Origin of the sequence: Paenibacillus illinoisensis NBRC 15959 (assembly GCF_004000925.1) — a bacterium.
In the GTDB taxonomy this organism is placed as follows: domain Bacteria; phylum Bacillota; class Bacilli; order Paenibacillales; family Paenibacillaceae; genus Paenibacillus; species Paenibacillus illinoisensis.
The window spans coordinates 1-49201 of sequence record NZ_BIME01000021.1; the positions used below are offsets into that span (position 1 = coordinate 1).

A 49201-nucleotide genomic window follows, 5' to 3' on the forward strand; every position below is an offset into this window, starting at 1 on the left:
ATTCATTCGTTGTCGTCACTATTTTCTCTCAGCGGCGACTTTTATAATATACCATACTTCGTTTGTTTTCGTCAAGCACTTTTTTGAAGTTTATTTTCAAAGCTCTTAGTGACCTTTGTTTTATTTTCAAATTTTCTCGACCAAGCAAGCAAAGCAACGAGATATAATGTACCATAATTCTCTGCACTGAGTCAACTACCCAAACAAAGTAATTTTCAACCCCAGCAAAAGCCCCACTCCTGGCAGGCCCAAAATACTTACTGTACCGATTGTAGCAGGATTCAGAGGTATGTAGGCACCCGTAATCCAACCGGAATAATTGACAACATAGATCCCGATCGCAGCCAAAGCCAGATGTATCCCAAATGATGTTACCCACGACAATCCGATTCGCTTTCTGAACAATATGATCACAAGCGCCAGTAATGAAGCCACAAGCACGCTTCCTAGAATCACACTTTTCATATTAAGCACCTCCCTGTCTTATTCTTTCATCACACACTCATGCCCCGATCCATTACAGCCGACTTCTTCATCCCTGCCCGTTTCGCCCGCTTCAGATGAATCTGGTACTTACGCTCTGCTGCTTCCAGAACATATATAGCATAATCAATTTCATCTTCCCCCTGCGCTTCTTCAAACTGCCTTACCGCACGCTCCCACTCCGCTTTTGCCTTTTCAATCTCCAAGTAGATCTGTTCTTCTTCCTGCTCCTTCTGCATTTGGGTGCGTTTCTCCACTGCCCGTCCTGCATTTTTCCAGAAAAACATAAGCTCTCCCCCTTTGATTAAGCACAGCATATTCTCATACTTATCAAGGGAAGGACAAACTTAGAACTATGAGCCACAAATTTCCCGTGGCACTTCGTTCTCGCCAACAAAAAAAGAGAGCCTCTCGGCTCTCTGGATGAATCCATTCAATTCTTCAACTATTTCACTCTATACCAAGCCATGTTCCTCTTAATCGCACTTACACGCTTATCGGATCTCTCTGCGGCCTTCCAGCGCCTTCGATAGTGTCACTTCATCTGCATACTCCAAGTCCCCACCTACAGGCAGTCCATGGGCTATCCGGGTCACTGTAATCTCGAACGGACGAACCAAACGGGAAATATACATCGCCGTCGCCTCACCCTCAATATTCGGATTTGTTGCCAGAATCAATTCTTGCACACGTTCATCACTCAGCCGGGTCAACAGCTCTTTCAGCCGAATATCATCAGGGCCGATTCCCTCCATTGGAGAGATCGCACCTTGCAGCACATGATAGTATCCATCAAATTCTTTGGTACGTTCCATCGCAACAAGGTCCTTGGAATCTTGAACCACACAAATGACAGAACCATCCCGGGACTTATCCTGACAAATGCGGCATGGATCGGTATCTGTGATATTACAGCATACCGAGCAATAATGAAGGTTACGCTTCACACTAACAAGCGCCTTGGCAAAATCAATAACATCATCTTCCTTCATGTTAAGCACATGAAAAGCTAATCTCGCAGCTGTCTTGGGGCCAATACCCGGCAAACGGGTAAAAGCATCAATAAGTTTCGCTATCGGTTCGGGATAATACAATCGATTGTGTCTCCTTTGACAGGATCAATTTTAATTAAAACAATCCCGGAATTTTCATGCCGCCTGTGAATTTGCCCATATCCTGGTTAGCAATTTCATCAGCTTTGCTCATCGCATCATTTACAGCAGTCATAACGAGATCCTGCAGCATTTCTACATCTTCCGGATCTACCGCTTCTGGTTTAATGGTAATGGACAGCAATTTTTTGTGTCCGTTAACCTCAGCTGTAACTACACCGCCACCCGAAGTACCTTGAACCGTTTTGTCTGCCAGTTCCTCTTGTGCCTTCAGCATTTGCTCCTGCATTTTCTTCACTTGCTTCATCATTTGGTTCATGTTGTTCATGATTGTTCATCTCCTTTGTTATAGTTAATGATGCGCGCTTGCGCTAGGTACATCTATTCCTTGATCACTACAAGATCTTCACCGAAGAGCTGGATGGCTTCATCAATCCAAGGTTGCTTGCTGCCTGACCCGCCGTCTTCATGCTCAGGTTCAAGCTTAAAGTCCTCCTTTGGCGCTTCAGCAGCTCCTTCCATGGCTCCCGTCCAGTCCTTAAGCATCATCGTCACCAGACGAGCTGAACGCCCAAGCTGTTCAGATAGCACGCGCTCAATCACTTCACGATTAGCCTGCTTCTCTGTCGTTTCACGGTGAATGTTGTTTTTGAAAGCAACCAATACATTGTCTTCCAGCATAGATACAGGCTCACCATCCATAAACCAGGCATGGACCGTAACCTTCTCTTCTTTAACACGCTGCAGGATTTGACTCCACTTTCTGCTGATCTCCACGAATTCTGGAGATCCCTTGCGCGCCACGTATTGATCCAGCTGTGCAGGTAGCTTCGCCGGAGCATTCCCCCTGGATACGGGAGCACGAGTTGCCGGTCGCGAAGGACTGCTTGGTGCAGCCTCTCCACCAGAGAGGCCACTTTTCAGCGCACGATCCAGCTTCTTCTCCAGCTCGGCAAGCTGTTGTTTCAAGCGGTTAATTTCGCCGCTGTCAGCTTGTGAGGACGCCGTCGCTCCTGCTGATACAGCAGCTTGATTCGGTACCTCTCCCTGCGCAGGTATACTGCACAGCTTGAGCAGAGCCACTTCAAATAACGTTTGCGGCTGTACTGCATATTTCATCTCACTCTGGTATCGGTTAAGTGTATCAATCATCTGGAACAGCTGTTCCTTCGTGAAGGATTCTGCCATATCACGGAATGACTCAGGGTTAAGCACCCGGTCTGTCAGTTTATCAGCATCCGGTACCATCTTGATCATAAGTAAATCACGGAAGTAATACAGCAAGTTTTCCATACATTTATCTGCACTCTTGCCTTCATGCATAAATCCTTCGATCATCTGCAAAATATGTCCGACATCACCTTTAAGCAGTGAAGCGGCAAGCTTGGCAAATTGCTCTGAAGGAATTCCTCCGGTCATATCCATAACCTGCTGATATGTTACTCTTCCATCGGTGAAAGAAGAGATCTGATCCAGAACACTGAGCGCATCCCGCATTCCCCCGTCCGACAGACGAGCGATGTATTGGAGCGCATCCTGATCAGCCTCCATACCCTCCTGTTCGCAGATCAGCGTAAGTCTTGCCGTCTGCTCCTCTAGGGAAACCCGGCGGAAATCGAATCGCTGACACCTGGAGATAATTGTGGCCGGAAGGCGGTGTGGTTCGGTTGTTGCCAAAATAAACATGACATGCGGAGGAGGCTCCTCCAATGTTTTGAGCAAAGCGTTAAACGCCTCTGTCGTTAACATGTGCACTTCATCAATAATATAGACTTTCTGCCGGACTTCCGTCGGGGCATATTTAACCTTTTCACGAAGATCGCGGATCTCCTCAACACCCCGGTTGGATGCAGCATCAATCTCCTGCACATCCATTACCGAACCGGCCGTGATCCTGCGGCAAGCTTCACATTCGTTACAAGGCTCAGGCGCAGGTCCGCGCTCGCAGTTTACAGCTTTGGCCAAAATCTTGGCGGCACTGGTCTTCCCCGTTCCTCTGGGCCCGTTAAACAAGTAGGCATGGGAAGTCCGCTGTTCACGAATCGCGTTCTGCAAGGTCTGAATAATATGCTGTTGTCCCACCATATCTTGAAACGACTGGGGACGCCAAGCCCGGTATAACGCGATATGCTCCATGTTGCGTTACCTTCCTTCCACTTCGCATTCGAGTCCTTTGTCGTTCCCCCATTATACTATATTCCAGGGTGATTCCAAACTTTATCTGACCCATGATGCGTAGTTTTTTTGTACATATCAAAAAGACCTCTGCATACATACAACTGCAAAGGTCTCTACAATTTCAAATGGTAAGCCGTGCACCTGCTATCGATAATTGCGATCCAAGTGGCACCCCTGAACAACAGCTCAGGCTAGGCAACCCTCCGGCACAAGAGTGATCTCACTTATGGCTGCTTCCTTCCGGACCTGACCAGGTTCATGAGTACTCATTGCGGAGGACCCAACCGTCAACACCACGTTCAGGGACCAAACCTCACATCGACAAAACCTCTAGCAGGAATTCAACCTCGCTATAGCGGATTGCGAGTTACAGGGCACCGCTACCTCCCCATCTAGCACGGTAAGAAATAGTATAACGTAAGCTTATCCAAATTGCAACCAGGCGTGAACTGGAACCTTTATCCCTATATAAAAACCCCTGCCAATAGGCAGGGGTGGCTTGGATGCAATTAGCAGACAATTCACAGGGAATTGCTGAATTAGATTCCGTATTTTTTCTTGAAACGATCGACACGGCCGCCAGCATCGATAAACTTCTGTTTACCGGTGAAGAACGGGTGGCAAGCGGAGCAAATCTCTACACGAAGTCCTTCTTTAACTGAACCAGTCTCAAAAGTGTTACCGCAAGCGCAGGTTACTTGACCGATCGTGTATTTAGGATGAATTGCTTCTTTCATTACCTTTCACCTCTTTCCGCCCTGAGCCTCAAGCGGACCCAGAGTAAATGGCACAACTTCAGAGATTATAACACGGCCTCATGCGTGTTGCAATCGAATATTATCAAGAGGTGATGAGTCGTTTCGGACGCGCCATCCCGGCTGGAGGAACATGTGTATACGAGCCAATAACGACATCAGGCAGCTCTTCTTCGAAGATCTCAATCATTTGCTTCATTCCGAGAATATCACCTTGAGCTGGAGGGATAAGTTCCAGATAACTCTCCGGGTCGATGTTCAGATTCCGCATTTGAATTAAGCGCAGGTCTGTTCTCCGAGCAAACTCAATCATGGCTTCAATCTCCTCTTCCCGATCCGTGACACCTGGGAAGATCAAATAGTTAATCGATGTGTACACACCTTGTTGAGCCGCATACTTCATTGACTTCTCCACGTTAGCAAGTGTATAACCCCGTGGTTTGTAGTACGCATTATAGTGGTCATCCAGTGCACTAATCGTACTCACACGCATCAAATCCAGCCCTGCATCCACGATGCCCCGAATATGATCATTCAAACCAGCGTTGGTGTTAATGTTGATATATCCCATATCCGTAATGGAACGCACCTCACGAATGGCCTCAATAATCAACTTAGCCTGAGTTGACGGTTCACCTTCACATCCCTGCCCAAAGCTGATAATGGACTCTGGTGTTTTCAGATGTTCCAGCATAACCTCAACAATTTCGTCCACACGAGGCCGGAAATTCATTCGGGTCTGTGGCGAAACAAAGCCACTGTCATCTGGTTGTTCCGAAATACACCCGAAGCAGCCTGCGTTACAGGAGTACGATACCGGAACTCCACCTTCCCAACGATTCAGGAACGTATTTGACGATGTCAGACATTCATATCCAAGTGCACAGTTAGACAAATGGGTATACAGACGATTCTCAGGATACTTTTCAGTCATCCGCGTAACTCCAGCACGTACATCATCACGGTCACAGTTCAGCGGATTCCACTGATCCGGATGATCGGACATCCGGGCTGTAACGTAGAATGCATCATCTTTCCATACCACTGCGGAGTACCCGAACAAAGGAAGCTTATACTCTTTATCCGTTTTCACATAACCCGGCAAACACAGCCGAGTAAACCCTTGCGGGAGCAAAGCCCCGACCGCCTGTGTATCACTCGGAAGAGGCATCATCTCGCCAGTGTCTGGATCCATCCCAATGGGACGAGTGCTTGGTAATCCAACCAGAGTTGCACCCTCTGGTAGAGGAATGAGTTCATCCTCCATAATTTCAACGATCATATCTCCACTACGGGCAAGCCCATACAGGGATGGGTGATCAAATACATTTCCTTTTTCATCTGCGTATACTAAATACATGATGTTCTCCTCACATCTAATGGGTTAAACCGAACGACGAGTTTATGGTAAATCCAGCAGCAGAACTGCCAAATTCGAATGCGTAAAAGTACTTTTTAAGTTGTTGTTGCCGAGGTAGCCGTCTGTCTCGGCGAACGCCGAGTCGTTGTGGTCCCCGAATTGCTTGTATTGTTGCCCGCTGCATCAAACGCAGCCAAAAATTCTGCATTCGTTTTGCTGTTGCGCAGTTTTTTCAGGAAGCTTTCCACAAAATCATGGGAGTCATTCATATTTTTACGAATGGTCCAGATGGTATCAAGCTCTTCCTTGCTTAGCAGCACTTCTTCTCGGCGTGTACCCGAACGGCGAATATCGATGGCTGGGAAGATACGGCGTTCTGCCAGTTTGCGGTCCAGATGAAGCTCCATATTGCCCGTACCTTTAAATTCTTCATAGATAATGTCATCCATACGAGATCCCGTATCGATTAACGCTGTTGCCAGAATAGTCAGGCTTCCACCCTCTTCCACATTCCGCGCTGATCCAAAGAAACGTTTTGGGCGATGGAATGCTGCAGGGTCAATACCCCCACTAAGCGTCCGTCCGGATGGTGGGATAACCAGGTTATATGCACGAGCAAGACGCGTAATGCTGTCCAGCAAAATAACTACATCTTTTTTCGCCTCAACCAGACGCAGAGCACGTTCCAGCACCAGTTCCGCAACCTTGATATGATTCTCAGGCAGCTCATCGAACGTAGAAGCCACAACTTCCCCTTTTACCGAACGAGACATATCCGTTACTTCCTCCGGACGTTCATCAATCAACAGGACAAACAGTTCAATTTCTGGATTGTTGGTTGAAATGCTGTTGGCAATTTCTTTGAGGAGAAGCGTCTTACCTGCTTTGGGAGGTGCTACGATCAATCCGCGCTGTCCCAAACCTACAGGAGCCAGCACATCCATAATGCGTGTAGACAAATGGTTGGGGGATGTTTCGAGAACCAGCTTTTTCTGCGGATACAATGGGGTTAATGCCGGGAAGTGAAGTCTTTCCGCAGCAGCTGAAGGATTCTCACCGTTTACCGCATTGACTTGCAGCAAACCGAAATATCTCTCGTTTTCCTTCGGCGTTCTACATTTACCAGATACGAGGTCACCCGTTCTAAGATCGAACTTACGAATCTGCGAGGCCGATATATAAATGTCTTCGGTGCTAGGCAGGTAGTTAATCGGGCGGAGAAAACCGTAACCTTCCGGAAGGATCTCAAGCACACCTTGCATAAACATCAAACCGCTCTGTTCAGCCTGAGCTCGTAGTATGGCAAAAATCAATTCTTTCTTCTTCAGTGTGCCATAGTAGGGAATCTGATATTTTTTGGCCAGTTTGTAGAGGTCCGTTAGTTTCATTTCTTCCAAATCGGAAATTTGTAGATCCATATAATAACCACCTATTCAATTAATAAGTCCGTGAAATGGATAGTTTCGCTTGATGATCGGCTAAGGGAGAACAACACAAATCAGCTGCGTTCTCTTCTGTCCATTGTACGGAATGTAACCGTTATAATGCAAATACTTGTCGTTGAGTGTAAGTTTCCGGGTGGGATGACCATGATACAGTGTTACACACTTGTAAGTGAACATATAATTCACGAGGCTTTCGATCCGGGTACCCAGTCATGGAGCACAGACAAATCGGGGTTTGGGGAAAAGGAATGATGTCAGTTCATACAGCCATATGATATTTGATCCAAAAAAAGACCCTCCGGTTAAGGAAACAAAAACCATTTCGTCTTATCCCGGAGAGGCTGAGAACTCTATTAGAATAGGTTTACCCAATTGTTGTAAGGTTATGCAGTTCTGTCAAAATAATAACGTCAAGTCACCAATCTTGCAATATGGTAACTTACGCTATTCCGTTTCACGCCACACATCTGCACCAAGAAGACGCAGGTTGGTGACAAGGTGGTCGTAGCCACGATCAATAAACTCGACGCCTGTCACTTCAGTCACACCTTCTTTAACCGTCAGACCGGCAATGACCAGCGCTGCTCCGGCACGAAGATCCGATGCTTTTACTTTGGCCGCATTCAGTGCACCGCCTTCAATGATGGCTGAACGACCTTCCACTCGAATCTTGGCGCCCATACGCACCAGTTCTGGCACATGCTTAAATCGATTGCTGTATACAAAATCGCTCAGGACACTTACGCCTGTCGCTTGAGTTAGTACACTTGTCATCGGAGACTGCAAATCGGTCGGGAATCCCGGATACACCAGTGCCTTAACATCCACATGACTATAGGAAGGTTGTCCAATGACACGAATACTCTCATCCATCTCTTCAATGCCCACACCCATCTCCAGCAATTTGGCAGTTAACGCCTCCAGATGTTTGGGAATGACATTGTCGATCAAAACATTACCGCGCGTTGCCGCTGCGGCGATCATATACGTACCCGCCTGTATGCGGTCCGGGATAATGGAATGACGGCAGCCTTTGAGCTCCGACACGCCCTCAATACGAATCGTTTCAGTACCCGCACCCTTGATGCTGGCACCCATTGAATTCAAAAGTGTTGCTACATCTATAATCTCAGGCTCTTTAGCCGCGTTTTCGATAATTGTAGAGCCTTTGGCACGTGTTGCCGCCAGCATAATGTTAATGGTTGCACCTACACTGCTTACATCCAGGTAAATCTTAGCTCCACGCAGCTCTTTGGCATGCAGATGGATGGATCCATGTTCGTTCGTTACCGTTGCGCCAAGCGCTTCAAAACCTTTGATATGTTGGTCAATCGGACGAGGCTCAAAGTTACAACCTCCAGGCAAACCAATTGTTGCTTCTTTGAATCTTCCAAGCAATGCCCCCATCATATAATACGAAGCACGCAGCTTCTTCACGGGACCATTCGGCATAGGTATAGATTTGATATCGGAAGGATCGATCTTCATCTGACTGCCTTCCCAGAATACACGAGCTCCGAGTTCCTCCAAAATTTCCGCATAAACCGCCACATCACTCAAAAGTGGCAGGTTATCCAGCACGACCTCTGATTCGGCAAGCAATGCTGCAGGAATAAGCGCAATGGCGCTGTTCTTGGCGCCGCTTATGGTTACAGTCCCCTGTAACGGACGTCCGCCACTAATCATCAATTTTTCCATAAAGCTTAATGTCCCCCTACGTGTTTTGCAGCCGATGAACGGCATGACGTGCTGATGGCTCCCTACGTGAAATAAGGTGTGAAAATGGAAAGACACCGGCTAGGCGGTGTTCTTTCCACTTCACAGTATGGAACTGGTAAAGATAAATTACGCTTTGTTGTTGGAACCAAACTCGCGGATTTTACCTTTAACGGTTTCTTTGATTGCTTCACGGCCTGGTACGATGAACGTACGTGGATCGTAAGCATCTGGTTTAGCTGCAAGCACTTCACGAACCGCTTTTGTGAACGAAATTTGGTTCTCCGTGTTTACGTTAATTTTGGAAGTACCCAGGGAAATGGCTTTATCGATGTCATGTTTAGGAATACCTGTACCACCGTGCAATACGAGTGGAACTTGTACCGCATCACGAACTTCTTCCATTTCTTTGAAGCCGAGGTTTGGCTCGCCTTGGTAAGGACCGTGTACGGAACCCAGAGCTGGTGCCAATGTGTCGATACCTGTTTCTTTGACGATACGGATACACTCGTTCAAGTCAGCGTATTGGATGCCGCCGATAACGTCATCTTCCTGGCCGCCAACAGTACCTACTTCAGCTTCAACGGAAACGCCTTTAGCGTGTGCATATTCAACGACTTTTTTCGTCATTTCAATGTTCTCGTCGATGGAGTGGTGGGAACCGTCGATCATAACGGAAGTGAATCCGGCATCGATTGCTTCTTTACATTTATCAAAGCTGGAACCGTGGTCCAGGTGAATCGCAACTTCAACGGTGATTTTCATGTCATGAATAAGTCCTTCTACCATTTTAACTACTGTGTAGAAGCCACCCATGTGACGTGCTGCACCTTCGGATACACCAAGGATTACAGGAGATTTCTCTTCTTCTGCAGCTGCAAGAATCGCTTGAGTCCACTCAAGGTTATTGATGTTGTATTGACCAACTGCATATTTTCCTTCAAGTGCTTTGTTCAACATGTTTGTCATAGAAACTAATGGCATGGTTTCAATCCTCCTAGGGTTTGGGTTGTGTCTATGGTTTTTAGCCGAAATCACATACGGGCTTATTATACCACATCCCATGTCAAATACTAAACAAGCATTTGCAAAAATGCTGTGCTTTGCAGCACAGTTTTCATAGACACCGCATGAAGCCGCTCCCATTTCCAATATTCCCTCGTTAATTGGTCGAAATACCCATTGCCCCCAAGAAGTACATGCCCTATAGAGCACAGACAAAAAAATCCTGTATTCACAGGATTCAGCTGCACCTATTCGCCGTATCATTGCGAAGCTGCATGTTGACGGCCACGCGCATTTCATCAATATCGAACGGCTTCGTGAAATGCATAAGTGCACCGAGATCAGTAGCTTCCTTAATCATGTCCAGTTCGCCATAAGCTGTCATCATGATAACTTTGATATCCGGATCAATTTCCTTGATATGCTTCAAAATTTCAAGGCCATCCATGCCTGGAATCTTCATATCGAGCAACACTAGATCAGGTTTATCTGTATTCACAATTTCCAGAGCTATCTTGCCATTGGGAGCCTGGAATGTGTTATATCCCTCACTGCTGAATACTTCCATTAAGAGGATTCGAATCCCGTTCTGGTCATCAACGATTAACACTTTTTTATTTTCCACTCTGTAACCTCCTGGATTTTAGGAAAGCATGTATTTCTCCGAATCTGGATAACTATCCCATAGTCGTCATGATAAGTATTCTACCCTTCCCATTAAAATCCTGCCCCACGTACAAATTACAGCAAACATTTTATCCCTGTCACACTTGCATGGGAGCTATTGCAGAAACAAAAAAAGAGGTGCTCACCGCACCAGCCTGCAAACACAGGCCAATCGGCAAACACCCCTCTACATTATCGGGTAAACTTGATATTATTTTTCTGCATTTTCCAAAGAAGCTTTTACGAATTCACGGAACAATGGCTGTGGACGGTTCGGACGGGATGTAAATTCCGGATGGAATTGTACAGCCAGGAACCATGGGTGTCCCGGAAGTTCCACGATCTCAACCAGACGGCCATCCGGAGATGTACCGGAGATGACCAGACCTGCTTTTTCAATCGCTTCACGGTACTCATTGTTGAACTCATACCGGTGACGGTGTCTCTCATATACCAGCTCGTCATCATAACATGCCATAGCCAAAGAACCTTCTTGCAGCTTACAAGGATATAGACCCAGACGCATTGTACCGCCCAGATTTTCGATATCTTTTTGTTCTGGCAGCAGGTCGATTACCGGGAATTCGGTAGCCGGGTTAATCTCGGAGCTGTTCGCACCATTCAGGCCCACAATGGAACGTGCATATTCGATTACGGAAACCTGCATACCCAGGCAAATACCGAAGAATGGAATATTTTTCTCACGGGCATAACGGATCGCTGACACTTTACCTTCGATACCACGATCTCCGAAACCACCCGGAACAAGGATACCGCCAACACCATGCAGCAGGTCGCCTACGTTCTCGTCAGTGATATCTTCGGAATGGATCCAGCGAATCTTCACATCTGCATTGGATGCAAATCCTGCATGAGACAGGGATTCAACAACACTCAAATAAGCATCGTGCAGTGCTACATATTTACCAACAATGGCAATCTCAACTGTACGCTGCAATTTGCTGATGCGGTCAACCAGCCCTTCCCACTCGCTCATATCCGGTGCAGGAGTGGTCAGCTTCAGGTGATTTACCACGATTTCATCCAAACCTTCTTCACGCAGGTTCAAAGGTACTTCATACAACGTGCTTGCATCGCGACATTCAACTACGGCATTTTCATCAATGTCACAGAAGAGAGCGATTTTGGCTTTCATGTCTTTAGACAGCTCGTACTCTGTACGGCATACAATCACATTTGGCTGAATACCGATACTGCGCAATTCTTTCACGCTGTGCTGGGTTGGTTTGGTTTTCACTTCACCAGCTGCCTTGATGTAAGGAATCAGCGTTACATGGATATACATTACGTTGTCACGGCCAACATCACTCTTGATCTGACGAATAGCTTCCAGGAAAGGCAAGCTCTCGATATCGCCTACAGTTCCGCCGATCTCTGTAATAACAACATCCGAACCTGCTTCACGTCCAGCGCGGAATACGCGCTCCTTGATCTCGTTCGTAATGTGCGGAATAACTTGTACCGTACCGCCGAGGTATTCTCCGCGCCGCTCTTTGCTAATAACGGAGGAATACACTTTACCCGTCGTGACGTTGCTGTTTTTGGAGAGGTTGATATCGATAAAACGTTCATAGTGACCAAGGTCCAAATCCGTTTCCGCGCCATCATCCGTTACAAAAACCTCACCGTGCTGATAAGGACTCATTGTTCCCGGGTCAATGTTGATGTATGGGTCAAATTTTTGAATAGTTACCTTGAGACCTCTGTTTTTCAGCAGTCTGCCCAACGAGGCAGCCGTGATCCCTTTACCCAGGGAGGACACAACTCCGCCCGTCACGAAAATATACTTTGTCACTGTTATTACCCTCCTAATATAAATGCAGAAATTCAGGCGATATATGGTGTTATCGTAACCCGTTTCCCAGGTAATCATCGTTAAAAAGAGCAATGGCAGAAATTCCCTGCATCTGCGTACTGCTCTTTTGTGCGAAGACCGTGTGTAAACCTTGTTCTACAGCTAAGAATGGTGCAAATTTTCCGAAAGCCAAACATCCATGCCTGTCCCCAAGATGGCATCAACCCATCTCTTGACGACGTTTTTTTATATACAAAAAATGGGCCACGGATGTTTGGCCGGGAGCGTGCGGAAATCAATCATTTTGCAATATTCTGCCTCTAAAAATACAAAAAAAAGTACTCCCGCAGGACGGGGCACTTTTTATAAAAAACATAAATATATTCTCGCTCATTCATAAGCCCATGCAATAGTTTACCCGTTACCCCGTTCGCTGTCAAGGCTGACTATCTGGGGAAAACGGGTAAATTATCGACGTCAAAAATGACGGTTACTTATCGGAATCGTCGTCAAAATCATCCTCGTCTTCGGACTCATCTTCATCGTCTTCATCGAGGTCTTCGTCATCCAAATCATCATCTTCAACCAGAACTTCTTCATCGCTGTCATCTTCATCAAAGATGTCGTCATCGTCATCGTCATCGTCGTCATCATCATCTTGATCGTCATTGGCATTGTCGAAGTCTTCGTCGCTGTTGTAGCTGTCTTCCTCTTCGCCAAAGTCCTCATCTTCCAGATCATCGTCTTCATCGTTGATGATGCGCGGACGCTTCGCACCCGTCATGGAGTCTTCTGTTCCACCTACTGGATACCAGCGTTTCAATCCCCAAAGACTTGTACCGACGCAGGCAAAACGGCCATCGATATTGATCTCGGTATATAGCTGGGCGATAAACTCGTTGATTTCTTCATCAGTCATTCCGCGCTGTTTCGCTACCTCATTCATCAAATCACGGTAGTAGTACGGCGTATTGGCCGCTTTCAGCACCATAAAGGCAAGGTCAACCAAAGGAATCTCTCTTACCTTCTCTTTATCAATTTTCAAATTGAGCGAGGTACTCACTGACAGACACTTCCTCTCACACATAATTCACTTTATATCCCTACGAGCTGGACTGTTACGTATAACATATCCATTAACAAACCTAAGTAAAACCTATTTAGCGGTAAAAAGCAAGTTTTTATGTAGGCATTTGATATAAATTCAAGGTGCTGTGCTTCCCGTTTGCAAATATGTCGATTCTGTAAAAGTTAGCGAAAAATGAAAAAGACGGAGTCCCCTCCGCCTTCTGACTGTATACCCCTGAAGGATCGCTCCTCGCCAGGGTCCCCGCAAGAGCCCTCTAGCCCTCCATCCATCATATGTCCCTGCGCCCGTTTTGACACGGAGAGAACGTCTTTTTGTAAAAAAAGGGCAAGTTCCCCATGCGGCGGGATGAACGCATTCATAGAATACCTCAGCATGTTCATCCCGAAGGGGGCAGCCCATAATGGACTATACTGGTTTTTTGCATCAATTAGTTGAAGGAATGCAACGTCCTGAACCGGAACAGGCAGGGCGATATCTGATCCGGTTCGCCAAACCTGGACAGTATGAAGCCTGTCTGCTTGAGCTCTCGCGGATGCGGAATGAGCATACTCATCTTAGCATGGTACGATCCTCACGGCTGGCCCGCTCCATTATCGCTCCGATCCATTGTCCGGAGGTTCTGGATCCATACCGTGATGAGATTACTGTAGAGGAAGATATGCAAATCTCCCTTCATGCAACAGCACTTCACAACAAGCCGGCCACAGCTCAAGGGGTTCCATGGGGAGTGAAGCAGATTCGTGCACCGAAAGTATGGTCCGTCTCCACAGGACACCGGATCAAAATCGGCGTGATCGATACAGGTGCCGATTATCACCACCCTGATCTCAGATACTCCCTGGCTCGCGGGATCAACCTGTTAAACCGCAGTCTGCTTCCTCATGACGACAACGGTCATGGTACCCATATTGCCGGAACGATCGCCGCAGCGAATAGCACGGAAGGCATGATCGGTGTGGCTCCACGTTCCCTGATCTATCCGGTCAAGGCATTTGACCATAACGGTTCCGCCTATGTCTCTGACATTGTACTGGGCATCGATTGGTGTGTGCGTAACCGGGTCGATATTATCAATATGAGTTTCGGCATGAAAACCCGCAGCAAGGCACTCCTTGATGTGGTTAACCGTGCACATCAGGCTGGCATCGTCATTGTCGCTTCGTCAGGAAATGACGGCAAACGCCGCAGCATCGATTATCCTGCACGTTATCCGCAGACCATTTCGGTGGGAGCCACCGACAAAAATCGGCGGATTGCATCCTTCAGCAACCGCGGCGCATATGTGGATGTCTATGCCCCTGGCGACAAGATCATCTCTTCCTGGGTGCAGGGCAAGCACCATGAGATGAGTGGCACATCCATGGCTACGTCCCATGTGAGCGGCGCTATTGCGCTGCTGCTCGCGAAACATCCGGGTCTCTCGCCCAGCGAGATCAAGGCGCTGGTCAAGCGCGCAACCGTTCCGCTGCGCGCACGCAAGTCCACCACCGCGAAGAGCAAAGTGCGCGGTGGCGAGATTGACGCACTCCGGCTGATGCAGGAGGGCGGCGGGTGATGGGGCAGCTGCGTATTTCCACTGCCCCTGGGGTCTTGCCAGCAGCAGCCTTTGGCAGGCTGGCTGGCTCGGTGCCCGGCTGGTCCGCCAAGCCTTGGCGGGATGGAGCACCGGGCACAGCAAAAAAGTCTCCATGTCCACGCTGCATAGCAGGCGTGATGCATGGAGACTTTTTGCCATGGGCCAAGCCGCTGCTGCGATGCTTGGCCTTACGGTTTACATTTTGTCTGGTGCGGATACGCCAACCAGACGGAGCGCTGTCGCGATGACGGTGCGAACAGCACCAATCAGCGCCAGACGCGCTTGGGTTTGACCCGCGTCTTCGGTAATGACGCGTTCAGCACGATAGTAGCTGTGGAACAATGAAGCCAGCTCATATACATAACGGATCATGCGATGAGGCGCATATCCGGTAGCTGCTGCGGCAATCTCTTCAGGCAGCTCGCCCATTTTGCGAAGAAGATCGAATTCATGTTCCGTATTCAGCTTGGACAGGTCAATCTGTGCCAGCGGAAGCAGCTCAATACCCTGCTCTTCAGCCTGACGGTATACGCTGCATACGCGGGCATGTGCATATTGTACATAGAATACCGGGTTCTCATTGGACGTCGAAATCGCGAGATCCATATCAAAGTCCAGATGGGAATCCATGCTGCGCATCGTGAAGAAGTAGCGGATCGCATCAATACCCACTTCATCCATCAGATCTTCCATCGTTACCGCTTTACCGGTACGCTTCGACATCTTCACTTTTTCGCCGTTCTGGAACAAGCTCACCATCTGTGCAATCAATACCACCAGCTTGGATGGGTCATTACCCAGTGCCTGCATTGCTGCTTTCATCCGTGGAATATATCCATGGTGGTCAGCTCCCCAAATGTTGATCATCGTGTCATATCCACGGGAGTACTTGTCACGGTGATATGCAATATCCGGCGTCAGGTACGTGTATGTGCCATCGTTTTTGATCAATACACGTTCTTTGTCGTCACCATATTGCATGGTTTTCAGCCAAGTTGCTCCGTCTTTTTCGTAAATTTCGTCACGATCACGCAATTCGTCAAGGACACGAAGCACTTCCCCATTATCGTACAGAGAAGTCTCGCTGAACCAGATGTCGAAGTTAACGCGGAAGCGATTCAGGTCGCGCTTGATTTTATCGAGCTCTTTCTCCAGACCATAGTCACGGAAATAGGCAGCACGATCACCTGGATGCATCGACAGCAAGCTGTCTCCCTTTTCGGCTACCAGCTCCTTGGCAAATCCTTTGATATCCTCGCCGTGGTAACCATCTTCCGGCATCTCGGCATCCTGACCGAGCTCCTGCAAATAACGCGCTTCAATGGAACGTGCCAGGTTAAACACCTGGTTACCCGCATCATTAATGTAGTATTCACGTGTTACGTCATACCCGGCATAATCAAGGATGTTGCAGAGCGCATCACCCACAGCCGCTCCACGGGCATGTCCCAGATGCAAGCTGCCTGTCGGGTTCGCACTGACAAACTCCATCTCGACCTTGCGCCCTTCGCCGACATTGATCCGTCCGTAGTTCTCACCTTGTTCATGAACAAGTTCAAGCACCGGGTAAAGGTAGCTCTTGTCCAATTTGAAGTTGATAAATCCTGGTCCGGCAATCTCTGCCTTCTCGATTCCAGCTTCCACAAGGTTCAGATTCGCAATGATCTCTTCTGCAATCTGGCGTGGATTGCGCTTGGCAATCTTGGTCAGCTGCATGGCTGCATTGGTCGCCAAATCCCCGTGCGACTTGTCACGCGGCACTTCAAGTGTGATGGCTGGCAGTTCCTCTTGCGTAACGAGGCCGGCAGCAACAACAGCATTGCCGATCGCGGTACTTACCCGTTCGTTAATCGTATCTAGTGGATTACGTGTCATGAAATTGGTTCCTCCTGTATGTGCAAACTGATCTCAAAATGTCCGGCTTCTTCGTCAAAGCGGTAAAAGTCATAGCTCCACGCTGCGCGTGCGCTCAATCCCTGTATGGAAAGGTCCAGCTTATGTGTATGCGTGGACAGGGTAAATGACATGTAAGGTGATCGGTAAAAACCTGGGAGCTTGCGATTCATTTCAAACGTTTGCTCCGATTCCACCTCACCATGGCGTATAATCTTGAGGGATTGTCCACCAAGCTTCAATGTTGTTCGAGTAATACCGCCCTCAGGTCCAGCCTGCGGCTCTTCGTAACGAACGTAGAGCACAGAACCCTTCAACACGGCTTCACCCTTCATTTCCTGCAGCACATCTTCGCCTTCATAACGGCTGTGCAGCCGGATCTGAACCGGTCGCATGTTCGACATGAATGTTAACCTCCAATATATTCGAGGCGGCGCAAAATCGGGCAGGACCGGTGAGAACAGCCCTTCCCGAATTCGAGTACCGCTATACGCGCTAATATTACCGGATAGCTCTCTATCCTACACTCTACTGTATAACTATATCCAGTTCACCCGCTCAATTCAAATCCAAATTCAGAGTTTTTGTCCCATATCATCAAAAAAAGCAGAGCTACACCCTAAAAGTGCAGCCCTGCTTTGTTACATTATAATGAAATCAAACGTTAAAGGTTCGACCACCTGGATTCATAAGGAAACGGGCAGATCGATTCTACCAGCTTGGCACGAACCTGGACCAGACAGCCGCAATAGCGGCAGGTAGTGCCATATTGCAGTCCTGGGCAGTCTGCACAGGTAGATAATCGCCTCTTATATTCCTCATCCTGAACGACAGGGCGTGAACGCGATGCAATCTCCACCAATCGGGCCATTTTGGAATCACTGATGTTGACAGCATGCTGATCACTGCATCCCTTACATGACTCCTGCTTAGCCCCAAAATGATTTGAATCAGATGTGCTCATCGCATTACTCCTGGATTGCAAGTACCCCTACAGATGCAGGCGGCAGGACAAAACGCAACTCCTGATTAACCAGGGTAACACCCTTCCAATCCGTTGGCTCAACCTTGTTCGGATCTTCAAATGTATTGAATGCACCAAAATCGGCATGATGCAGAATTCGACCAGAGACGGAAGAAGATTCTGCAGCTTCAAGCTGGCATACCACTTCCAGTTCATCTGTGTGACTGAGATTGCATGCCGTTACATGAATCACGCCGTCCTTACTGCGGGAAGCGGACAAGCTAAGCTGAGGAATGGTATCTTCACCAAGCGTATATCCAGGGCTCTCATAGTTCAGCTCCAACCGCTGTGCATCCATATGAACCTGATACATATCAAACACATGATATGTTGGGGTGAGCAGCATACGCTCGCCTTCTGTCAGGACCAGAGCCTGCAGTACGTTAACGATCTGTGCCAAATTGGCCATCTGCACCCGTTTATTGTAGCGATTGAACAGGTTCAGGTTAATGCCAGCCACCAGCGCATCCCGCATTGTGTTTTGCTGATACAGGAATCCTGGATTCGTCCCTGGCTCGACGTTGTACCAGGTTCCCCATTCATCAATAATAAGTCCCACCTTGCCATCCGGGTCATATTTATCCATAATCTCGGAATGCTTCACGATCAATTCTTCCATGCGCAATGTACGCTTCAGGGTCTGGAACCAGGCTTGATCATCAAATCCGGTAGATTCGCCCTTATCATTCCACACTCCCGTCGGCAAAGTATAATAATGAAGGCTTAAGCCGTTCATGTGCTGTCCCGCTTCACGCATCAATACTTCTGTCCAGTGGTAGTTGTCCTCGTTGGGACCACAGGCAATCTTATAGATCTGATTATCAGAATAATTACGTACATATGTAGCATACCGACGATACTCATCCGCGTAATACTCGGCACGCATGTTACCTCCACATCCCCAGTTTTCATTACCCACACCAAAGTAAGTCAGTTTCCATGGCTTATCCCTACCATTATCCTTGCGCCAGTTGGCCATGGGAGATTCCCCGTCAAACGTAATGTATTCGACCCACTGCTGCATTTCATGGACGGTTCCGCTACCCACATTGCCACTGATATATGGTTCTGTTCCTAACAGCTCACATAATCTTAGGAATTCATGTGTTCCAAAATGGTTATTCTCTTCCACGCCGCCCCAGTTCGTATTAATCATGCGTGCACGTTCACTTTTTGGACCTACGCCATCCTTCCAGTGATATTCATCAGCAAAACAACCACCCGGCCAGCGAAGTACCGGAATATTCAGCTTCTGCAGTGCCGCCAGCACGTCATTGCGTATCCCTTCCGTATTCGGAATAGGTGAATCTTCCCCTACCCAAATCCCTTCGTAAATACAACGTCCCAAATGTTCAGAAAAGTGACCGTATATATTGCGATTTATTAATCCTTGATCTGAATTCGCCTTTAAAGTAACACCAACCATTATTTCAACCTCCCAAAATGTGTTGTTATCGCTTACAATAACTTGTTTTCAAACAGGTTTCAACCGTTTTTATTTTTACAAAAACAAGCCCTTTACCAGCATAATTCCTCTGGAAAGGGCTTGTTTATTGGGCAGAATGAACATAGAGCTACGAAATGGTTTTTTTTCGTTTCCACTAATGAATTTGGTTGATTGTTACTTCAAATTAAAGCGCCATTTAATCCCGCTCTGAAGGTAACAACATTTTTTGTACCCAAGAAGTTCCCCCATCTGTCGTTTGATAGACGGCAGGTGAGTTGTCACTTGTTACAACGAGCCAACCTGTTTGGGCTGATGGGAATGAGATCCGCGAGCTATAACCCAGATCCTTCAGATCGATATTTTCCCACGTGGAACCTGCATCATACGAACGCCCAATACCCACTTTACCAGCAGCAGGAGATCCACCTGAGAGATAAGCAGCCTGGTCTCCGATTAGCGACATGTTTCCAGGATGGCCCCCTGGGTCTGCCGGGCCTTTTCCTTTCCCGATATTGCTGCCACCCGGTGCAGGGCCTCCGCCTGCTGTCGACTGAGCAAAAACCTGCCTCCAGCTTCTGCCTTCATTCCCGCTTGCATATAGGGAATATGATTGTTGAGACATGCCTGCATCACCATACAGGACAGCCCATACCTGCTTCCCGTTTGCATATAGATCTGCCCCATTCCATGTAGCCGAAGCGACTTTGAGAGAGGTTGTCCAGTTCTTACCCCCATCTGTTGTCCGGAGTAGCTGATATCCCAAGCCCGGTACAACTTGTACAGCATAGCCTTGTTTATTTGTAGCGAAAGCCACCGATCTCGTATTTGCGGGGGTATGGATTTTAATCCAGCTTGATCCGCCGTCTTGTGTCCGATACGCGCCATTATAGGTGTAGCCGTAACCTTCGTTTTTATTTTTAAAATCAATTCGCTTGAACTGCATGCCAGGGGTATCAAGTTGGTTCCATTGTGATCCCCCATCTGTCGTGCGAATAAGATACGTCTTGGCAGAATCCTTCATTTGCGCTAAGGCAAATCCATTTACGTTATTCGGAAAATTGATCTGCATGAACTGCCATTGTCCAGTATAGATGGATTGCCATGTACAACCCGCATTCGAGGTGCCAATCAGGAACCCCTCCCCAGCAGCACGACCCGTTGTGTTGTTCAGGAAATCAATGTCTGTAAACTGCAGATGCTGGTCTTCTACACCGCTGCCTTTCTTCAATGTAGCAGACAATCCATGATCCCCACTTCCACAAGTGGATGAGGCTGCAGCAGCACTTACACCGGACTGTGCATAAACCGGCCCCAATCCCCAAGCCAGCGTTAAGGATAATGCCAATGTCCCAATCCGTTTCCATGTGATCGCACTCTTTATTGTCATCGCGACACCTCCTTCTATGTTTTACCCGAATTTGCACGTTCTAAAGTAACAATTGGTCTATCACCAATGACATTACTGCAATAAAAAAACCACCTTCACCTACGATTGGTATCTTGTAGATAAGGGTGGTCGTTCGTAAACGTATGGATAACCTAAATTAAAGGGGATATGTCTTCATCGCAATAATAACAAAACTGATACTAAGAAACAGACATAATCCAAAATTTAATTTGTTGTATCTGAATTCCCGAATACTATATGCTGCAAAAAGCATTGCCAGGTTACACAACAGCCAGGTCAGATTAAAAAATACCGTCATCATGAATATAAGATTGATTATAAATATCACAAGAACAGAGCTAAACCACTTTGGAACCATACTCAAGTGAGCCAGAATCGCTTGCATAGACATCCACCTTTCCCTATACCCAATATTATATATCATTGATAGATTCACCCCACTCGTTAAATTGTTCTTGAAGAGCCAGGCATTCATGGTATGCAATAAATGGTAGAGTCATGCGAACATACGTGCTATAATTGATGTTAAGGACTCTGAATTACGGTGGATGTTTTCATGACCACGGCGCAGCTTCCCGAGAGGGGGTGACGTCGATGGTCAAGCTTGTGGCGTTGCTTGATGTGATCCGGTGGATTGCTGCGATTCTCAGTCTGGTACTGAGTGTACGAAGGCTATACCGTTGGTTGCGTAAAAAGTTTCGTAACAAGCGAAAACCCACCTCATAGGTTGGAGCCTGACGGTGGGTTTCGCTTGAACTAAGCTATTAAGTTTAATGCACGCCGTGGCAGTCCACAGCCTTTCTGGTCCTCAGAGTCTTTGTCGCTACCAACGACAAGGACTCTTTTTATAGTGTATGGCCGAACCAGACCACCATATACTTCCCTGATGTAATACATCAATAATTTGATATATTACCTATTACGTTGTAGCCAGTATAACATAGTCGTGGGCCGAGGTTCAATGAAGTGAACCCCACCCAATCAAATATTCCACTCGCTAAAACAGGATTGTGGAGCATCCTTTACAAGTGGCCTGATAACGAAAACACCCTCCCCTACGCAAAATTGGATCCGCGCAGAAAGAGAGTGTTATGTTCTAACCATTATTCAGGTTATTACTTCACGAAGCCAAGCAGCATCTCACGGATCAGCTTAGCAGCTACAATCTGTGTCTGTTGTGTTGGATCATAGATTGGCGCTACCTCAACCAGGTCACAGCCAACTACATTCACATCCGATCCGGCAATCATGTGGACGGCTTCAAGCAGTTCTTTGGACGTGATGCCGCCCGCTTCCGCTGTACCTGTTCCTGGAGCAGCCGATGGATCAAGCACATCGATATCAATGGTCACATACACTGGACGATTGCCCATTTTGGGAAGAGCTTCCTTCATTGGAGCTGCGACTTCAAACGGGTAGAAGTTAATGTTCTCCCGGCCATACTGGAACTCTTCACGGGAGCCGGAACGGATTCCGAATTGATAAATATTTTTGCCGCCCATCAGCTCAGCTGCTTTGCGTACTGGCGTCGAGTGGGACAACGGCTCACCTTCATAGCTTTCACGAAGGTCTGCATGTGCATCAATATGAATCAGGATGAGGTCCGGATATTTCTTGTACATTTGTTGGATCACTGGCCAAGTGACCAGATGCTCCCCGCCAAGACCGATCGGGAATTTGTCATCAGCCAGCAGGCTGCCGATATACTCGTTGATCACTTCAAGGCTGCGTCCTGCGTTACCGAAAGGTAAGAGCAGATCTCCAGCGTCAAAGTAGGTCATATCGACAATACTCTTGTCGAGGTACGGGCTGTATTCTTCAAGTCCAACCGAGGCTTGGCGGATATGAGAAGGACCGAACCGGGAACCCGGACGGAAGCTGACAGTATAGTCCATTGGCATTCCGTAGATGACCGCTTTGGAATTCTCATAATCCTCGGAACTGCAAATAAATACGTTACCAGAATAAGCTTGATCCAATTTCATTAATGATTTCCCCTTTATTTCGTTAAGTCTTCCACGAATTTAGGAAGTACAAAGGCTGCCTTATGCAAACGTGGTGAGTAATATTTGGTATCCATCTCTGGAATTTGAGTCTCATCCACTTGAAGTGGATCATGTTTCTTGCTGCCCATTGTGAATGTCCACAGACCGCTTGGGTACGTTGGAATGTTACAGCCGTATACATGTACAATGGGGAAGATTTCTTTCACATCCTTGTTTACCTTTTGAATCAGGTCTGCTTTGAACCAAGGGTTGTCGGTTTGTGCAACAAAGATGCCATCCTCTTTCAGTGCTTCATGGATCCCTTGATAAAAACCACGCTCAAACAGTGGTGCAGCAGGACCTACAGGCTCCGTGGAATCCACGATGATTACATCGTACTCATTTTTATGTTCAATAATATGCATATAGCCGTCATTCACGAGCACTTCAACATTAGGCTCGTCCAGTTTACCGGCAATTTCAGGCAAATATTTTTTGGAATACTCAATAACTTTACCGTCGATTTCGACGAGAACTGCTTTTTCTACTGCAGCGTGTTTGATGACTTCACGGATAACGCCGCCGTCACCACCACCTACAACCAAAACTTTTTTCGGATTCGGGTGAGTGTTCAAGGCAGGGTGAGCCGCCATCTCGTGATATACGAACTCGTCTTTCACAGTTGTCATCACCATACCGTCAAGCAGCAGCATGTTACCGAATTCCTCGGTTTCTACCATGGCCAAGTCCTGAAAGTCCGTCTTCTCGCTTACATATGTCTGCTTAATCTTCGCGGTAATCCCGAATGCCGGGGTCTGTTTCTCCGTGAACCACAATTCCATGATCTCTACCTTCTTTCCGTAAAGTTATTGATCAGCCATATCAAGCATGGCGCTGCACGCCGCCCGGTTCGCACAAGCACGCCCAGCGTTCGGCGCCAAAGCATTAGGGTTGCTGGCTGCGGAAAAGGTCCGCGTTCACTTCATTATATAGATTAAATTGACCACAGCGTGCTAAGCGTCTGACCGATCAACGAATCAATGACAATTGGTGCTGTTCGTCTTTCTGTGCCTTTTTGTATGTTGTGCCGAACTGCTACTTTTCATTACCCTTTTGCATTATACGCGATAGATGTTTATCCTGCAAAACGGTTTTTTCTGCAGAAATGCTACATTTTAAACTGTTCCGCGGCAGACTGAATATCCCTGTCCATGAAATCCCATACTGGGAAGAAAAGAAGAAAGGAGCCCGTTCCATGACTCAACATCGCCAGAAAACCCGCAAACGCGGGTTCCGTTTATTAAAATGGATCAAAAGCCTCTCTCTGCTCGCTGTTCTCGGCGTTATTGCGACGATAGCAGGATTGGTGTATCTATATGCGACCAGCCTACCCCTGGCCGATTCGGATCGCAACTCAAGGCTGCTGGATAGCCAAGGCGAAGTCATTGCCACCTTCTCTGCAGGCGGCAAGGATTCCGTACCTGTGCAGCTTCAAGACATCTCAAAAGACCTGGTCACTGCCACTCTGGCTGTCGAGGATCGCAAATTCTATGACCATTATGGTTTTGACATTCAAGGGGTGGGACGGGCCGTGCTCGTTAACCTGCAGCATATGGAAATGTCCCAAGGTGCCAGCACCCTCACACAACAGCTTGCGCGAAATCTATATCTTTCCCATGAGAAGACCTGGACTCGCAAGGCCAAAGAGGCCATGTACACGGCACAGCTTGAAATGAAGTACAGCAAAGATGAAATTCTACAAATGTATCTCAATGAAATCTATTATGGTCATGGTGCCTACGGAATTGAGGCAGCTTCGCGCATGTATTTCGGCAAATCAGCCAAACAGCTCGATTTGGCGGAAAGCGCCATGCTCGCAGGCATTCCAAAAGGCCCCACCTACTATTCTCCATATAACCATATGAAGAACGCGAAGGATCGGCAGAAAATCGTACTGGCCGCCATGGTTGATATCGGCAAGATAACAAAAGCCGAAGCGGACAAGGCTTATGAGGAAATGCTGTCTTTTAAACCGGAAAGTGAACGAAAAACAGTAGAAAGCGCGCCTTATTTCCGGGATTACATTCGCAGTCTTGCGGTCAAGGAGCTGGGCATTAGTGAAGCAATGCTGGACCATGGAGGACTAAATATATACACCACTCTGGATCTGCGTGTGCAAAAAGCAGCTGAAGACGCTGTAGCCAAAGGCATGGATCCGAGCAGTGAACTGGAGACAGCTCTCGTGTCCATAGACCCTCGTACAGGCTATATCAAGGCTATGGTAGGCGGCAAAAACTACCGGAACAATCAGATCAACCATGTTCTGGCGACGACACGCCAGCCAGGATCTGCATTTAAGCCTATTATGTATCTGGCTGCACTGGAATCCAAAGAGCTGACAAGCGCCTCTATCTTCAATAGCGAACCAACCCTGTTTCACTATGACAATGATCGCAAGACCTATAAACCTGGCAATTTCGGCGACAAGTATCTGGGGGAAATTGATCTAAGGCAGGCAATTGCCGCTTCGGACAATATCTATGCGGTCAATACAATTATGCAGATCGGGCCTGAGCAGGTCGTGGATATGGCCAAAAGTCTGGGGATTACAAGCAATCTTAGTGCTGTCCCTTCTCTCGCCTTGGGCACCTCGCCCGTGAGCCCACTGGAAATGGCTTCTGCATTCTCCGTCATCGCTGCAGGCGGACAACGGATGCCTCCTGTCGCCATTCTGCAGGTGACGGATGCAGCAGGACGTGTAATCTATGAAGCACCACAAACCAAGGCCGAAAATGTGGTAGAACCCGCCGCCGCATATGTACTAACACGTTTAATGGAAAGTGTGTTCGAAAATGGTGGTACAGGGAATCGGGTAGCTACAACGATTAAGCGCCCCGTAGCAGGCAAAACCGGAACGACCAATACGGATGCCTGGATGGTTGGCTTCACCCCCGAACTCTCCACCGCAGTATGGGTCGGTTATGATCAGGGCAAAGCCATCTCCACGTCGGATGGACGCCGTGCAGCACCGATGTTTGCCCAATTTACAGAACAGGCACTTGCAAGTGTGCCGCCTAAGATCTTCCCTGTTCCCGATCATGTGGTCAGTGTGTATATTGATCCCGAGTCCGGAAAACTGGCGGGTAATGGCTGTGAAGAGAAACGGCTTGAGGTTTTCATTGACGGTACTGAACCGACAGAAACCTGCAGCGGGGCAACGGAGAATACGGATCCCAAAAAGAATGAAGGAGATCGTGAGGTACAGAATCAAGAAGGAATCCAGGAAGAAAAGCATTCGTGGTGGAGAGACTTTAAACGTTGGTGGGTAGAATGACGCAACTACGTAATGACTTAATTGCGTCACTGTGATTGACCGGCTTCAGATTCTTTCTGGAGGTCAAGTAAAGCAAAAGCCCCGAACCGATCATTTCGGTTGCGGGGCTTTTCATGCTCCTTTTAAAGGATACAGCATACAAGGCTTTTATCAGGAAAGTGCTTCTTTTAGTTCATCCGGAGAAGCATTCCACCACTCTTCATTGTGTGTAATCAACAGCTTCTTGAGAGCTGCACGATCCTCTGGTCCGAGCTCATCCAGCATGAAGCGGCGCTTCATTGCATAATCCATCCGGTTTACATGGTCAGCCAGCAGCTTCCATCCTCGTTTCGCCTCGGTATCGATCCACATCTCGCACGCTGTTGCTCCGCCGTACAACTGTCCCTGTTCCGTGCGGTCCACAGCTACCCAAACCAGCCATACCTGGCGACCGTTAGGTACATCTTCCCGATTCGTCGAAAACTTAATTCCACGTTCTACCTTGCTCTTTGCATGCATGGCACCAATATCAATCTTTGCCTCCCCATTATCAATAATAACCGGCGACAGGTTGTTCAGATCAATGGAGCCTGCACCGAAACCTTTATGTTTGCTCTTGGCACTTACGATATTCAAGGCAATCTGTTTTTTGCCGTTTTGCTCGTTTTGATCCATAGTTATAGCCTCCAAGGGTTGATACAAATATTTTAACTAATAATCGCCCCATTGCAAACATATACATGCTGTAGATGCTTGTCAACGGGAGGTATTTAACGATGATTCCACTACGCGCCAAGAGCTGGCTTACTGCAATTCTGGCCCTGTGTGTGTTTACCGGAGCCATATGGATCACTCTGGATCACACTCGTTCTACGACATCCGACTTGCCAACGCTCGCCCCGGAATTGGGCAAGCCTCCGGCAAAGGTCCAAACTCCGGCACCTCCAGAAAGTGTACAGACACCTACTGCTGAGGTGTTCAGCAACCGCGTGGTGGAATATCACATGGATGTGAAGCTGGTAGACGGCAATGTTTTGGAGGGAACGCAGACGCTGACCTGGACTCATCCGGGTAAAAAAACAGTCAGCGAACTTTATTTCCACCTATACCCCAATGCATTCTCTTCTACTGACACCACATTTATGAAGGAATCCGGCGGAAAGCTTCGCGGTGATGTGATGCCAACGGACGGTTACGGCTCCATGAATATTACGGAGATGAAAACAGAGGACGGGCTTTCCCTCCTGCACCGGATGCAGTATGTACAGCCGGATGACGGAAACATGAAAGATAAAACGCTCATAAAAGTGAGATTACCCAAGCCGGTCAAGGGCGGGGAAACCATTACGCTTCACACCCGGTTTGAGGTCAAGCTGCCCAAAATCTTTGCCCGTATGGGAACTGCTGAAAACTTCGTTATGGCGGGCCAATGGTTCCCCAAACTCAGTGTATACGAGCCTGCAGGCACGCGAGGACGTACGGCTGAGGGCTGGAATCTGCATCAGTACCATGGAAATTCCGAGTTTTATGCGGATTTTGGCATCTATAGTGTGCGTATTCGGGTACCGGAAACATACAAGGTTGCCGCGACCGGGTTTCCAACGAAGCAGGCTGTTATTAAAAATGGTGAGAAGATCTATCAATTCTATGCTGACGATGTACATGACTTCGCCTGGGCAGCCTCACCTGACTTTGTTTATGCAGAAGAACCCTTCTCCGCTCCCAACGTGCCAGGTGTACGAATCAAGCTCTATCTGGACCCGGCCCACCAGGATCTGAAGGAACGTTACTTCTATGCGGCCAAAGCAGCTCTTTCGAATTACAGCAAGTGGTTTGGTCCGTATCCGTATTCCACGCTCTCTATCGTTGTTCCCCCAAAAACGGGCAATGGAGCAGGCGGCATGGAGTATCCTACCTTAGTTACAGCCTTCGGCGCGGACGACACTACACCAGGCTACGATCTGGAACGCACGGTTGTACACGAGATCGGCCATCAGTACTTCTATGGTATGGTTGCCAGCAATGAATTTGAAGAAGCCTGGCTGGATGAAGGGTTCACCTCTTACGCAGAAGACAAACTGATGGAGCAGGAATACGGACTTATTCCGAATCTGCCCGTTCAATCCGGCTTAATTACTTCGCCTGCCTCACTCACGCAGGAGTCCTGGAAGTTTGATTCGCAGAATCATTACGCAGCCAATGTTTACACAAGGGGCAAGCTTGTGCTGCTGGGCATCGAACAACAAGTAGGCGCTAAAACGATGGAACGCATTCTTTCAACTTATGTCAAAAAATATCGATTCAAACATCCTACTTCGGCCGATTTCCAAAAGGTCGTGGAGCAAGTGACCCGTAAGTCCTGGTCTGATTATTTTAATCAATACGTATATGAAGACGGAATGGCCGACTTCGCCGTGGAGAATATCCAGGTCAAGCCTGTTGAGAAAGGCGGTCAAACGTTGTATGAATCATCGGTAACATTAGTAAAGAAAGGTAGCGACTACGAGAAAGTACCCGTTCGCATCGTTTTTGAAGATGGACACATCGTCGCCAAGGAATGGGATGGTAGTAACGGTCGAATTACGTACAAGTTAACTTACAGCTCGGCGGTATCCTGGGCCATGACTGATCCGTTATATACCGTTGTGCTGGAGAACCGTCATATGAATAACTTTTTGAAAGCCGATCTGGATGAACCATCCAAGTTCCGCTGGAGCATGAGTGTAACCAAGCTTATTGAAGCAATATTCGGAGGTCTGTCATGGTGAGGTGGAGACAGTGAAAGCAAAAATACGTGAGGGTTGGTTTCTCGTCCGTCAGCATATGTTCATTGTGGCACTTTTGTTTCTCTATCAGCTGGTGTGGGGTTACTTCATTTTTAAAATGGTGCAATCGGCAGTCATTCCCTTGCTGCTGCGCTATCCGGACCCTGACGCCGGGGAGCTGAGTACCATTTTATTCAAAATGGAAAGCCAGCTCAGTCTGTCTACCCATCCCGAGGTACATCGTTATTTATGGATACTTGGGGCCATGCTCCTGCTCCGCATGCTGATTACCCCTCTCATCCAGGCAGGGCTACTCTATTCATTACAACACTTCAATCATACAGAAGAACGTGTTCCTTTTGTACGTGGGATCAAGGCACTGTGGAAACCGATGATGCTGCTTCATTTCATTAAAACACTATTATTGCTGCTGCCTGCGTACTGGCTGATCCCCAAGCTGTATAGTATCTTTCTGGATGGATTCCACTCGTTGCAGCAGCTGCTGCCAGGCATTCCATATGTAGCCGGATGGATTGTATATGGATGGATCATACATCATGCTTTGTTATATATGCAGTTTGGCGCTACAGCTCCCGAGGATCAGGGCGGGGTAAAAGGTACATTTCTCGGTCTATTGCTCGCTTTGCGTCATATCATTTCTCTCATTGGTATCGCAGTGGTTCTGGGAGGAATTCATCTGCTCATCTTCGGTGCCTTCACATCTGCGTCGTGGTTCCTGACAGGTCTCATGGGTCTGATCCTGCAACAAACCTATCCGCTCGCCAGATGTTTGTTGGATATATGGAAGATATGCGCTCATTTCCGTCTATGGCAGTCCAAGTCCTCCAAAGGTTAAAAAGTGTAATGAACCGCACGAAAATTGTTACCATCTTCATGTAAACTTATGTCAATGTTAACGCTTCACAAACGCAAACCCCGACCTTTCCCCGTCAAAGGTCGAGGTTTTTTTTGCTAATTTTCTTGTTAAACGTTGCCAAAGGCTTACTCCTCTGTTACAATAATCGCAGTGAGTTTTTAGTAACAACTTTGTAATCTTTACCTTATGAATTGTAACTACTTAAAATTAAATCGTCATTTCTTGATTTCGCAGGTGCACAACTAGCATAGCCAAATTCCTGGCACCTGGGAAGCGGGGGAACCAGTTATGGGTGAATTGATCTTGCTACAGAGGGATCATAGGGGACCTTCAACCGAATCCTTAAGCTAACCTCGCAGGCGTTGGAAGGGGTATATCTCTTGTTCAAAAAGAAATTAACAGCAGCTGTACTTAGCTTAACATTCGCACTATCGCTTGGAGCAGGCAGCGCATTCGCAGATTCAAAAATGGATAAAGTAATTGATTCAGCAATGGGAACTACATACAAAAGTGGTGGAACAACGCTTAACGGCTTTGACTGCTCTGGATTCACACGGTATGTATTCGAAAAGCTGGGCATCGATTTGGCTCGTCAATCCAGTTCCCAATTCGACATGGGTGACTCGGTATCCCGCATGGAAATGAGACCAGGCGATCTGGTATTCTTCAATACAACGGGTAAAGGGGTTTCACACGTAGGGATTTTCGTGGGTGAAGGTAAGTTTGCACACTCCTCGTCTTCCAAAGGAGTTACCATTAGTTCTTTGAGTGAGAACTACTGGGCCAACCGCTATGTTGGCGCTAAACGGATTATGAGCACGGACGCATATGAATCACTGGCCCTCGACTAGGGACAAGCTGAGCAACATCATACTGTAACGAAGCATAAATCAACCGCCCGGTACATTCTCCGCAGGAATGTATCCGGCGGTTTTTTTGTGCTTGTTCGTCCGTGCCCTTATGATGTTTTTACCCATCCTGCTATAATATAAACGAAATTCCAGGAACTTTTGTTTCACTTTTTTTCAATGGAGCAAAACCTTGCCAAATGCCCTCCTCTTTTGTAGAGTAAAATCAGGATTAAATATGAAATGACATATGTTATAAACCATTAGCGTATGACTAGAAGTAGCTTGTTCACAATGAAAGGAGCGTGCAGTGGTGTGGATGAAGCTTCTGTAACGTTTCACGTTGTGCCGATGCAAGAAGAACATGCAGCATTGATCTGCAGCTGGACATATGAACCACCCTATAACATCTATACCTGGCTGCCCTGGGAACAGATGAAGGCGCTGGAGGTTGAATTCGGCGATGAGCAGCTTCGAAAAGAGCAATATGCTGTTGTACTCGGAGAGCAGGACCAACTTTGCGGATTCGTTCAATTCTTTCCTCTTGAAGGCGTGACGCGGATTGGGCTTGGTATGCACCCCGAACAGTGTGGACAAGGTCGCGGTACTGCCTTCGTCTCTGCTATCGTGAAGGAAGCCATTCGGCGGAACCCTAGTCATGAGATCGATCTCGAAGTGCTCACCTGGAATACGCGGGCTATCCGGGTTTATCTCAAGGCTGGATTTGTCACCAAGGATACGTATGAACGACAGACACCACGCGGTTTGAAGCCTTTTTATTGCATGGTCTATGAAGGACCTCGTTAACCGTTAAACCGCATAACCAAAAGAAATTCATGCCCGTTTATGTGATTAGTTCAAAAAATTACCACAAAATGCTATGATGTCTTAACAGGTTCCGTTATAATGATATGGACAGTTTCAGTTTAGATGATCTTTCATTCTGGAGGGGACATAACGGATGCACAAATGGATCATGAGCGGGGTATTTTTTGCAGCATGCGCATTGGCTATTGTATTAATGTTTACGCTTCCAGGGAAAGAGGAAGTGGCTGAAGAAGCGAAACCAACCATGCCGGAAGTGGCAATGGATGCTGGACAGGCTGAAGCACTGGTCAAAGCCAATTGTATCACGTGTCACGGGGATCAGCTTCAAGGTGGCGTAGGACCTGCTCTAGCAAACATCGGCAGCAAGGATGATGTGGAGAAGATCTACTCTACCATTGTCAAAGGTAAAGGCGGCGGCATGCCTTCCTTCAAGGACAAACTGAAGGACGAGGAAATTGCCAATATCGCGATGTGGCTCGCTGAGAAGAAATAAGGTTAATGAGATACACAGCAAAGAGGCCCTGCCTTCCCTCTCGGGAATGGTACGGGCCTCTTCGTTATATCGTTCAGCCTCTGGCTGCGTGTTCTGCCAAAAAGGCTTCCACTTCACGTGCATACGGCATCCCCGACTGGGCGCCGAGCTTCGTTACGGATAACGCGGCCGCTCCCATGGCATAGCCTACTGCCGCGTCCAGTGTTTCCCCGCGCGCGAGGGCTACCGCCAGCGCGCCGTTGAAACAATCGCCAGCGCCGGTCGTATCGACGGCGCTTACGGCGTAGCCCGGCGCACGGCAAGCGCCGGCACGCCCTGCCTGTACGCGGCCGCCTGGCGCTGCCGCGTACACAGCCCCCTCGGGGCCGAGCGTCGTGACGACAGCGGCCCCGAACGATGCGGCGAGCTCTGCGACTGCCGCATCCACGTCTTCCGGCCGGAGATCATCCCGGCCGGTAAGCACGGCAAGCTCGCTGCGGTTCGGCGTGACCACGTCGACGCACCGCAGGAGCGCCTCTGGCAGACCCGGCACCGCTGGGGCCGGGTTGAGCACCACCAGTGCGCTGCCTTCTGCCGCCAGTTCGGCGGCGCGGGTGACCGCTGGCAGCGGGATCTCAAGCTGCAGCAGCACCGCTGCGGCTGCAGTCAGGCTTTTTACCGTATCCGCCTCTTCCAGCATCTCCGGCACCACTTGTCCATTCGCTCCAGGAATAACGATAATCCGGTTATCTCCCTTGGAGAGCCAGATGGATGCTGTACCTGTTACAGTGTCTTTCAATACACGAACCTGCGAGGCATCTGCCCCACTATCCGTCAGACTGTGCAGCAAGCGTTCCCCAAAACCGTCCGAACCCACTGCTCCAATCATCGTGGTCTGTCCACCCAGACGTGCAGCAGCAACGGCTTGGTTAGCCCCCTTGCCGCCCGCCAGATAGTGAAGTTCCTCACCGCTTACCGTTTCTCCCTCTTCCGGGATGATATCGGTCTTCACCACGAGGTCCATATTGAGACTGCCTACAACCGCGATCAGAGGCTTATTCTGATTCATGTCTGACATGTATGCTTCCTCATTTCTTGGCAGCACAACGATAACCGATCCCGGCTATGTCGTCCTCATTTTCTCAAACGTTTCGTTAAACTGCTCTGCTTCCTTAATATCTACAGATGTAATTCCACCCTCATCCCACGACGTGAGACGCAGCGTAACCGTTGTATAATCAATCGTAATAAAAGGGTGATGATTAAATGCTTCCGAGATCGCGGCGACCTCATCCACGAATGCAATCCCTTTCATGTAGTTGGAAAATACGAACTTGCGGACAATCCACCGTCCCTCTTCCAGTTCCCAGCCTTCCAGCCTTCCCAGATGAGCTTCGACTTCTTCTTGCGTAAAAACCATACGTTATCTTCCTCCCCATAAAGACGGCACAAAGGTTGTCTCTAACCCTCTCCCTCATGCCATCCGAAACCTTGGTGCTACCACAGTAACCCCAACCGTCATAGGTTAGCCGCTCTGCGGCTCGCCCGTTTCATGACTCTCATCTTACCACGTACAGAACTCAAAATCCAATACTGTAAAATGGCGTTAGAGCCAATAGCCGTGAGGCTTCCAGGCGTTTCCCCTCTCGGCTTCCATACTAGAATTCTCCTTAAATTCGGCCCTAGATTAGGGGTACAAATGTCAATTCTTCTTCCCCAATCAAAATATGAATGCGATGCTGCTCCTTGTCATGGATAACCACACCACTCCCTACAGGAATGACCGACTCTGTGCCCAGCGCATAGAACAAGTCCTCTGCCAGAGCTTCGTCTACTTCGAGCTGCTCGTTTTCACCCAAACGGGACCAATCCTCTGCATCCATTTCAAAAAAAACATAACGATCCGGAATGCGGCCGATCGCCTGTGTCAAATCTGTCAATATTCCTTCATAATCCCGTCCATGCTTTACGCCCATTGGCTTTTTCACTCCTGTTTGGCCCCTAAAGAGCTGATTTGTTCTTATTATACCTGAAAATAACCCTTAAAAAAAAAGGGCTTCTGGTCGATAAATACTATACATGACCGTTTCAGCTGTTACAGCATTTCTAAAAAATGCCATAGGTTAAACGGATTGCGGCCAAACATTCGCCCGGAAGCCCGAATACAGCCGCTTGAAAGGATTCAATTTTATCTCATGGATGAGGTGTATGATGGAAATTTCAACGATTATCGGACTAGTTTTAGGGCTGGTTTCACTTGTTCTCGGGATGTTCCTGAAGGGTGCTCCCCTGATCAATCTGGTTAACAACCCGGCAGCCTACGTTATTATCTTTGTTGGTACAGCAGCAACAATCTTCATGGCATTTCCAATGTCTGAAGTTAAAAAAATCCCCAAGCTTTTCGGGGTACTCTTCAAAAAGCAGCAACTGATTGACCGTGTTTCACTGATCGGCACATTTATGGAATGGGCTTCCACTACCCGTCGTGAAGGTTTGCTGGCACTGGAATCAAAAGTCGAAGAGATTGACGATCAATTCCTTCGCAGCGGTATGCGCATGATTATTGACGGCAATGACCAGGAATTTGTTAGTGATGTTTTGATGGAAGATATCCATGCCACCGAAGAGCGTCACCGCGGAGGAGCATTGATATTCGCACAAGCGGGGATGTACGCTCCAACACTCGGGGTTCTCGGGGCCGTTGTAGGTCTGATTGCAGCCCTGGCCGACCTTAGTGATATGGAAAAGCTATCTCACGCGATTGCGGCTGCGTTCATCGCTACACTCCTTGGTATTTTTAGTGGTTACGTGTTGTGGCACCCGATGTCCAACAAGTTGAAGCGGATGTCCAAGAAAGAGATGGAGATCAAGCTGATGATGGTTGAAGGATTGTTATCCATTCAATCCGGTGTATCCACCATTGCCATCAACCAAAAATTATCTGTATTCCTGACACCTTCCGAACGTAGACAGCTGGAAGAGAAGGAGGGATCATCAGGTGAAAAAGGCTAAAAAACATGAGCCGCATGAAGAACATATAGACGAGAGCTGGTTGCTCCCGTATTCTGACTTGATGACACTGTTGCTTGCCCTGTTTATTACGTTGTTCTCCATGAGTTCTCTCGATGCTGCCAAGTTCGAACAGATGGCCTCGGCACTGAGCAGTGCATTGAATGGCGGCGCAGGTGTATTGGATCATACATCCATGAATCCTACGGAAGCCACAACCGACCTGGGCAAAAACAAACAGGTGCCTGAAGAGATCACCAAGAACAAATCTGCTCAGATTACAGATGCACAGATGGCACAAAAAGAGCAGGAAGATCTGGAAAAACTCAAGAAACAACTGGACCAATATATTAGCAAAAACGGGCTATCCGACCAACTCAACACCAAGCTGAATCAATCTGAACTGAAGATCACCATCAGTGATAACGCTCTGTTCTCTTCCGGGCGTGCAGATGTGAAGCCTGAATCGCGATCACTGGCAAAAGCCATATCCAACATGCTTCAGGAGTTCCCGCAATATGAAGTGGTTGTATCTGGCCATACTGATAATATTCCCATCTCGAACAGCCAATATAAGGATAACTGGGATCTAAGTGCGGATCGTGCACTGAACTTCCTTAAAATCCTCTTATTGAACGACGCGCTGGACCCTGCGAAGTTCACACCTAGCGGGTATGGTGAGTATCACCCGGTTGCCAGTAACCAGACCAATGTTGGACGAGCTCAGAATCGCCGTGTAGAGGTTTCTATTATCCGGAAGTATCAAAGCAACAATTCGACTGTGAAAGCAGTCAATCCAGCAAACTAGAAGTGAATGCGAGTTCAAAAGGACGTTTTTCTCTCCCGTAGAGGAAAACGTCTTTTTGATGTGTAAATAAGTAAAGCGTGGTATCAAAAAAAGCTCTGCCTTCTTTTCTTCAGAAAAGATATGCAGAGCTTTCATGAATTAAACGATTTATTCCAGAGAGTAGTTCAGCAGGCTGCCCAATTCCGACTTCTCCGCAGCTGTCAGCTCTCTCCACTTCCCTGTAGCCTGTTCACCCAGATGAATATTCATGATACGTACACGCTTCAATTTACGCACCTCGTAACCAAAGGCACTGCACATTCTGCGAATCTGCCGATTCTTCCCTTCGGTCAGTATAATCCGGAATACTCGCTCAGAGATTCGAGTGACGGTGCAGGGCAGCGTCATTTCACCGAGAATTTTGACGCCCGTGCTCATCCCCTTCAGAAAACTCGGCGTGACAGGGCGGTCAACCGTAACGATGTACTCTTTCTCATGGCGTCCCTCTGCTCTAAGTATCCGGTTGACGATATCTCCGTCATTGGTCATCAGAATGAGCCCTTCGGAATCCTTATCCAAGCGGCCAATTGGAAAAATGCGCTCCTTGTGCCCCACAAAGTCAACGATGTTTCCCTTGATATGCTGCTCGGTTGTACTCGTAATACCGACAGGTTTATTCAGTGCAATGTATACATGTTTTCTTTTTTCCTTGATAGGCTGACCGTTGATCCGTACGTCGTCGCCTTCTTCCGCCTGGCTTCCCAGTTCGGCGGTTACGCCATTAATGGTCACTTTCCCGCTCTCCACTAATTTGTCGGCTTCACGCCGGGAACAATAGCCTGTTTCACTAATAAATTTATTAATACGCAAAAGGTAATCTCACCTCATCTAGTTCTCTTCGTCTGTAAGTGCATCTTCCGCCCGATCTTCCTCTTCCACGCTCTCCGGAAGCTGTTTGGTAGCGGGAAGATCAATGATCACGGTCGTGCCCTTGTTCATGACGCTTTTAATATCCATCATGCCCTTATGTGATTGAATGATGCGCTGACTGACCATTAAACCAAGTCCTGTTCCAGACTCCTTATTGGTAAAGAACGGCTCGCCAAGCTTCGGCATCATCTCTTCCGGAATTCCGATACCCTCATCCTTAATTTCAATCCGCACCCGGTTTAATTCCTCATCATGGTCAAGGCGAATCCGAATGCTGCCTCCGTTCGGCATGGCTTCCATACCATTCTTAAGCAGATTGATGAACACTTGCTTCAACTGATTCTCTTCACAGTGTACCATAGCTGAATCCGATGATGCATTTAATACAAATTCAACCCCATGCAGATGTGCCTGGCTATCCAGCAGCGAGATCACATCGCCGAGAATAAAGCGGATATCCCGCTCCTGGAAGTGAACAGCCTGTGGTTTGGCCAAAATCAGGAATTCGCCTACGATCAGATTAATGCGGTCGAGTTCCGACAGCATCAAATCGAGATGTCGATGATTCAGTTTGTTCGTCTCCTGCTGCAGCTGCAGGAAACCACGCAGCGTTGTAAGCGGGTTACGGATTTCATGCGCAACACCCGCAGCCAGTTGGCCTACGGTTGTGAGCTTCTCTGAGCGTCTGAGCAACTCTTCCATCCGGTTGCGGCTAGTGATATCCCTCGACACACTAATCAGTGCGGTAATTTCGCCTAATTCATCGCGCACAGGCGCTGTACTGACACTAACTTCAACCCGTGTCCCATCTTTTTTCATCCATACAGTTTCATTCGAGGTAATGGATAGCCCTTCTATGAGCTGGGCATGCTGCTGCTTCATTTCCTCTTCCGCTTCAGGCGGGATGATCTTCAGCCTGCGGTTTTCCACCTCTCGGCTTCGCCAGCCATATAGTTGTTCAAATGCCCGGTTTACACGCAAGACCTTACCATCTAGATCGGTAATATGAATGGCATCGGCGGTTTGATTAATGATGGATTCCAGATGCTCCTTAACTGCCCTGTTCTCCTCATACATCTGTTTTAACCGGTTGGTATAGTGGCCCAGATTTCGAATCATGGCATTAATCCGATTGGCCAGCTGACCCAGTTCGTCCTTCCTTCTTACTTTCAGACGGAAATCGAAATGTCCATCCGCTACATCATTCACTTTGCCCAGGATGGATTGAATAGGACGTGTAATATATCCTGCTAACAAGTAGCTGCCAAAGATCACAATTTCCAGCAGCACCAGCGATATGGAAGCATGACTGACCAATTGTTCCGATACCATGGAGGATATTTGTTTATAGTCCATGACAATACTGATGACATATGATGCTTCATTCGGCGTGAAAATGGGGATGAAGCTTTTTAACACCTTCTGCTCATGTGTTTCACTGACAAACGATACATTTTGCCCGGTTCGGATCGCCCTCACGACTGCCCGATGATCCTCATCTGCCGTACCATACTGATACGTACCAAAACGAATCGGTCTATTATTTAGCTTGCTGTAGTTGCTATCCCTTCCATCGTCACTCATGTTTGGACTGCCAAAAGTCAATGGATTGATACCCGTGATCTCCAAGATGGAAGGATTCACTTCACGAATTTTGTTCAATATCTCATCCGGACCAGAGATCTTCACATAGTCATCAACTTCAGCATTATTATAGAAGGGATTGATTATGTAGTTCCTCTTGCCATCATGATAATAACCCCAGATATCAATATCCGATGGACTGGATGTGGAGTACTCGAAACCATCGGACCAAAAATGATCCAATTTCTGCCCTTGAGTGATGGTAACCTGATGTTTTTCGAACAATTGCTTAAAGGCTTGATACCAATAGGTCATTTTCTTTGTGGATAAACCAACTTCGCGCGGATCGGAAGAGCGGGTTACAACGATATCATCCTCGGTTTGTTCCATGAGAGAGATATGCGATACCCCCACTTTTTTGCTTAAACGTACAAGTTCCTCATTTGTGATATTATTAATATCCGGGTCGAGTTCTTCTGCAGCCATGACTGAAGCAAGCCATAGATTATTACCAATCTGGCGTTTTACATAATCCAAACTATTCTGATTCTGTTCGACAGAAATTGCAATCTGTTTGGCCGTTAGGACCATCTTGGTTTCACTGTCCTGCCTAAGATTTTCCTCGGTAGTATAATAACTCAGCGCGATATTCAGAATCAAAATAACAAGCACCGAGCACGACATAATCATGGATAATTTCGTTTTAATAGACAACTTTTTTAGTTCACCTCTCGGCTTGTACCCTTTGGCGATATATGGCAAAACCTATCTCCATCATAACGGTTGTGTGTGATTTTGAAAAGGATAAATGCCCCTAGTCCAAAAGTTACCGCTTGGCTAAAAAGCTCGAATTTCATTGTTTTTTGTCTTTGCCGTGCCTACAATGAGATTAATCACTAAAACTATACACAAATCCACAGGCTTGTGGATATCCTGTTCATAACTATGTGAGCAACTTAGTGGTTATCCACAGACTTATGCACAACATGTTAACAAACGAATATTTGTTCGCCGAATAAATGCTTTGGAAGGAGCTTTAACTGTAATGAACGAACACCCAATTCCGGTTGATCTTTCGCATCTTACGGGGGAACAGCAGCATGAATTCTGGATGCGTGAAGCCATTGCTGAGGCGCTAAAAGCTGAGGCACTTGGGGAAGTCCCTATCGGAGCTGTCATTGTGCGGCATAATCGGATTGTCGGACGAGGATATAATTTGCGTGAGACCACTCTTGATTCCACTGCACATGCGGAGATGGTCGCTATTCGTCAGGCAAGCGAAACGATCGGAGCCTGGCGCCTGCTTGATTGCAGCCTGTATGTGACACTGGAACCTTGCCCTATGTGCGCAGGTGCCATTGTACAGTCCCGAGTGCCCCGCGTTATATATGGCACTGCTGACCCCAAAGCCGGATGTGCAGGAACCTTGATGAACTTGCTGCAGGAGCCGCGGTTCAATCATCGTACTGAGGTGATTCCTGATGTCCTTCAACCCGAATGCTCCACGATGCTGACCCAATTCTTCCGTCGGTTACGCAAGAAGTAATACTTATACTTTTGATCTTGAGAGGATGTGCATTGCTATGGCATTAACCCTGTATGATACTCCCAACGGAATTAGCCTCCGGTTACTCACCACCGACGATACGCAAGCTTATCTTGATCTGATCCAGGTTACTCGCGTTCCCTACCAAGCTGTAGAGCCTCTTCGAGATGATGAGTTCTACACACTGGATGCTCAAACGAGGCGGATTCAGGACCGTCTAAAAGCGGCTGAAGAAGGTACAGGTTATCAGTTCGGCATCTACACCATCAAAGACGACCTGCTCATTGGACAAATCAGCCTGAATAACGTCTTCTATGGCGTTGCCAATTATGCCGATATGGGTTATTTTATCCATCCAGACTATCAGGGTGGTGGACGTATGACAGCAGCTGTTAAACTGGCTGTTGCCTATGCCTTCCGCGCCTTGAAGTTGAATCGTGTTCAGGCCGCAATCCTGCCCACTAATGCCGGCTCCCAGCGTGTACTAGAGAAGAATGGCTTTCAGGCAGAAGGCATTGCCCGTAAATATCTGAAGATCAACGGAAGCTATCAGGATCACCGAATTTATGCCGTTCTTGCTGAAGATTTATCGGAGTCCTTGCAATAACAGATTTAAACTATAAAACAACAAAAAGCCGCCCGACATAAAGTCGAGGCGGCTTTTTTCACTCATTTCTTGGAATGAGCTTAGTATCCGTAAGAAGAATTCATCAGTTCTTCGAACTCTTGCATCGTAATTACATTTTCACCTGTAGGGATGTTGATTTTGAAGGCAGCCTTCTCATTGATTTTGGTGTAAGTGTTGGATCCAGTAAAGGCCAACTTCACTTCATCTTTGGTATCCACTGGTGTGATCAGCAGATCAGCTGCAATCTTTTGATAAACCGGGAAATCCTGCTTATCGAGTGCGAAATCAATGTTGAATTTGTTGATGGTCAACGTCTCTTTCAACTGATCCAGATCCTTAGACATTTCAGTCTGATCAGCTTCCGTGATGTTCAGATCTTCTTTGGCTTGATCAATATCAGCCTGATCCAGTTGCAGCATATCGCGGTATTCTTCTTTGGACAAGATGTCCAGCACTTTAGGCAGTGCTTTAGTCACCAGTACAGTAACTGCTTCTTTAACGTTGTCGTTAGTAACGGAGAATTGCACTACCTGCTTGGCATCTACACCTTCTGGCAGCTGTGCATCCTTAACATCTACATTTTTGAAGAATTTGTCTTGGTCATATTCACTAAGAACAGCATCCATAACTTCATTGCTCAGTTTTTGCGTTTTGGCTGCGTCCATAGCATCAGGGTTCCATTCCGTACCCTCTTGCTCAGCCAATTCTTTCAGATCCAGCTCCAGGAACTTGCCAACCACCGTCTCCGGAATTGGGAAGAACGGAATGCTTGGCACTTTAACGTAAAGCTTCTCAGCTGTCATCACCATTGGAATGGTGAATGTCATGCCCATATCACCTTTGAGCTCAAGGCTAACTGTCATTTCTGTTTGCATTGGCTCGCTTTGATATACGCCAGTTACGTTAAACTGAGCATCCTTCAACATGCTCATAAACTGAGTCATCGTTGGATCTTGTTGTGACTCGTCTGCAGGTTTATAGCTCAATTCATTAATTGTGAAATTTGAACTCATCTCATACGAAGTCAGTTTAGAAGCATTGGCCGCAGCCGTCTTCAGTGCTTCTTTCGGTTCTTGTTTGCTGCTACATGCTGTCAAAGCCAAAGATACCGTCAACAGCAACGTTAGAAGCAACGCCCCCATACGTTTAGTCATTTGTTTCTCTCCTCTCGTGATAACCCCAAAAAAAAATAATTCAACATCAATGATATACCATTTATTCTGAAACGGAAACACGATTTGGGAAATTTGTGATCTTTCCACACTAAAATGGCTACAAAGACCTATGTTAGCTTTTCAATTCCTATCTTCATTGGTCATTATTTATGTATGAATACGCAAAAACCCCCTGTTAGGTAACAGGAGGCCTCAATATGCATCAATATATAATCTTATATTACGATACTGAAATGGATGGGTATTCTTCTTACCCTTGTGGGTTGTTATGATCCACATGATTTTGATTTTTCACTTTTTTGGACCCCGACAACGGTTCCTGCCCAGACGAATGCTTTTCCGGAAGGCGATGCTGCTCAGCAGCTTGAACTTCCGGTACAGGTATCGCTTTTGGTTTGCTCATGCCAATACCCCCTCTTCATGATTTTAGGAATGGGATGGGTTCATATCTTCCGTTTTGTCATGATTCAACGAATCCTGATGACGACGATCATTGGTATCTTGCTGAATTTGCTGTGCATGATGGCTGTTCACAGCTGGCTGCTCCAGATCAGCAACAACATTCTGCAAGTTTTTATCGATCCCTGGCTTGGCTTTGCTCACTCGAATCACTCCTTCAATTGGGGCTATGTTCTTGTCTTGGACTGCAACGACTGGGCACATTCATGAATATGCCGTGTATAATCCTGAGCCAGCTCCTGGATGGGTTCTGTACGCTCATCTGTCGTTTGTCCATCCCGTTCTACATCAATCAGTTGTACACTGACCTCACGGGAGTCCACATACGCGCATTTGAAATCGAATGAGTACATTTGGTGTCCTGCAGTCGCGATATGAATACGAATAGCCTTCTGATCGGCTTCATCCGCCATTACCTGTGCCTGATCGCCGACATTCAGTACTTCCGGCAAACGCTCCTGCCATGCGCCTACAAGCTCTGTCTGATCTATATTTAACTCGCGGTTCATCTAACCACCTCCACTCCTATAAAGTGCGGCGAACAAGATGATTTTATACATGCATACGGAGTCAATTAGAGGCTGTTGATGCTTTTAATAAACGAACCATGGCAGATAGCTCGATTGAGGAAAATGTTATATGCAAAAAAGGACCCGAGCTTATCGCTCAAGTCCCTGTTATAAGTGTTGTTATGGCGGAGAGGGTGGGATTCGAACCCACGTGGAGTTGCCCCCTAACGGTTTTCAAGACCGCCCCGTTATGACCGCTTCGGTACCTCTCCAAAATTTGAAGTTTTATAAACTTGCCACGAAATAGATCATACCACATATACAATTAAAAAAGCAAGCTTTAGAATAAAAAAAACCCGTCATAAATAATTGACGGGCTTTTTTGGTTGGCTTTATCATAATAAAACCCTATTCGCTATGTTAGGATCGACGTGCAATCACACTGATTCCACCCATGTATGGGCGCAATGCTTCAGGAATAACTACAGTCCCATCTTCTTGCTGATAGTTCTCGAGAATAGCTGCCACTGTACGTCCAACAGCCAGTCCGGATCCGTTCAGTGTATGGACGAACTCAGGCTTAGCCTTCGGCTCTCTACGGAAACGAATGTTGGCACGGCGTGCCTGGAAGTCCTCACAATTCGAGCAGGAAGAGATTTCACGATATGTATTGCTTTCTGGCAACCATACCTCGAGATCATAGGTTTTCGCGGAAGTGAAGCCCATATCCGCTGTACACAGCGCCAAAACACGGTATGGCAATTCCAGCAGTTGAAGCACACGTTCTGCATTTTGCGTCATTTTCTCCAATTCCTCGTAAGAAGTTTCAGGAGAAGACAATTTCAACAACTCAACCTTATTAAATTGATGCTGACGGATTAATCCACGTGTATCACGTCCAGCAGAGCCGGCTTCAGATCGGAAACATGAGCTGTATGCCACGAAATGCTTCGGCAGATCCTCCGCATTCAAAATCTCTTCGCGATGATAGTTCGTTACTGGAACTTCTGCGGTAGGGATCAGATAATACTCTGTATCCTTTAGCTTGAACAGATCTTCTTCGAACTTCGGCAATTGGCCTGTTCCGAAGAGGCTGTCGCGGTTGACGATATATGGAGGCAAAATCTCCTCATATCCATGCTGATCACTGTGCAGATCCATCATGAAGTTAATCAGAGCTCGCTCTAGACGTGCGCCAAGTCCTTTGTAGAACGTAAAACGGGAACCTGTTACTTTGGCAGCAGCCTCAAAATCAAGAATATCCAGATCCTGTGCAATCTCCCAATGTGCTTTCGGTGTAAAACCGAACGACTTCGGTTCAGACCAGCGGCGAATCTCTACATTATCATCCTCAGAGGCACCAACAGGTACACTCTCGTTTGGAATGTTAGGGATGGCCATCGTCAGATCATTGATCTTCGCTTCCAGTTCCCGGACCTCTTCATCCATCGCTTTGATGCGATCAGACACTTCGCGCATCTCAACAATCAAATCATCTGCGTTCTCGCGATTCTTTTTCAGCCTAGCAACTTCACCGGATACTGTATTCCGGCGGTTCTTCAACGTCTCGCTCTCTTGCAGCAGTTCCCGGCGCTTTGCGTCCATCTCGGAAAATCCAGCAATGAGATCGAGTGACTTGCCACGGTTCGTTAACGCTTCTTCTACACGGGCGTATTCATTCCGCAATATCTTTACATCAAGCATTATATACTCCTCCTAAATGACCTCACAGAAAACATATCAATAAACCTAAGCCTATCACATAGCCTTTGTGGAGTCGCGTATAACTTCATCTTAATCATTTTCAACAATAAAAAAACAACCTATGAACCCCTGTGACACCCTACGCTGCGATTCCCGCTGTGTAAAGCAGATACGGGCAACATCAGGCATTCGACCAGATACAGCTCCTCCAGCAGTCTTACAGATTGCAGAAGGAGTGTTCCAATCCACCGGGGTATCATAAGTTGTCTAATATGCACTATTGGTTCTGTAGCGACTGCTTATAGGATTGGGCCATATCTACAAAATAAGAATGCAAACGGTAGTCATCGGTCAATTCAGGATGATATGAGCAGGCCAGCAAGTTTCCTTGGCGCGCGGTAACGATCTCACCTTTATAAGTGGAAAGAACCTCAACCTGTTCCCCAACACTCTCAATTAAAGGTGCACGAATAAACACTGCTCTTACCGTTTCATCAATTCCTTTGACAGGCAGGTCTGTTTCAAAGCTTTCGCGCTGCCGCCCGAATGCATTTCTGGAGACCGTCATATCCATCAATTCCAAATGGGCTTCTTCCTGTCCTGAAATACGCTCAGCCATTACAATCAGGCCTGCACAGGTGCCGAATACCGGTTTACCCTTGGCAGCAAAGTCCCGAATAGGCTGCATGAAACCATATTTGCGCATCAATTTACCAATAGTGGTGCTCTCACCGCCAGGAAGGATCAGACCATCCAGTTCATCCAACTGCTCAACCTGTTTCACAGCCAGTCCCTCTGCACCCGCTCGCTCTACACTGCGAATATGCTCTGTAACCGCACCTTGAAGTGCTAATACACCTATCTTCATTTGCGTTCCCCTCTCCTACCAGCCGCGATCCTGTTATACGTCTAAAAGCCGTAAGTTAGGAGATCCGTGTCCAGAGGTTTATGGACACTCCAGCAATCCATTTATCGTCCATATAATGCGTTGTCGCTCCCACTATAACATGTGCAACTAACAAGGTTGTCCTTAGACTTTTGAGCTGATTTATACGTAGAATTCTAACTTGATATTTTACCGGAAAAATTGTAAATACACAATGCATCCAGTCGCAATTTGGTGCTTATTGTCCTTATTCAGGTGAGGTAGATCGGAAACTTCTATTATCTGTAGTCATGGCCTATAGCATCAATTAGAACAGGTTTTTGATACCGTCAAACAGATCAACGAAGAAGTCCTTTACCGCACGGAAGAACAAACGGAACCAGCCGCCTTTTTCAGCCTCTTCTGCGGTGATCAGGTTCACTGTTTTCTCTTGTGGTTCAATACCGTCAGCCTTATAGGTGTAGGTCACCGTTCCGACTTTCGTACCTGCTTTGATTGGAGCAACCAGCTTGTCTGCTTCCGTTACGTTTGCCTTAAAGGTAACATCCAGGTTTTGAGTGCCTTTTGGAACAACAAAGCTAACTGCATTATCAGTCACTACGGGCACATTCGTTTCTTTACCTTTTTTCAGCGGAACAGCTTCCCAGCCAGTTACTTTGGTTTTGCCAGCGACAGCTTGCTTCACTTCGAAGTTGTTATAACCATAATCCAGTACTTTTTTCGTCTCTCTGAAGCGTGCAGGCTCGGAATCGGTACCCATAACGACACTGATCAGGCGCATACCATCACGTTCAGCCGTTCCTGTGAAGTTATTCCCTGCATTTGTGGTATGGCCCGTTTTCATTCCATCCAGGCCTTCATAGGCGTAGCTTTTGAAATTGGTTATATCTTTATTCGCTTCCAGCATCCAGTTGTAGTTGATAATTGGAGCTTTGTCATTGGGACGGAATTTATACGATTGAATTGTTGTAAAGTCTGTGTAGTCGGGGTGATCCTGAATGATATATCTGCACAGAATTGCTGCATCCAATGCAGACATAACTGTCTCTTTATCTTCGGCCGGACGGAAGTCCGCAGGCATATCCGCACGATCGAGACCTGTGGAGTTAATAAAGAACGTATCCTTCATGCCCATTCGCTTTGCTTCTTCATTCATCATCTTCACAAAAGCTTCTTCCGATCCGGCAACATATTCTGCTAATGCCACTGTTGCATCATTTGCAGATCCAACGGCCATAGCAATATACAGCTCTTTAACCGTATGTTGATCGCCTTCAGCCAGGAAAATACGTGAGCCTATGCTCTCCGCTGCATTTCTTTTAACCGTAACTACATCATCCCAGCCAAACTTCCCTTGCTTGACCTGCTCAGCCACAATGTACTCGGTCATCATCTTCGTCATGCTGGCAGGCGGCATGGCTTTGTCCGCATTCACATTAAGCAGAATCTGGCCTGTCGAAGCCTCCATGAGTACGGCAGATCTAACTTCAAGTCCAAGTGAGTCTACGGGAGGAACCTGCACGGCTTTCTCGGTCTTCGTTGTTGTCGCAGCAGCAGTCAGCACCTGACCCGAATCATTCGCAGCAGCCATCACCGGCATTACTGCAGACATGCAGAGCATATTGACCAGCATAACCGAGGCTACGCTTTTTTTGAGCATTTGGCGTTTCTTTTTATTCATTTGTTTAGCTTTCAATGATAATACTCCCTTCGTTCCGAAGCTTCGCTTAATTGATGCTTCAGTGCAGCTTGAGCTGCGTTTTCTTGGTCCTTAACGATCGTAGAAGATGTTGTGAAAAGTAGCTTTTTATGCGCTGTATCGAAAGAGCAATATCATTGCTCCATAAGTTTCATTATCGATTGTCACTTAGTTAGCATTATCCAATGCTTATGTAAAAGGACGTCCGCGCTTCTATATAGCTGGGCAACCTTTCGTGGCATTTGTTCCATGTGAAACAAGATTCATAGATTCACGTCAAAAAGCCGCCGCAACGCCCTAATCCGATAAAGGATCGTCACCGCTTTTTCTATTCTATCACAGGGGTATCCGCAAAAAAAGACAGGCCCGGCGAAAATCGCCAAGCCTGTCCTGGAAATGATTAACTCTCTTCAGATTACAACGAGTAGTTAGGTGCTTCTTTTGTAATTTGAACATCATGCGGATGACTTTCACGAAGTCCCGCACCAGTAATACGGATAAAGCCTGTATCATTGCGGAGCTGCTCAAGGTTGCTTGTTCCGCAATAACCCATCCCCGAACGCAAACCACCGATCAGTTGATGAATGGTATCAGACAATGGACCTTTATAAGCTACACGTCCCTCGATGCCTTCCGGAACGAGTTTTTTGTCATCATCCTGGAAGTAACGATCTTTACTTCCTTGTTTCATTGCAGCCATTGAGCCCATACCGCGGTAAACTTTGTAGCTACGTCCTTGGAAGATTTCAGTTTCTCCCGGGCTTTCAGCAGTTCCCGCAAACAAGCTTCCGAGCATAACTGCATGTGCGCCTGCTGCCAGTGCCTTTGTAATCTCACCTGAATATTTGATCCCGCCGTCCGCGATGATTGGAACTCCATACTCGCGTGCGACAGTTGCACAATCATAAACAGCAGTTACTTGAGGTACACCGATACCAGCAATAACGCGTGTTGTACAAATGGAACCTGGACCAATCCCCACTTTGACAACCGAAGCACCCGCCTCGATCAGATCACGAGTAGCTTCACCAGTAGCTACATTACCTGCAATAATAGTCAAGCTCGGGAAACGCTCGCGCAATTGACGAACAGCTTCAATAATGTTGATGTGATGTCCATGTGCAGAGTCTACAGTAATCAAGTCTACACCAGCTTGTACCAATGCATCTGCGCGTTCAAAAGTATCTTTGGAGATACCAATTGCGGCACCAACCAGGAGACGACCTTGCGCATCCTTGGCTGCATTAGGGAACTGGATAGCTTTTTCGATATCTTTAATCGTAATGAGACCTTTCAGGGTATTGGACTCATCCACCAAAGGAAGCTTCTCAATTTTGTGCTTTTGAAGAATTCCTTCTGCTTCTTGCAGGGTTGTACCTACAGGAGCAGTAACCAGATTTTCACGAGTCATGACTTCACTAATTTTGATACCGTAGTCATGGATGAAACGCAAGTCACGGTTAGTCAAAATACCAACCAGCTTCTGATCACCTTCGACAATCGGTACACCGGAGATGCGATATTTAGCCATAACTTCTTCAGCATCCGATACCAGGTGTTCAGCAGTCAGTGAGAACGGATTGGTAATAACGCCGCTCTCCGAACGTTTAACCCGATCTACTTCTTCCGCTTGCTGTTCAACTGACATGTTTTTGTGGATAATTCCAATACCACCCTCACGTGCGATGGCAATGGCCAGAGTTGCTTCAGTAACGGTATCCATACCAGCACTGATCAGAGGGATATTCAGTTTTACACTATCGCTCAAACGAACCGATACATCCACTTCTTTAGGCAGTGTCTCGGATTTCCGTGGCACTAGCAATACATCATCAAAGGTCAAACCTTCCTTACCAAACTTATCTTCCCACACGCAGGTGTTCCTCCTTATGTTTGCTCAGCTTTACGGTCCAAAACCCGAAGATCTCAGGCAGTATTTATGCCGAAAATACGTTTTCTGAAAAATTTATTATTGCCATCTTAGCAAAGCGATATTTAGACTGTCAAGGAAAAGTGCCTGGTTATATCAGGTGTACTGTCTGATGCATACAACTGTATTTCTTGAGCGGACAACTTCCGAATATGCCAAAAAAACCATCCGTTTTTAAATGGCGTTTGTCCTCAAAAATTTTTAACTTTATTTCAAGTAAAACTACATAGCTTCCATATATTTACCTTTAAAAACAAATAAAAACCACCCCCGAGTATCTTCGGCAGTGGTTC

At 47.2% G+C, this 49201-nt stretch carries 47 protein-coding genes, 1 tRNA gene, 1 other RNA gene and 1 riboswitch; of the genes, 13 read left to right on the forward strand and 36 right to left on the reverse strand.

The features are described 5' to 3' along the window. Positions 1–195: 195 nt before the first annotated feature. The 14 genes from PIL01S_RS28425 to rpoE form a co-directional block, all read right to left on the reverse strand. Positions 196–465: a pro-sigmaK processing inhibitor BofA family protein gene (locus PIL01S_RS28425; RefSeq protein ID WP_127541109.1), complete on the reverse strand. Its 270-nt coding sequence runs from the start codon at positions 463–465 to the stop codon at positions 196–198. 29 nt (positions 466–494) lie between these two features. Further along, complete coding sequence (locus PIL01S_RS28430; RefSeq protein ID WP_127541158.1) at positions 495–722, reverse strand: DUF2508 family protein; 228 nt, start codon at positions 720–722, stop codon at positions 495–497. A gap of 255 nt (positions 723–977) precedes the next feature. Next, a complete protein-coding gene (recR, locus tag PIL01S_RS28435) occupies positions 978–1577 on the reverse strand; it encodes a recombination mediator RecR (RefSeq protein ID WP_127541111.1) in 600 nt (199 codons plus the stop codon). 34 nt (positions 1578–1611) lie between these two features. Beyond that, a complete protein-coding gene (locus PIL01S_RS28440; protein WP_095293487.1) occupies positions 1612–1923 on the reverse strand; it encodes a YbaB/EbfC family nucleoid-associated protein in 312 nt (103 codons plus the stop codon). A gap of 53 nt (positions 1924–1976) precedes the next feature. Further along, positions 1977–3731 (reverse strand): DNA polymerase III subunit gamma/tau, encoded by a 1755-nt coding sequence (gene dnaX, locus PIL01S_RS28445; RefSeq protein ID WP_127541113.1) that lies wholly within the window; start codon positions 3729–3731, stop codon positions 1977–1979. Between the two features lie 175 nt (positions 3732–3906). Further along, an RNA gene (gene ffs, locus PIL01S_RS28450) (signal recognition particle sRNA large type) lies at positions 3907–4174 on the reverse strand. A gap of 138 nt (positions 4175–4312) precedes the next feature. Next, on the reverse strand, positions 4313–4510 hold the full coding sequence (gene rpmE, locus PIL01S_RS28455) for a 50S ribosomal protein L31 (protein ID WP_095293485.1): 198 nt from the start codon (positions 4508–4510) through the stop codon (positions 4313–4315). Positions 4511–4613: 103 nt separating this feature from the next. Next, complete coding sequence (locus tag PIL01S_RS28460; RefSeq protein WP_095293484.1) at positions 4614–5888, reverse strand: radical SAM family protein; 1275 nt, start codon at positions 5886–5888, stop codon at positions 4614–4616. Between the two features lie 95 nt (positions 5889–5983). Continuing rightward, positions 5984–7306 (reverse strand): transcription termination factor Rho, encoded by a 1323-nt coding sequence (rho, locus tag PIL01S_RS28465; RefSeq protein ID WP_095293483.1) that lies wholly within the window; start codon positions 7304–7306, stop codon positions 5984–5986. Between the two features lie 471 nt (positions 7307–7777). Further along, entirely contained in the window at positions 7778–9031 is a 1254-nt protein-coding gene (locus tag PIL01S_RS28470) for a UDP-N-acetylglucosamine 1-carboxyvinyltransferase (protein WP_095362302.1), read from the reverse strand. 147 nt (positions 9032–9178) lie between these two features. Continuing rightward, on the reverse strand, positions 9179–10033 hold the full coding sequence (fba, locus tag PIL01S_RS28475; protein ID WP_095293481.1) for a class II fructose-1,6-bisphosphate aldolase: 855 nt from the start codon (positions 10031–10033) through the stop codon (positions 9179–9181). 259 nt (positions 10034–10292) lie between these two features. Further along, a complete protein-coding gene (locus PIL01S_RS28480) occupies positions 10293–10679 on the reverse strand; it encodes a response regulator (protein WP_095293480.1) in 387 nt (128 codons plus the stop codon). Positions 10680–10931: 252 nt separating this feature from the next. Beyond that, positions 10932–12536 (reverse strand): CTP synthase, encoded by a 1605-nt coding sequence (locus PIL01S_RS28485; RefSeq protein WP_095293479.1) that lies wholly within the window; start codon positions 12534–12536, stop codon positions 10932–10934. A gap of 490 nt (positions 12537–13026) precedes the next feature. Then, on the reverse strand, positions 13027–13599 hold the full coding sequence (gene rpoE, locus PIL01S_RS28490) for a DNA-directed RNA polymerase subunit delta (protein WP_127541115.1): 573 nt from the start codon (positions 13597–13599) through the stop codon (positions 13027–13029). A 427-nt stretch (positions 13600–14026) separates the two neighbouring features. On the opposite strand from rpoE, the gene PIL01S_RS28495 reads away from it, so the two are divergent. Both PIL01S_RS28495 and PIL01S_RS28500 read left to right on the forward strand, forming a co-directional pair. Continuing rightward, positions 14027–15181 carry a S8 family peptidase gene (locus PIL01S_RS28495; protein ID WP_127541117.1) on the forward strand — a complete coding sequence of 385 codons (1155 nt, stop codon included), beginning with the start codon at positions 14027–14029 and terminating at the stop codon, positions 15179–15181. Then, on the forward strand, positions 15181–15450 hold the full coding sequence (locus PIL01S_RS28500) for a hypothetical protein (RefSeq protein WP_127541119.1): 270 nt from the start codon (positions 15181–15183) through the stop codon (positions 15448–15450). The genes PIL01S_RS28495 and PIL01S_RS28500 overlap by 1 nt, the downstream gene beginning before the upstream one ends. Here the strand turns inward: PIL01S_RS28500 and argS are convergent. The 5 genes from argS to PIL01S_RS28525 all read right to left on the reverse strand — a co-directional run bounded on the left by argS (position 15398) and on the right by PIL01S_RS28525 (position 20953). After that, positions 15398–17077 (reverse strand): arginine--tRNA ligase, encoded by a 1680-nt coding sequence (gene argS, locus PIL01S_RS28505; RefSeq protein WP_127541121.1) that lies wholly within the window; start codon positions 17075–17077, stop codon positions 15398–15400. The two genes, PIL01S_RS28500 and argS, sit on opposite strands and share 53 nt — an antisense overlap. Further along, the gene (locus tag PIL01S_RS28510) at positions 17074–17499 is read right to left on the reverse strand and encodes a YwiB family protein (protein WP_095293474.1); all 426 of its coding nucleotides are present in this window, start codon (positions 17497–17499) and stop codon (positions 17074–17076) included. The genes argS and PIL01S_RS28510 overlap by 4 nt, the downstream gene beginning before the upstream one ends. Before the next feature lie 260 nt (positions 17500–17759). Beyond that, positions 17760–18059 carry a DUF6171 family protein gene (locus PIL01S_RS28515; RefSeq protein WP_127541123.1) on the reverse strand — a complete coding sequence of 100 codons (300 nt, stop codon included), beginning with the start codon at positions 18057–18059 and terminating at the stop codon, positions 17760–17762. Between the two features lie 4 nt (positions 18060–18063). After that, entirely contained in the window at positions 18064–19545 is a 1482-nt protein-coding gene (locus PIL01S_RS28520) for an alpha-N-arabinofuranosidase (protein WP_174818740.1), read from the reverse strand. Positions 19546–19762: 217 nt separating this feature from the next. Next, the gene (locus PIL01S_RS28525) at positions 19763–20953 is read right to left on the reverse strand and encodes a WD40/YVTN/BNR-like repeat-containing protein (protein ID WP_127541127.1); all 1191 of its coding nucleotides are present in this window, start codon (positions 20951–20953) and stop codon (positions 19763–19765) included. Positions 20954–21568: 615 nt separating this feature from the next. On the opposite strand from PIL01S_RS28525, the gene PIL01S_RS30110 reads away from it, so the two are divergent. Next, positions 21569–21700: a hypothetical protein gene (locus PIL01S_RS30110; protein ID WP_260504323.1), complete on the forward strand. Its 132-nt coding sequence runs from the start codon at positions 21569–21571 to the stop codon at positions 21698–21700. Positions 21701–22089: 389 nt separating this feature from the next. On the opposite strand, the gene speB is transcribed toward PIL01S_RS30110, so the two are convergent. Further along, positions 22090–22959, reverse strand: a complete 870-nt coding sequence (gene speB / locus PIL01S_RS28530) for an agmatinase (protein ID WP_095293470.1) — start codon at positions 22957–22959, stop codon at positions 22090–22092. 14 nt (positions 22960–22973) lie between these two features. After that, complete coding sequence (gene speE, locus PIL01S_RS28535; protein WP_095293469.1) at positions 22974–23801, reverse strand: polyamine aminopropyltransferase; 828 nt, start codon at positions 23799–23801, stop codon at positions 22974–22976. 413 nt (positions 23802–24214) lie between these two features. Here speE and PIL01S_RS28540 point away from each other — a divergent pair, with 413 nt between their 5' ends. Beyond that, positions 24215–26293, forward strand: a complete 2079-nt coding sequence (locus PIL01S_RS28540) for a transglycosylase domain-containing protein (RefSeq protein ID WP_127541130.1) — start codon at positions 24215–24217, stop codon at positions 26291–26293. 150 nt (positions 26294–26443) lie between these two features. Here PIL01S_RS28540 and PIL01S_RS28545 read toward each other — a convergent pair whose 3' ends face one another. Next, positions 26444–26947, reverse strand: coding sequence for a YwhD family protein (locus PIL01S_RS28545; protein ID WP_095293467.1), 504 nt, complete (start codon positions 26945–26947; stop codon positions 26444–26446). 101 nt (positions 26948–27048) lie between these two features. Between PIL01S_RS28545 and PIL01S_RS28550 the strand changes: the two genes are divergently transcribed. The 5 genes from PIL01S_RS28550 to PIL01S_RS28570 all read left to right on the forward strand — a co-directional run bounded on the left by PIL01S_RS28550 (position 27049) and on the right by PIL01S_RS28570 (position 32083). Then, complete coding sequence (locus PIL01S_RS28550; protein WP_127541133.1) at positions 27049–29040, forward strand: M1 family metallopeptidase; 1992 nt, start codon at positions 27049–27051, stop codon at positions 29038–29040. A 10-nt stretch (positions 29041–29050) separates the two neighbouring features. Further along, positions 29051–29893 (forward strand): hypothetical protein, encoded by an 843-nt coding sequence (locus PIL01S_RS28555; protein WP_127541136.1) that lies wholly within the window; start codon positions 29051–29053, stop codon positions 29891–29893. A gap of 260 nt (positions 29894–30153) precedes the next feature. Further along, positions 30154–30291, forward strand: a riboswitch (cyclic di-AMP (ydaO/yuaA leader). Between the two features lie 3 nt (positions 30292–30294). Then, positions 30295–30765, forward strand: coding sequence for a C40 family peptidase (locus tag PIL01S_RS28560; RefSeq protein WP_095293464.1), 471 nt, complete (start codon positions 30295–30297; stop codon positions 30763–30765). Positions 30766–31113: 348 nt separating this feature from the next. Beyond that, entirely contained in the window at positions 31114–31569 is a 456-nt protein-coding gene (locus PIL01S_RS28565; protein ID WP_246058583.1) for a GNAT family N-acetyltransferase, read from the forward strand. 154 nt (positions 31570–31723) lie between these two features. After that, positions 31724–32083, forward strand: coding sequence for a c-type cytochrome (locus PIL01S_RS28570; protein ID WP_095362315.1), 360 nt, complete (start codon positions 31724–31726; stop codon positions 32081–32083). Positions 32084–32156: 73 nt separating this feature from the next. Here the strand turns inward: PIL01S_RS28570 and rbsK are convergent, their stop codons facing one another. The 3 genes from rbsK to PIL01S_RS28585 form a co-directional block, all read right to left on the reverse strand. Continuing rightward, positions 32157–33167 carry a ribokinase gene (gene rbsK / locus PIL01S_RS28575; RefSeq protein WP_371860028.1) on the reverse strand — a complete coding sequence of 337 codons (1011 nt, stop codon included), beginning with the start codon at positions 33165–33167 and terminating at the stop codon, positions 32157–32159. Positions 33168–33185: 18 nt separating this feature from the next. Next, complete coding sequence (locus PIL01S_RS28580) at positions 33186–33482, reverse strand: 4a-hydroxytetrahydrobiopterin dehydratase (protein WP_095293460.1); 297 nt, start codon at positions 33480–33482, stop codon at positions 33186–33188. A gap of 262 nt (positions 33483–33744) precedes the next feature. Further along, entirely contained in the window at positions 33745–34038 is a 294-nt protein-coding gene (locus PIL01S_RS28585) for a hypothetical protein (RefSeq protein WP_095293459.1), read from the reverse strand. A 235-nt stretch (positions 34039–34273) separates the two neighbouring features. On the opposite strand from PIL01S_RS28585, the gene motA reads away from it, so the two are divergent. After that, complete coding sequence (gene motA / locus PIL01S_RS28590; RefSeq protein ID WP_095293458.1) at positions 34274–35074, forward strand: flagellar motor stator protein MotA; 801 nt, start codon at positions 34274–34276, stop codon at positions 35072–35074. Further along, positions 35061–35879: a flagellar motor protein MotB gene (motB, locus tag PIL01S_RS28595; protein WP_110757113.1), complete on the forward strand. Its 819-nt coding sequence runs from the start codon at positions 35061–35063 to the stop codon at positions 35877–35879. Before motA ends, motB begins: the two co-directional genes overlap by 14 nt. A gap of 147 nt (positions 35880–36026) precedes the next feature. Here the strand turns inward: motB and rluF are convergent, their stop codons facing one another. Together rluF and PIL01S_RS28605 are read right to left on the reverse strand one after the other, a co-directional pair. Continuing rightward, a complete protein-coding gene (rluF, locus tag PIL01S_RS28600) occupies positions 36027–36728 on the reverse strand; it encodes a 23S rRNA pseudouridine(2604) synthase RluF (RefSeq protein WP_095293456.1) in 702 nt (233 codons plus the stop codon). Between the two features lie 18 nt (positions 36729–36746). Then, positions 36747–39086 carry an ATP-binding protein gene (locus tag PIL01S_RS28605; protein WP_127541140.1) on the reverse strand — a complete coding sequence of 780 codons (2340 nt, stop codon included), beginning with the start codon at positions 39084–39086 and terminating at the stop codon, positions 36747–36749. Positions 39087–39417: 331 nt separating this feature from the next. Here PIL01S_RS28605 and tadA point away from each other — a divergent pair, with 331 nt between their 5' ends. Both tadA and PIL01S_RS28615 read left to right on the forward strand, forming a co-directional pair. Then, the gene (tadA, locus tag PIL01S_RS28610; protein ID WP_127541142.1) at positions 39418–39918 is read left to right on the forward strand and encodes a tRNA adenosine(34) deaminase TadA; all 501 of its coding nucleotides are present in this window, start codon (positions 39418–39420) and stop codon (positions 39916–39918) included. Between the two features lie 37 nt (positions 39919–39955). Beyond that, the gene (locus PIL01S_RS28615; protein WP_127541144.1) at positions 39956–40525 is read left to right on the forward strand and encodes a GNAT family N-acetyltransferase; all 570 of its coding nucleotides are present in this window, start codon (positions 39956–39958) and stop codon (positions 40523–40525) included. An 80-nt stretch (positions 40526–40605) separates the two neighbouring features. On the opposite strand, the gene PIL01S_RS28620 is transcribed toward PIL01S_RS28615, so the two are convergent. The 9 genes from PIL01S_RS28620 to guaB all read right to left on the reverse strand — a co-directional run bounded on the left by PIL01S_RS28620 (position 40606) and on the right by guaB (position 48851). Further along, complete coding sequence (locus PIL01S_RS28620; protein WP_127541146.1) at positions 40606–41700, reverse strand: hypothetical protein; 1095 nt, start codon at positions 41698–41700, stop codon at positions 40606–40608. A 271-nt stretch (positions 41701–41971) separates the two neighbouring features. Beyond that, entirely contained in the window at positions 41972–42124 is a 153-nt protein-coding gene (locus PIL01S_RS28625; RefSeq protein ID WP_127541148.1) for a small acid-soluble spore protein P, read from the reverse strand. A 23-nt stretch (positions 42125–42147) separates the two neighbouring features. Beyond that, on the reverse strand, positions 42148–42324 hold the full coding sequence (locus PIL01S_RS29640; RefSeq protein WP_164764370.1) for a hypothetical protein: 177 nt from the start codon (positions 42322–42324) through the stop codon (positions 42148–42150). 23 nt (positions 42325–42347) lie between these two features. Further along, complete coding sequence (locus tag PIL01S_RS28630) at positions 42348–42689, reverse strand: hypothetical protein (RefSeq protein ID WP_095293451.1); 342 nt, start codon at positions 42687–42689, stop codon at positions 42348–42350. 183 nt (positions 42690–42872) lie between these two features. Then, a tRNA-Ser gene (locus PIL01S_RS28635) sits at positions 42873–42961 on the reverse strand. A gap of 148 nt (positions 42962–43109) precedes the next feature. Beyond that, positions 43110–44393, reverse strand: coding sequence for a serine--tRNA ligase (serS, locus tag PIL01S_RS28640; protein ID WP_127541150.1), 1284 nt, complete (start codon positions 44391–44393; stop codon positions 43110–43112). A 277-nt stretch (positions 44394–44670) separates the two neighbouring features. Further along, positions 44671–45261, reverse strand: a complete 591-nt coding sequence (gene pdxT / locus PIL01S_RS28645; RefSeq protein ID WP_127541152.1) for a pyridoxal 5'-phosphate synthase glutaminase subunit PdxT — start codon at positions 45259–45261, stop codon at positions 44671–44673. A 325-nt stretch (positions 45262–45586) separates the two neighbouring features. Then, positions 45587–46975, reverse strand: coding sequence for a D-alanyl-D-alanine carboxypeptidase family protein (locus PIL01S_RS28650; protein WP_127541154.1), 1389 nt, complete (start codon positions 46973–46975; stop codon positions 45587–45589). Between the two features lie 418 nt (positions 46976–47393). Further along, complete coding sequence (guaB, locus tag PIL01S_RS28655) at positions 47394–48851, reverse strand: IMP dehydrogenase (protein WP_127541156.1); 1458 nt, start codon at positions 48849–48851, stop codon at positions 47394–47396. Positions 48852–49201 lie beyond the last annotated feature (350 nt).

What these genes read in the sequence shown, in the direction of transcription:
- dnaX (WP_127541113.1), bottom strand. Translation starts at nt 3,731, where the DNA reads ATGGAGCATATCGCGTTATACCGGGCTTGGCGTCCCCAGTCGTTTCAA.
- PIL01S_RS28570 (WP_095362315.1), top strand. Translation starts at nt 31,724, where the DNA reads ATGCACAAATGGATCATGAGCGGGGTATTTTTTGCAGCATGCGCATTG.
- PIL01S_RS28515 (WP_127541123.1), bottom strand. Translation starts at nt 18,059, where the DNA reads ATGAGCACATCTGATTCAAATCATTTTGGGGCTAAGCAGGAGTCATGT.
- PIL01S_RS28510 (WP_095293474.1), bottom strand. Translation starts at nt 17,499, where the DNA reads ATGTCGAACATGCGACCGGTTCAGATCCGGCTGCACAGCCGTTATGAA.
- PIL01S_RS28565 (WP_246058583.1), top strand. Translation starts at nt 31,114, where the DNA reads ATGCAAGAAGAACATGCAGCATTGATCTGCAGCTGGACATATGAACCA.
- PIL01S_RS28495 (WP_127541117.1), top strand. Translation starts at nt 14,027, where the DNA reads ATGGACTATACTGGTTTTTTGCATCAATTAGTTGAAGGAATGCAACGT.
- PIL01S_RS28525 (WP_127541127.1), bottom strand. Translation starts at nt 20,953, where the DNA reads ATGACAATAAAGAGTGCGATCACATGGAAACGGATTGGGACATTGGCA.
- motA (WP_095293458.1), top strand. Translation starts at nt 34,274, where the DNA reads ATGGAAATTTCAACGATTATCGGACTAGTTTTAGGGCTGGTTTCACTT.
- PIL01S_RS28520 (WP_174818740.1), bottom strand. Translation starts at nt 19,545, where the DNA reads ATGGTTGGTGTTACTTTAAAGGCGAATTCAGATCAAGGATTAATAAAT.
- PIL01S_RS28470 (WP_095362302.1), bottom strand. Translation starts at nt 9,031, where the DNA reads ATGGAAAAATTGATGATTAGTGGCGGACGTCCGTTACAGGGGACTGTA.
- PIL01S_RS28540 (WP_127541130.1), top strand. Translation starts at nt 24,215, where the DNA reads ATGACTCAACATCGCCAGAAAACCCGCAAACGCGGGTTCCGTTTATTA.
- PIL01S_RS30110 (WP_260504323.1), top strand. Translation starts at nt 21,569, where the DNA reads ATGGTCAAGCTTGTGGCGTTGCTTGATGTGATCCGGTGGATTGCTGCG.
- PIL01S_RS28460 (WP_095293484.1), bottom strand. Translation starts at nt 5,888, where the DNA reads ATGTATTTAGTATACGCAGATGAAAAAGGAAATGTATTTGATCACCCA.
- PIL01S_RS28585 (WP_095293459.1), bottom strand. Translation starts at nt 34,038, where the DNA reads ATGGGCGTAAAGCATGGACGGGATTATGAAGGAATATTGACAGATTTG.
- pdxT (WP_127541152.1), bottom strand. Translation starts at nt 45,261, where the DNA reads ATGAAGATAGGTGTATTAGCACTTCAAGGTGCGGTTACAGAGCATATT.
- PIL01S_RS28625 (WP_127541148.1), bottom strand. Translation starts at nt 42,124, where the DNA reads ATGAGCAAACCAAAAGCGATACCTGTACCGGAAGTTCAAGCTGCTGAG.
- speE (WP_095293469.1), bottom strand. Translation starts at nt 23,801, where the DNA reads ATGGAATTGTGGTTCACGGAGAAACAGACCCCGGCATTCGGGATTACC.
- PIL01S_RS28550 (WP_127541133.1), top strand. Translation starts at nt 27,049, where the DNA reads ATGATTCCACTACGCGCCAAGAGCTGGCTTACTGCAATTCTGGCCCTG.
- PIL01S_RS28580 (WP_095293460.1), bottom strand. Translation starts at nt 33,482, where the DNA reads ATGGTTTTTACGCAAGAAGAAGTCGAAGCTCATCTGGGAAGGCTGGAA.
- PIL01S_RS28500 (WP_127541119.1), top strand. Translation starts at nt 15,181, where the DNA reads ATGGGGCAGCTGCGTATTTCCACTGCCCCTGGGGTCTTGCCAGCAGCA.
- PIL01S_RS28430 (WP_127541158.1), bottom strand. Translation starts at nt 722, where the DNA reads ATGCAGAAGGAGCAGGAAGAAGAACAGATCTACTTGGAGATTGAAAAG.
- PIL01S_RS28545 (WP_095293467.1), bottom strand. Translation starts at nt 26,947, where the DNA reads ATGGATCAAAACGAGCAAAACGGCAAAAAACAGATTGCCTTGAATATC.
- serS (WP_127541150.1), bottom strand. Translation starts at nt 44,393, where the DNA reads ATGCTTGATGTAAAGATATTGCGGAATGAATACGCCCGTGTAGAAGAA.
- PIL01S_RS28630 (WP_095293451.1), bottom strand. Translation starts at nt 42,689, where the DNA reads ATGAACCGCGAGTTAAATATAGATCAGACAGAGCTTGTAGGCGCATGG.
- fba (WP_095293481.1), bottom strand. Translation starts at nt 10,033, where the DNA reads ATGCCATTAGTTTCTATGACAAACATGTTGAACAAAGCACTTGAAGGA.
- PIL01S_RS28440 (WP_095293487.1), bottom strand. Translation starts at nt 1,923, where the DNA reads ATGAACAACATGAACCAAATGATGAAGCAAGTGAAGAAAATGCAGGAG.
- PIL01S_RS28425 (WP_127541109.1), bottom strand. Translation starts at nt 465, where the DNA reads ATGAAAAGTGTGATTCTAGGAAGCGTGCTTGTGGCTTCATTACTGGCG.
- rho (WP_095293483.1), bottom strand. Translation starts at nt 7,306, where the DNA reads ATGGATCTACAAATTTCCGATTTGGAAGAAATGAAACTAACGGACCTC.
- tadA (WP_127541142.1), top strand. Translation starts at nt 39,418, where the DNA reads ATGAACGAACACCCAATTCCGGTTGATCTTTCGCATCTTACGGGGGAA.
- argS (WP_127541121.1), bottom strand. Translation starts at nt 17,077, where the DNA reads ATGACACGTAATCCACTAGATACGATTAACGAACGGGTAAGTACCGCG.
- speB (WP_095293470.1), bottom strand. Translation starts at nt 22,959, where the DNA reads ATGAAATTGGATCAAGCTTATTCTGGTAACGTATTTATTTGCAGTTCC.
- PIL01S_RS28620 (WP_127541146.1), bottom strand. Translation starts at nt 41,700, where the DNA reads ATGACTAAACGTATGGGGGCGTTGCTTCTAACGTTGCTGTTGACGGTA.
- rpmE (WP_095293485.1), bottom strand. Translation starts at nt 4,510, where the DNA reads ATGAAAGAAGCAATTCATCCTAAATACACGATCGGTCAAGTAACCTGC.
- PIL01S_RS28615 (WP_127541144.1), top strand. Translation starts at nt 39,956, where the DNA reads ATGGCATTAACCCTGTATGATACTCCCAACGGAATTAGCCTCCGGTTA.